This window comes from Lentzea sp. JNUCC 0626 (assembly GCF_043632865.1).
In the GTDB taxonomy this organism is placed as follows: Bacteria; Actinomycetota; Actinomycetes; order Mycobacteriales; family Pseudonocardiaceae; genus Lentzea.
Window position 1 is genome coordinate 1 of the sequence record NZ_CP171635.1, and the last position, 56327, is coordinate 56327.

57 protein-coding genes (1 of these 57 running past the window's edge) are annotated in these 56327 nt (G+C 68.4%); 35 read left to right on the forward strand and 22 right to left on the reverse strand.

Going from position 1 to position 56327, the window contains the following annotated elements:
* The 5 genes from uvrC (at window position 1) to whiA (ending at window position 5849) form a co-directional block, all read left to right on the forward strand.
* Complete coding sequence (gene uvrC, locus JNUCC0626_RS00005) at window positions 1-1902, forward strand: excinuclease ABC subunit UvrC (RefSeq protein WP_394617538.1); 1902 nt, start codon at window positions 1-3, stop codon at window positions 1900-1902.
* Window positions 1902-2486 (forward strand): HD domain-containing protein, encoded by a 585-nt coding sequence (locus tag JNUCC0626_RS00010; protein ID WP_394617539.1) that lies wholly within the window; start codon window positions 1902-1904, stop codon window positions 2484-2486. The genes uvrC and JNUCC0626_RS00010 overlap by 1 nt, the downstream gene beginning before the upstream one ends.
* A 554-nt stretch (window positions 2487-3040) precedes the next feature.
* Entirely contained in the window at window positions 3041-3898 is an 858-nt protein-coding gene (rapZ, locus tag JNUCC0626_RS00015) for an RNase adapter RapZ (RefSeq protein WP_394622271.1), read from the forward strand.
* 5 nt (window positions 3899-3903) lie between these two features.
* Window positions 3904-4872 carry a gluconeogenesis factor YvcK family protein gene (locus JNUCC0626_RS00020; protein WP_382445155.1) on the forward strand — a complete coding sequence of 323 codons (969 nt, stop codon included), beginning with the start codon at window positions 3904-3906 and terminating at the stop codon, window positions 4870-4872.
* Window positions 4863-5849, forward strand: coding sequence for a DNA-binding protein WhiA (gene whiA / locus JNUCC0626_RS00025; RefSeq protein WP_030478101.1), 987 nt, complete (start codon window positions 4863-4865; stop codon window positions 5847-5849). The genes JNUCC0626_RS00020 and whiA overlap by 10 nt, the downstream gene beginning before the upstream one ends.
* Here the strand turns inward: whiA and JNUCC0626_RS00030 are convergent.
* Window positions 5846-8023 carry an ATP-binding protein gene (locus tag JNUCC0626_RS00030; protein ID WP_394617540.1) on the reverse strand — a complete coding sequence of 726 codons (2178 nt, stop codon included), beginning with the start codon at window positions 8021-8023 and terminating at the stop codon, window positions 5846-5848. The genes whiA and JNUCC0626_RS00030 overlap by 4 nt on opposite strands.
* 241 nt (window positions 8024-8264) lie before the next feature.
* Between JNUCC0626_RS00030 and JNUCC0626_RS00035 the strand changes: the two genes are divergently transcribed.
* The 6 genes from JNUCC0626_RS00035 to JNUCC0626_RS00060 all read left to right on the forward strand — a co-directional run bounded on the left by JNUCC0626_RS00035 (window position 8265) and on the right by JNUCC0626_RS00060 (window position 12421).
* Window positions 8265-8471 (forward strand): hypothetical protein, encoded by a 207-nt coding sequence (locus tag JNUCC0626_RS00035; protein WP_394617541.1) that lies wholly within the window; start codon window positions 8265-8267, stop codon window positions 8469-8471.
* 116 nt (window positions 8472-8587) lie between these two features.
* The gene (gene gap / locus JNUCC0626_RS00040) at window positions 8588-9592 is read left to right on the forward strand and encodes a type I glyceraldehyde-3-phosphate dehydrogenase (protein ID WP_285641248.1); all 1005 of its coding nucleotides are present in this window, start codon (window positions 8588-8590) and stop codon (window positions 9590-9592) included.
* A gap of 16 nt (window positions 9593-9608) precedes the next feature.
* The gene (locus JNUCC0626_RS00045; protein ID WP_394617542.1) at window positions 9609-10802 is read left to right on the forward strand and encodes a phosphoglycerate kinase; all 1194 of its coding nucleotides are present in this window, start codon (window positions 9609-9611) and stop codon (window positions 10800-10802) included.
* Entirely contained in the window at window positions 10802-11590 is a 789-nt protein-coding gene (gene tpiA, locus JNUCC0626_RS00050; protein WP_394617543.1) for a triose-phosphate isomerase, read from the forward strand. The genes JNUCC0626_RS00045 and tpiA overlap by 1 nt, the downstream gene beginning before the upstream one ends.
* Before the next feature lie 176 nt (window positions 11591-11766).
* On the forward strand, window positions 11767-12009 hold the full coding sequence (gene secG, locus JNUCC0626_RS00055) for a preprotein translocase subunit SecG (RefSeq protein WP_285641251.1): 243 nt from the start codon (window positions 11767-11769) through the stop codon (window positions 12007-12009).
* A gap of 67 nt (window positions 12010-12076) precedes the next feature.
* Window positions 12077-12421 (forward strand): RNA polymerase-binding protein RbpA, encoded by a 345-nt coding sequence (locus JNUCC0626_RS00060; protein ID WP_053738343.1) that lies wholly within the window; start codon window positions 12077-12079, stop codon window positions 12419-12421.
* Between the two features lie 371 nt (window positions 12422-12792).
* On the opposite strand, the gene JNUCC0626_RS00065 is transcribed toward JNUCC0626_RS00060, so the two are convergent.
* Window positions 12793-13524 carry a hypothetical protein gene (locus tag JNUCC0626_RS00065; RefSeq protein ID WP_394617544.1) on the reverse strand — a complete coding sequence of 244 codons (732 nt, stop codon included), beginning with the start codon at window positions 13522-13524 and terminating at the stop codon, window positions 12793-12795.
* 337 nt (window positions 13525-13861) lie between these two features.
* Here JNUCC0626_RS00065 and JNUCC0626_RS00070 point away from each other — a divergent pair, with 337 nt between their 5' ends.
* Together JNUCC0626_RS00070 and JNUCC0626_RS00075 are read left to right on the forward strand one after the other, a co-directional pair.
* A complete protein-coding gene (locus JNUCC0626_RS00070) occupies window positions 13862-14494 on the forward strand; it encodes a hypothetical protein (RefSeq protein WP_394617545.1) in 633 nt (210 codons plus the stop codon).
* Complete coding sequence (locus tag JNUCC0626_RS00075; protein WP_394617546.1) at window positions 14491-16101, forward strand: serine/threonine-protein kinase; 1611 nt, start codon at window positions 14491-14493, stop codon at window positions 16099-16101. The genes JNUCC0626_RS00070 and JNUCC0626_RS00075 overlap by 4 nt, the downstream gene beginning before the upstream one ends.
* Here JNUCC0626_RS00075 and JNUCC0626_RS00080 read toward each other — a convergent pair.
* A complete protein-coding gene (locus JNUCC0626_RS00080; RefSeq protein WP_394617547.1) occupies window positions 16088-16708 on the reverse strand; it encodes a TetR/AcrR family transcriptional regulator in 621 nt (206 codons plus the stop codon). The genes JNUCC0626_RS00075 and JNUCC0626_RS00080 overlap by 14 nt on opposite strands.
* Window positions 16709-16747: 39 nt before the next feature.
* Between JNUCC0626_RS00080 and JNUCC0626_RS00085 the strand changes: the two genes are divergently transcribed.
* A complete protein-coding gene (locus JNUCC0626_RS00085; RefSeq protein WP_394617548.1) occupies window positions 16748-17839 on the forward strand; it encodes a hypothetical protein in 1092 nt (363 codons plus the stop codon).
* On the opposite strand, the gene JNUCC0626_RS00090 is transcribed toward JNUCC0626_RS00085, so the two are convergent.
* The 3 genes from JNUCC0626_RS00090 to JNUCC0626_RS00100 all read right to left on the reverse strand — a co-directional run bounded on the left by JNUCC0626_RS00090 (window position 17829) and on the right by JNUCC0626_RS00100 (window position 20563).
* Complete coding sequence (locus JNUCC0626_RS00090) at window positions 17829-19085, reverse strand: sensor histidine kinase (RefSeq protein WP_394617549.1); 1257 nt, start codon at window positions 19083-19085, stop codon at window positions 17829-17831. The two genes, JNUCC0626_RS00085 and JNUCC0626_RS00090, sit on opposite strands and share 11 nt — an antisense overlap.
* Window positions 19086-19225: 140 nt before the next feature.
* Window positions 19226-19855, reverse strand: a complete 630-nt coding sequence (locus JNUCC0626_RS00095) for a DUF4360 domain-containing protein (protein WP_394617550.1) — start codon at window positions 19853-19855, stop codon at window positions 19226-19228.
* An 81-nt stretch (window positions 19856-19936) separates the two neighbouring features.
* A complete protein-coding gene (locus JNUCC0626_RS00100; RefSeq protein WP_394617551.1) occupies window positions 19937-20563 on the reverse strand; it encodes a DUF4360 domain-containing protein in 627 nt (208 codons plus the stop codon).
* A 194-nt stretch (window positions 20564-20757) separates the two neighbouring features.
* Here JNUCC0626_RS00100 and JNUCC0626_RS00105 point away from each other — a divergent pair, with 194 nt between their 5' ends.
* A complete protein-coding gene (locus JNUCC0626_RS00105) occupies window positions 20758-21147 on the forward strand; it encodes a response regulator (RefSeq protein ID WP_394617552.1) in 390 nt (129 codons plus the stop codon).
* Between the two features lie 10 nt (window positions 21148-21157).
* Here JNUCC0626_RS00105 and JNUCC0626_RS00110 read toward each other — a convergent pair whose 3' ends face one another.
* A complete protein-coding gene (locus JNUCC0626_RS00110; RefSeq protein ID WP_394617553.1) occupies window positions 21158-24046 on the reverse strand; it encodes a substrate-binding domain-containing protein in 2889 nt (962 codons plus the stop codon).
* A gap of 117 nt (window positions 24047-24163) precedes the next feature.
* Here JNUCC0626_RS00110 and JNUCC0626_RS00115 point away from each other — a divergent pair, with 117 nt between their 5' ends.
* Both JNUCC0626_RS00115 and JNUCC0626_RS00120 read left to right on the forward strand, forming a co-directional pair.
* Window positions 24164-25354, forward strand: a complete 1191-nt coding sequence (locus tag JNUCC0626_RS00115; RefSeq protein WP_394617554.1) for a hypothetical protein — start codon at window positions 24164-24166, stop codon at window positions 25352-25354.
* 57 nt (window positions 25355-25411) lie between these two features.
* Window positions 25412-26278 (forward strand): M48 family metalloprotease, encoded by an 867-nt coding sequence (locus JNUCC0626_RS00120; RefSeq protein ID WP_394617555.1) that lies wholly within the window; start codon window positions 25412-25414, stop codon window positions 26276-26278.
* A 46-nt stretch (window positions 26279-26324) separates the two neighbouring features.
* Here JNUCC0626_RS00120 and pgl read toward each other — a convergent pair whose 3' ends face one another.
* From pgl to tkt, 6 genes are read right to left on the reverse strand one after another with little or no spacing between them, the layout of a single operon-like run.
* The gene (gene pgl, locus JNUCC0626_RS00125; RefSeq protein ID WP_394617556.1) at window positions 26325-27077 is read right to left on the reverse strand and encodes a 6-phosphogluconolactonase; all 753 of its coding nucleotides are present in this window, start codon (window positions 27075-27077) and stop codon (window positions 26325-26327) included.
* Window positions 27074-28084, reverse strand: a complete 1011-nt coding sequence (gene opcA / locus JNUCC0626_RS00130) for a glucose-6-phosphate dehydrogenase assembly protein OpcA (RefSeq protein WP_394617557.1) — start codon at window positions 28082-28084, stop codon at window positions 27074-27076. Before opcA ends, pgl begins: the two co-directional genes overlap by 4 nt.
* The gene (gene zwf, locus JNUCC0626_RS00135) at window positions 28081-29568 is read right to left on the reverse strand and encodes a glucose-6-phosphate dehydrogenase (protein WP_394622272.1); all 1488 of its coding nucleotides are present in this window, start codon (window positions 29566-29568) and stop codon (window positions 28081-28083) included. Before zwf ends, opcA begins: the two co-directional genes overlap by 4 nt.
* Window positions 29569-29618: 50 nt before the next feature.
* The gene (locus JNUCC0626_RS00140) at window positions 29619-31205 is read right to left on the reverse strand and encodes a glucose-6-phosphate isomerase (RefSeq protein ID WP_394617558.1); all 1587 of its coding nucleotides are present in this window, start codon (window positions 31203-31205) and stop codon (window positions 29619-29621) included.
* A gap of 25 nt (window positions 31206-31230) precedes the next feature.
* Window positions 31231-32343, reverse strand: coding sequence for a transaldolase (gene tal / locus JNUCC0626_RS00145; RefSeq protein WP_394617559.1), 1113 nt, complete (start codon window positions 32341-32343; stop codon window positions 31231-31233).
* A gap of 4 nt (window positions 32344-32347) precedes the next feature.
* The gene (gene tkt, locus JNUCC0626_RS00150) at window positions 32348-34432 is read right to left on the reverse strand and encodes a transketolase (RefSeq protein WP_394617560.1); all 2085 of its coding nucleotides are present in this window, start codon (window positions 34430-34432) and stop codon (window positions 32348-32350) included.
* A 253-nt stretch (window positions 34433-34685) separates the two neighbouring features.
* On the opposite strand from tkt, the gene JNUCC0626_RS00155 reads away from it, so the two are divergent.
* The 3 genes from JNUCC0626_RS00155 to JNUCC0626_RS00165 are packed head-to-tail and all read left to right on the forward strand — an operon-like array spanning window position 34686 to window position 37946.
* Window positions 34686-35609 carry a heme o synthase gene (locus JNUCC0626_RS00155; RefSeq protein WP_285641277.1) on the forward strand — a complete coding sequence of 308 codons (924 nt, stop codon included), beginning with the start codon at window positions 34686-34688 and terminating at the stop codon, window positions 35607-35609.
* A 22-nt stretch (window positions 35610-35631) separates the two neighbouring features.
* Window positions 35632-37665: a hypothetical protein gene (locus JNUCC0626_RS00160; RefSeq protein WP_394617561.1), complete on the forward strand. Its 2034-nt coding sequence runs from the start codon at window positions 35632-35634 to the stop codon at window positions 37663-37665.
* A 32-nt stretch (window positions 37666-37697) separates the two neighbouring features.
* A complete protein-coding gene (locus tag JNUCC0626_RS00165) occupies window positions 37698-37946 on the forward strand; it encodes a three-helix bundle dimerization domain-containing protein (protein WP_394617562.1) in 249 nt (82 codons plus the stop codon).
* On the opposite strand, the gene JNUCC0626_RS00170 is transcribed toward JNUCC0626_RS00165, so the two are convergent.
* The 4 genes from JNUCC0626_RS00170 to JNUCC0626_RS00185 all read right to left on the reverse strand — a co-directional run bounded on the left by JNUCC0626_RS00170 (window position 37930) and on the right by JNUCC0626_RS00185 (window position 40635).
* Window positions 37930-38292, reverse strand: coding sequence for a hypothetical protein (locus JNUCC0626_RS00170; protein WP_394617563.1), 363 nt, complete (start codon window positions 38290-38292; stop codon window positions 37930-37932). The genes JNUCC0626_RS00165 and JNUCC0626_RS00170 overlap by 17 nt on opposite strands.
* Window positions 38256-38906: an HD family phosphohydrolase gene (locus JNUCC0626_RS00175; protein ID WP_394622273.1), complete on the reverse strand. Its 651-nt coding sequence runs from the start codon at window positions 38904-38906 to the stop codon at window positions 38256-38258. Before JNUCC0626_RS00175 ends, JNUCC0626_RS00170 begins: the two co-directional genes overlap by 37 nt.
* A 61-nt stretch (window positions 38907-38967) precedes the next feature.
* Entirely contained in the window at window positions 38968-39615 is a 648-nt protein-coding gene (locus tag JNUCC0626_RS00180; protein ID WP_394617564.1) for a hypothetical protein, read from the reverse strand.
* 6 nt (window positions 39616-39621) lie between these two features.
* On the reverse strand, window positions 39622-40635 hold the full coding sequence (locus JNUCC0626_RS00185) for a hypothetical protein (RefSeq protein WP_394622274.1): 1014 nt from the start codon (window positions 40633-40635) through the stop codon (window positions 39622-39624).
* Window positions 40636-40954: 319 nt separating this feature from the next.
* Here JNUCC0626_RS00185 and JNUCC0626_RS00190 point away from each other — a divergent pair, with 319 nt between their 5' ends.
* A complete protein-coding gene (locus tag JNUCC0626_RS00190; protein ID WP_394617565.1) occupies window positions 40955-41488 on the forward strand; it encodes an FKBP-type peptidyl-prolyl cis-trans isomerase in 534 nt (177 codons plus the stop codon).
* Between the two features lie 60 nt (window positions 41489-41548).
* Here the strand turns inward: JNUCC0626_RS00190 and JNUCC0626_RS00195 are convergent, their stop codons facing one another.
* Window positions 41549-42490, reverse strand: a complete 942-nt coding sequence (locus JNUCC0626_RS00195) for a quinone oxidoreductase family protein (RefSeq protein WP_394617566.1) — start codon at window positions 42488-42490, stop codon at window positions 41549-41551.
* Between the two features lie 133 nt (window positions 42491-42623).
* Between JNUCC0626_RS00195 and JNUCC0626_RS00200 the strand changes: the two genes are divergently transcribed.
* Window positions 42624-43412 (forward strand): glycoside hydrolase family protein, encoded by a 789-nt coding sequence (locus JNUCC0626_RS00200; RefSeq protein ID WP_394617567.1) that lies wholly within the window; start codon window positions 42624-42626, stop codon window positions 43410-43412.
* Here JNUCC0626_RS00200 and JNUCC0626_RS00205 read toward each other — a convergent pair.
* Together JNUCC0626_RS00205 and JNUCC0626_RS00210 are read right to left on the reverse strand one after the other, a co-directional pair.
* Complete coding sequence (locus JNUCC0626_RS00205; protein WP_394617568.1) at window positions 43409-43732, reverse strand: hypothetical protein; 324 nt, start codon at window positions 43730-43732, stop codon at window positions 43409-43411. The two genes, JNUCC0626_RS00200 and JNUCC0626_RS00205, sit on opposite strands and share 4 nt — an antisense overlap.
* A gap of 15 nt (window positions 43733-43747) precedes the next feature.
* Window positions 43748-45328, reverse strand: coding sequence for a DUF885 domain-containing protein (locus JNUCC0626_RS00210; protein ID WP_394617569.1), 1581 nt, complete (start codon window positions 45326-45328; stop codon window positions 43748-43750).
* Window positions 45329-45364: 36 nt separating this feature from the next.
* Here JNUCC0626_RS00210 and JNUCC0626_RS00215 point away from each other — a divergent pair, with 36 nt between their 5' ends.
* From JNUCC0626_RS00215 to JNUCC0626_RS00225, 3 genes are all read left to right on the forward strand, one after another.
* Window positions 45365-45655, forward strand: coding sequence for a hypothetical protein (locus JNUCC0626_RS00215; protein ID WP_394617570.1), 291 nt, complete (start codon window positions 45365-45367; stop codon window positions 45653-45655).
* Entirely contained in the window at window positions 45652-46503 is an 852-nt protein-coding gene (locus tag JNUCC0626_RS00220; RefSeq protein WP_394617571.1) for a hypothetical protein, read from the forward strand. Before JNUCC0626_RS00215 ends, JNUCC0626_RS00220 begins: the two co-directional genes overlap by 4 nt.
* A 98-nt stretch (window positions 46504-46601) precedes the next feature.
* On the forward strand, window positions 46602-47390 hold the full coding sequence (locus JNUCC0626_RS00225) for an alpha/beta fold hydrolase (RefSeq protein ID WP_394617572.1): 789 nt from the start codon (window positions 46602-46604) through the stop codon (window positions 47388-47390).
* Here JNUCC0626_RS00225 and JNUCC0626_RS00230 read toward each other — a convergent pair.
* Window positions 47376-48953 carry a solute symporter family protein gene (locus tag JNUCC0626_RS00230; protein ID WP_394617573.1) on the reverse strand — a complete coding sequence of 526 codons (1578 nt, stop codon included), beginning with the start codon at window positions 48951-48953 and terminating at the stop codon, window positions 47376-47378. The genes JNUCC0626_RS00225 and JNUCC0626_RS00230 overlap by 15 nt on opposite strands.
* Window positions 48950-49360: a DUF485 domain-containing protein gene (locus tag JNUCC0626_RS00235; RefSeq protein ID WP_285641298.1), complete on the reverse strand. Its 411-nt coding sequence runs from the start codon at window positions 49358-49360 to the stop codon at window positions 48950-48952. The genes JNUCC0626_RS00230 and JNUCC0626_RS00235 overlap by 4 nt, the downstream gene beginning before the upstream one ends.
* Before the next feature lie 333 nt (window positions 49361-49693).
* Here JNUCC0626_RS00235 and JNUCC0626_RS00240 point away from each other — a divergent pair, with 333 nt between their 5' ends.
* The 10 genes from JNUCC0626_RS00240 to JNUCC0626_RS00285 form a co-directional block, all read left to right on the forward strand.
* Window positions 49694-52363: a sensor histidine kinase gene (locus JNUCC0626_RS00240; protein WP_394617574.1), complete on the forward strand. Its 2670-nt coding sequence runs from the start codon at window positions 49694-49696 to the stop codon at window positions 52361-52363.
* The gene (locus JNUCC0626_RS00245) at window positions 52360-52779 is read left to right on the forward strand and encodes a roadblock/LC7 domain-containing protein (RefSeq protein ID WP_394617575.1); all 420 of its coding nucleotides are present in this window, start codon (window positions 52360-52362) and stop codon (window positions 52777-52779) included. Before JNUCC0626_RS00240 ends, JNUCC0626_RS00245 begins: the two co-directional genes overlap by 4 nt.
* 78 nt (window positions 52780-52857) lie before the next feature.
* The gene (locus JNUCC0626_RS00250) at window positions 52858-53331 is read left to right on the forward strand and encodes a DUF742 domain-containing protein (RefSeq protein WP_394617576.1); all 474 of its coding nucleotides are present in this window, start codon (window positions 52858-52860) and stop codon (window positions 53329-53331) included.
* Complete coding sequence (locus JNUCC0626_RS00255) at window positions 53312-53929, forward strand: GTP-binding protein (RefSeq protein WP_394617577.1); 618 nt, start codon at window positions 53312-53314, stop codon at window positions 53927-53929. The genes JNUCC0626_RS00250 and JNUCC0626_RS00255 overlap by 20 nt, the downstream gene beginning before the upstream one ends.
* Before the next feature lie 222 nt (window positions 53930-54151).
* Window positions 54152-54280: a hypothetical protein gene (locus JNUCC0626_RS00260; RefSeq protein ID WP_394617578.1), complete on the forward strand. Its 129-nt coding sequence runs from the start codon at window positions 54152-54154 to the stop codon at window positions 54278-54280.
* Window positions 54277-54693 carry a DUF5753 domain-containing protein gene (locus JNUCC0626_RS00265; protein WP_394617579.1) on the forward strand — a complete coding sequence of 139 codons (417 nt, stop codon included), beginning with the start codon at window positions 54277-54279 and terminating at the stop codon, window positions 54691-54693. The genes JNUCC0626_RS00260 and JNUCC0626_RS00265 overlap by 4 nt, the downstream gene beginning before the upstream one ends.
* A gap of 25 nt (window positions 54694-54718) precedes the next feature.
* Entirely contained in the window at window positions 54719-54886 is a 168-nt protein-coding gene (locus JNUCC0626_RS00270; protein ID WP_394617580.1) for a DUF397 domain-containing protein, read from the forward strand.
* Window positions 54887-54934: 48 nt separating this feature from the next.
* Window positions 54935-55102, forward strand: a complete 168-nt coding sequence (locus JNUCC0626_RS00275) for a DUF397 domain-containing protein (RefSeq protein ID WP_394617581.1) — start codon at window positions 54935-54937, stop codon at window positions 55100-55102.
* A gap of 208 nt (window positions 55103-55310) precedes the next feature.
* The gene (locus JNUCC0626_RS00280; RefSeq protein ID WP_382445098.1) at window positions 55311-55775 is read left to right on the forward strand and encodes a GbsR/MarR family transcriptional regulator; all 465 of its coding nucleotides are present in this window, start codon (window positions 55311-55313) and stop codon (window positions 55773-55775) included.
* Window positions 55776-55784: 9 nt separating this feature from the next.
* Window positions 55785-56327: the beginning of an ankyrin repeat domain-containing protein gene (locus JNUCC0626_RS00285; RefSeq protein WP_394617582.1), read on the forward strand. The gene runs 561 nt beyond the window's last position; the window shows 543 of its 1104 coding nt (coding positions 1-543); its start codon is at window positions 55785-55787; its stop codon lies beyond the right edge, outside the window.

Genomic DNA, 56327 nt, shown 5'->3' on the forward strand with positions numbered 1-56327 from the left:
GTGGCAGATCCCTCGACGTACCGCCCCGCGGTGGGCACGATTCCTGAGGCTCCCGGCGTCTACAAGTTCCGCGACGCCGGTGGCCGGGTCGTGTACGTCGGCAAGGCGAAGAGCTTGCGCAGCAGGCTGAACTCGTACTTCGCCGACCTGGCCGGGTTGCACCCGCGCACCCGCCAGATGGTGACGACGGCGGCCTCCGTCGAGTGGACGGTCGTCGCCACCGAGGTCGAGGCGCTGCAGCTCGAGTACAACTGGATCAAGGAGTTCGATCCGCGCTTCAACGTCCGGTACCGCGACGACAAGTCGTACCCGGTGCTGGCCGTGACGTTGCACGAGGAATACCCGCGGCTGCACGTGTATCGCGGCCCGCGCAAGAAGGGCGTGCGCTACTTCGGCCCGTTCGCGCACGCCTGGGCGATTCGCGAGACGTTGGACCTGTTGTTGCGCGTTTTTCCCGCGCGCACGTGTTCGGCGGGTGTTTTCAAGCGTCACAACCAAATCGGCCGTCCTTGTCTGCTCGGGTACATCGACAAGTGCTCGGCGCCGTGCGTCGGCAAGGTGTCGGCGGACGAACACCGCGACATCGTGCTGGACTTCTGCGACTTCCTGGCGGGCAAGACGGACAACATGGTCCGTCGCCTCGAACGCGAAATGCTGGCCGCGTCCGAAGAGCTGGAGTTCGAACGAGCCGCGCGCCTGCGTGACGACCTGGGCGCGTTGCGCCGTGCCATGGAAAAGCAGGCCGTCGTCCTGGGCGACGGCACGGACGCCGACGTGATGGCGTTCGCGCAGGACGAGCTGGAGGTCTCGGTCCAGGTCTTCCACGTCCGCGGCGGCCGCGTGCGCGGCCAGCGAGGCTGGGTCCTGGACAAGGTGGAGGCCGTGGACGACGCCGCGATCGTCGACCAGTTCATCATGCAGTTCTACGGCGACGAAACCGAGAACACCCCGCGCGAGGTGCTCGTGCCCGTGTTGCCGGACGACTCTGAGGCTCTGGAAGCCCTGCTGTCCGAACAGCGGGGCTCGCGTGTGGCGTTGCGCGTCCCACAACGAGGCGACAAGCGCGCGCTGATGGAAACGGTGGCCCGCAACGCCTCCGAAGCCTTCGCCCAGCACAAACTCCGCCGAGCAGGCGACCTGACCGCACGCTCGGCGGCGTTGCAGGAGATCCAAGACGCCCTGATGCTCGACACAGCGCCGCTGCGCATCGAGTGCATCGACATCAGCCACGTCCAAGGCACAGACGTGGTCGCCTCCCTGGTCGTCTTCGAGGACGGTCTGGCCCGCAAGTCCGAGTACCGCCGCTTCGCCCTCCGCGAAGCCGCAACAGAAGGCGACGTCGCCTCCATCGCCGAGGTGGTCCGCCGCCGCTTCCAGGCGATGCTCCGCGAAACGGCCAACGGCGGCCCCAACCCGGGCATCGACCCGGACACCGGCAAACCCCGCAAGTTCGCCTATCCGCCCAACCTCCTGGTGGTGGACGGCGCGGGCCCGCAAGCAGCAGCAGCCTCCGACGTCCTGGCCGAACTGGGCATCACCGACGTGGCAGTGGTGGGCCTGGCAAAGCGCCTCGAAGAAGTCTGGGTCCCAGGCGAACAGGACCCGGTGATCCTCCCGCGCAGCAGCGACGGCCTGTACCTCCTGCAACGAGTCCGCGACGAGGCCCACCGCTTCGCCATCGCCTACCACCGCCAAAAGCGCGGCAAGCGCATGACCACCTCAGAACTCGACGAGGTCCCGGGCCTGGGCGAAACCCGCAAAGCCGCCCTGCTCAAGCACTTCGGCTCGGTGAAGAAGCTGCGCCAGGCCACAGTGGACGAAATCAGCGACGTCCCAGGAGTGGGCCGCCGAACAGCAGAAGCCGTGGTGGCCACCCTCTCCTCCGCAGGAGGCAAAGCCTGATGGCCGCGCTCTCCCACCAGGCCATGACCGAAGAAGTGGCCCTGTGCCGCCTTCCACCGGCAGCCGAAACCCTCCTGACCGACCTGAACGCCCCACGCCGCCTGACGGCCCACCTGCGCGCAGTCCACGACGTGGCAGCCCAGTTACTCACCTGGGTGGCCCAAACCCACCCAGGCGTGACCGTCGACCACGAGTCCGTCCTCTACGGAGCAGCCACCCACGACGTGGGAAAGGTGTTGCACCCCAACGAACTCTCCGGCCCAGGCCACGACCACGAACCGGCGGGCCACGCCCTGCTGCGCTCTCGGGGCGTAGAAGAACGCCTGGCCCGCTTCGCCGCGACCCACGCCTCCTGGACCGCCGAAGGCATCACCCTCGAAGAACTCCTGGTGAGCCTCGCCGACAAGGTGTGGAAGGCAAAACGAGTCCCGGACCTGGAACAACTGGTGACCGACCACCTGGCCCGCGTGAGCGGCCAGGAACCGTGGGAGGTCTTCATGGCCCTGGACGACGAACTGAACCGCATCGCCGAGGGCGCCGACGCCCGCCTGACCTACCAGTCGAGCTACCCGGTAACGGCGTGACGCCCATGGCACCGCACCCGCCACCCGCACCAGGCAGGTCGGTCCGCCGCGCTCACACAGCCGATGTCGCACCTCAGCCAGGCTGGCTCGTTCGCCGCGCTCGCATCGCCGACACCAAACCCCGGTGCCGCCCGCATTCGACGATCCGCACCACACCTGCCGCGCCCGCACCTGCTGCCGGGCTCGCGTCTGGCGGTCGTGCCGTGCCCGCACCACCCGCCGCCGCGCTCACACCACCCGGCGCCAGGCTCGTGTCCGCCGGTCACGCCGCGCCCGCACCACCCACCGCCAGGCCCGCCCCACCGGCCACGCCGCACCCGTCACACCCACCCAGCGCACCCCACCCCCCAGCGCGAGGATCGTGACCGCGGCCACGCCACGCCCGTCTCAACTGCCGAACCTGCCGCACCCGCGGCCCGTTCCAGTGGAGACTCACCACCGGGCCCAGCCACCGTGCGCGGCCCGACCACAGAGCTAGCCCAACCCAGAGCGCGGGAGACGCGCGCTCATGAACAGGTAACGGAGTCGTAGTCGTGAACGCGGAGAAGTCCGGCATCGAAGTCGCCGTGGTGACCGGGCTGTCCGGTGCGGGCCGCAGCACCGCGGCCAAGTGCCTGGAGGACCTCGGCTGGTTCGTCGTCGACAACCTGCCCCCGGAACTCATCGCCACCATGGTGGAGCTCGGCGCCCAGGCGCGCGGGGCCATCACGAGGGTCGCTGTCGTCATGGACGTGCGCAGTCGCGCGTTCACCGAGGACCTGGCCTCCATCATCAAGGATCTGGACGCGCGCGGGTACAAGCCGCGGGTGCTGTTCCTCGAAGCCACCGACGACGTGCTGATCCGCCGGTTCGAGGCGGTGCGGCGCGGTCACCCCATGCAGGGGGACGGCCGGTTGCAGGACGGCATCGAGGCCGAGCGGATCCTGCTCACGCCGCTCAAGCAGGAAGCGGACCTCGTGCTCGACACGAGTGCGCTCTCCATCCACCAGCTCAGGGCCAAGATCGAGGACAGCTTCGGCTCCGAGGCGGCCAGCAGGACGCGGGTCACGGTGCTGAGCTTCGGGTACAAGTACGGGCTGCCGATGGACGCCGACCTCGTCATGGACGTGCGGTTCCTGCCCAACCCGTTCTGGATCCCGGAGCTGCGCGAGCAGACGGGGCTCGATGGTGAGGTGCGCAACTACGTGCTGTCCCAGGAGGGCGCTGACGAGTTCCTTGATCGGTACCACGAACTGCTCCGGCTCATCGGGGCCGGGTACCGGCGTGAGGGCAAGCGCTACCTGACGCTCGCTATCGGTTGCACCGGCGGGAAGCACCGCAGTGTTGCCTTGAGCGAAGAGTTGGCCGCGAGGCTGGCTAGCGAGGACGGCATGGCTGTCAAGGTCGTGCACAGGGATCTGGGACGCGAGTGACGAAGTTGAAAGCTGTTGCTTTGGGTGGCGGGCACGGGCTGCACGCGACGCTGACCGCGCTCAAGCGGGTCACCGACGACGTGACGGCCGTGGTGACCGTCGCGGACGACGGGGGTTCGTCGGGGCGGTTGCGGCGCGAGCTCAGTGACCTGCTGCCGCCTGGTGACCTGCGCAAGGCCATGGCGGCGCTGGCCGGGGACGACGAGGCCAGCCGGCTGTGGACGTCCCTGTTCAAGCACCGCTTCGGCGGCACGGGGGCGCTCGCCGGGCACGCGGTCGGGAATCTGGTGATCGCCGGGCTGCTCGAGCAGCTCGGCGATCCCGTCGCGGTGCTCGACCTCACGAGCAGGTTGCTCGGCGTCAAGGGGCGGGTGCTGCCCATGTCGAACGATCCGCTCGACATCGAGGCCGACGTCACAGGGCTCGACGAGGACGTGACGGACGTGCGGCGCATCCGGGGGCAGGTCGCCATCGCGACCACGCCGGGGCTGGTGCAGCGCATCCGGTTGACTGCCCCGAACGGGCGACCTGCCGGCTGTCCGGAAGCAGTACAGGCTGTACTTGACGCGGATCTTGTGTTACTCGGCCCCGGATCGTGGTTCACCAGCGTGTTGCCGCACCTGCTGGTGCCCGAACTGCACGACGCGCTCGTGCGCACGGAGGCCAAGAAGGTCCTCGTGCTCAATCTCGTCCCCCAACCGGGTGAAACTGCTGGTTTCTCTCCGGAGCGGCATTTGGACGTAGTCTGCGAACACGCACCCGAGCTGAAGGTGGACGCGGTGATCGCCGACGTCGACTCGGTCCCGACCCCGGACCGGTTGACGCGAGCCGCCTCGGCACTGGGTGCGCGGACGCATCTGGCGAAGATCGCCGCACCGGACGCCGCTGAACGGCATGATCCGGAGGCGCTTGCCGGTTGCCTGAGGCAGGTGGTCGAGGAGACCGGAGTGGGAGGGACGAGCCCGTGGCGATGACGTCGGCGGTCAAGGACGAGCTGAGCAGGCTCGCGGTATCCAAGACCTGTTGCCGCCGCGCGGAGGTGTCCTCGCTGCTCAGGTTCGCCGGCGGCCTGCACATCGTGTCCGGCAGGGTCGTCGTCGAGGCCGAACTCGACCTCGGATCCGCGGCCCGCAGGCTGCTCAAGGAGATCCAGGCGCTCTACGGCCACCACGCCGAGGTGTTCACGATCCAGTCCAACGGCCTGCGCAAGGGCACCCGGTACGTCGTCCGCGTGGTCAAGGACGGCGAGGGTCTCGCCCGGCAGACCGGCCTGCTCGACCCGCGTGGCCGTCCCGTGCGCGGGCTGCCCGCGCCGGTCGTGAGCGGCGGCGTGTGCGACGCCGAGGCGGCGTGGCGCGGTGCGTTCCTCGCGCACGGCTCGCTGACCGAACCCGGTCGCAGCTCGTCGCTGGAGATCACCTGTCCCGGTCCCGAGGCCGCGCTGGCCCTGGTCGGAGCTGCCCGCCGCATGGGCATCTCGTCCAAGTCGCGCGAGGTCCGCGGGGCCGAGCGCGTGGTGATAAGGGACGGCGACGCCATCGGCGCGATGCTCACCAAGCTCGGCGCGCACGACAGCGTCATGGCGTGGGAAGAGCGCCGGATGCGGCGTGAGGTGCGCGCCACGGCGAACAGGCTCGCGAACTTCGACGACGCCAACCTGCGTCGTTCGGCCCGTGCGGCCGTCGCGGCCGCGGCACGGGTCGCGCGCGCGTTGGAGATCCTCGGCCCGGAGGCACCGGACCACCTGGCCGCGGCCGGTCAGCTGCGGCTCGCGCACCGCCAGGCGTCCTTGGAGGAGCTCGGGCAGCTGTCCGACCCGCAGATGACCAAGGACGCGGTGGCAGGCCGTATAAGGCGTCTCCTGGCGATGGCCGACAAGCGCGCGAAGGACCTCGGACTGCCGGACACGGAGTCGGCAGTGACCGCGGAGATGCTCGAAGCAGAGGTCTAAGAAGTCTGACGGCCTGCCCACACGGCGAGTTGTGCCCGTGAGCGCAGGCCCAGCTTCGACCGGGCGTGCGTGACGTGCCGGGCAACGGTGTGCGGCGAGATGCCGAGCCGTTGCCCGATCTGCCGGTTCGTCAGCCCCTCCGCCACCAGCGTCGCCACGTGCAGTTCGCGCGCCGAGATCACCCCGTCGGCGGGGTCCTCGGCGTGCGGCTGCTCGGTCAGGGCGTAGGAAATGGCCTGCGCCAACGACATCCGCTCACCCGTCGACTCGGCCGCCCGCAGCCGGGTGGCCGAGATCCGGTCACGGCACACGGCCCGTGCGTCGTCCACCAACGCCTGCCAGTACGGCTCGGCACGGAAGTCGTAGCGCGTGCGCACCACATTGGCAGACGTCAGCAACGAGAGAGCGCGCTCGTCATCGGCCCCCACGCCCACGAGCCCCAACGCGAGCCCTTCCAGGTCGTAGAACTGGTCCATCGGGTGCTCGGCACCGACCTCCAGACTCTCCCGGAACAGCTCGACCGCCTCGGGGAAGTCCTTGCGCGCCAACGCAATGGCGCCCGCCGTGTGCAGCACGGGGTTCAGCATGTGCGGCAGCCCGATCAGCCGCGTCAACGTCAGCGCGTCCCGCACCAACGGCGCCGCCCGGTCCGCGAAACCGTGTTGCAGCAACGTCCAGCCGTACGAGTTCAACAGGATGGCGCGCGCGAGCTTGTCGTCGGAGTCGCGCAGCAGCACAGAGGCCTCGTCGAACAACTCCCACGCACGCGAAGGATCGCCGGTGTGCGCCTCGGCAGACGCCAGCACCTCCAATGCCCGCGCCGTAGTGCCCGGACGGCACGCATCAGCGCGTTCGATCGCCAGCGACTCCTCAGCGAAACGGCGCGTCACGTGCCACCCGCCGCGCACGCGGTGATGCATCGCCGCCAGCACCGCCAGCACGCTCCGGTACGCCTGCGGCAGCGGCCGGGACAACGCCTGGTGCAGCAGCTCGGTCGGCGCACCCCGAGGCCCGCGAGGCGTCGAGGTCCAGGCCGTCGCGACGGCCGTCAGTGCGTGCCGTGACCAGTCACCGGTCGACGCCGTGCGGGAGGCGGCGAGGTCGAGCAGCCCGACGTTGCGGTCCAGCAGCAGCACAACAGGCGGTGAAGGCGCGAACGACGAGATCTCCGGCTCCACGAGCGAACACACCCACTCGACCACACGGTCGGCCACGAGAGAGACGTCGCCGTGCGCCACAGCTCGTTCACGGCAGTACAGGCGCACCGATTCGAGCTGCCGGAACGTCGTGTGCCCGCCCACCCGGTCCACCACCAGCAACGACTTCTGCTCCAGCCCGGTCAGCAGCTCCAGCGCGTCCGGCACGCCGCACACCGCCGCGGCCACGTCGAGGTCGAACGGCACCCCCAGCACCGCGAGCCGCCGCGACGCCTCCTGCTCCTCCGGCGACAACAGGTCGTAACTCCACCCGATCGCGGTGCGCAGCGTGCGGTGCCGGTCCTCGGACGTGCGCGGACCGCCCGTCAGCAACGCCAGCCGGTCACCCAGCCGGGCGAGGATGTCGGCGGGGGAGAGCACCGGGATGCGCCGCGCGGCCAGTTCGATCGCGAGCGGCATGCCGTCCAACGACCGGCACACGGCGAGAACGTCGGCGACGTTCGAGGCGTCCACCTCGAACGAACGGTCCACCGACGCGGCACGGTCGCGGAACAACGCCACGGCGTCGTGCTCCAACTCCAGCTCACCGACGGAGAAGACCTGCTCGCCGGCCAGCCGCAACGGCTCGCGGGACGTCACCAGCACGCGCAACCGAGGACAGCGGGCCAGCAACTCCGCGACGACGCCGGCGACGGCGCCGAGCACGTGCTCGCAGTTGTCCAGCACCAGCAACGGCCGCCGGTGCTGCTCGACCTCGGCGACCACGGCGTCGCGCGCCGACCCGTTCGGCAACGGGTGCGCGCCGACCGCCACGAAGATCGCCTGCACCACGTCGGACGCGGACGCGAGCGGCGTCCACCACGTCTGATCAGCGCGTTTGCTCGCGTGCTGGATCGCAAGGCGCGTCTTGCCCGCACCGCCGGGGCCGACCAGCGAGACCAGCCGGTCCGCCTCGGTGCGGGCCAGCGCGGCCAGTTCCTCGCGCCTGCCCACGAAGCTGTCGAGCGGCGTGGGCACGAACGAGACCGCGCTGTTCGTCTCGATGCGCGCGGACGTGCGCGAGCGATAGGCGCGCTGACGGCACGCGTTGGAGCAGTACCGTCGACCTGCGACCGCCTCCGTGAGAGGGTTTCCACACGTCACGCATGTGGCAGCGGCGGCCGTCATAATCCCCGACCGTACCGGGTGCGTAACGGCCTGTAACACCCGCTGTTTCGGGGTATTGAGCCTGCTCCGGAAGCGTGGACAGGATCCTGACATGAATCCGCTCACCAGAACCGAGAGCACCCTCGTGCCGCCCCAGGACCGCCCGGTCGTGGACGAGTGGCTGACGCGCATCCAGGCCGTCGTCGGACGCGACCCGAAGGACACCAGCCCGGAGGCTTGCCGGACCGCGGCGGAGGCGGCAGAGGAGTTGAGCGCCTACCTCTGGATGCTCCGCGCGCTGCGCCGCCGAACGGCCTAATCAGGGCCACTTTTACTGGCTCGATCAAGAGATACTCACTATCCCTGTGACCAGGGACGCAGTTCGGCAGATAGGGTGGGCTCGTTCCTGCCAAAGCTGAACGCAAGGAGTCAGTCGTGACGGTTCGTGTAGGTGTCAACGGTTTCGGTCGGATCGGGCGCAACTTCTTCCGCGCCGTGAGGGCCGGCGGCCACGACATCGAGATCGTCGCGTTCAACGACCTCGGTGACGTCGCCACCATGGCCCACCTGCTGAAGTACGACAGCATCCTCGGTCGCCTGGACGCCGACGTGCAGGTCACCGACGAGGGCATCTCCGTCGACGGCAAGGTCATCAAGGCCCTGGCCGAGCGCGACCCGGGCAAGCTGCCCTGGAAGGACCTCGGCGTCGACGTCGTCGTCGAGTCGACCGGCTTCTTCACCGACGCCACCAAGGCCCGTTCGCACGTGGACGAGGGCGGCGCCAAGAAGGTCATCATCTCCGCGCCGGCCAAGAACGAGGACCTGACGGTCGTCATCGGTGCCAACGAGGAGAAGCTCGACGGTTCGCAGACGATCATCTCGAACGCGTCCTGCACCACGAACTGCCTCGCGCCGCTGGCCAAGGTCCTCAACGACAGCTTCGGCATCGAGCAGGGCCTCATGACCACGATCCACGCGTACACGCAGGACCAGAACCTGCAGGACGCGCCGCACAGCGACCTCCGCCGTGCCCGCGCCGCCGCGCTGAACATCGTCCCGACCTCCACGGGTGCCGCGAAGGCCATCGGCCTGGTCCTGCCGGAGCTCAAGGGCAAGCTCGACGGCTACGCGCTGCGCGTGCCGATCCCCACCGGCTCGGCGACCGACCTGACCGTCACGCTCAAGCGCGAGGTCACCGTCGAAGAGGTCAACGCCGCGTACAAGGCCGCTGCCGAGGGCCCGCTGGCCGGCATCCTCAAGTACTCGACCGACCCGATCGTGTCGGCCGACATCGTCACCGACCCGCACTCGTGCATCTACGACGCGCCGCTGACCAAGGTCATTGGCAACCAGGTCAAGGTCGTCGGCTGGTACGACAACGAGTGGGGCTACTCCAACCGCCTCGCGGACCTGGTCAAGCTCGTCGCCTCCAAGATCTGAGTTCGGAGCGAGTGCGTTGAAGACTCTCAGCGACCTGCTCGCCGAGGGTGTCGCAGGTCGGCGCGTCCTGGTGCGCGCCGACCTGAACGTCCCCCTCGACGGAGACAAGATCACCGACGACGGCCGCGTGCGCGCGTCGGTGCCGACGATCAAGGCCCTGGCCGACGCCGGTGCCCGCGTGATCGTCACCGCTCACCTCGGCCGCCCCAAGGGCGAGCCGGACCCCAAGTTCTCGCTGGCCCCGGCCGCCGCTCGCCTCGGTGAGCTGCTCGGCACGGAGGTCGCGCTCGCGTCCGACCTCGTCGGCCCGTCCGCCACGTCCGTGGTCGGCGCGGTCACCGACGGCGGCGTCGTGATGCTGGAGAACGTCCGCTTCGACGCCCGTGAGACGTCGAAGGACGACGCGGAGCGCGCGTCGCTCGCCGAGGAGCTCGCGTCGTTCGCCGACGCGTTCGTCTCCGACGGCTTCGGCGTCGTGCACCGCAAGCAGGCCTCGGTCTACGACGTGGCGCAGAAGCTGCCCGCGTACGTCGGCGGTCTCGTCGAGGCCGAGCTGGGCGTGCTGAAGAAGCTGACCGACGACCTGGAGCGCCCGTACGTCGTGGCGCTCGGCGGTTCGAAGGTGTCCGACAAGCTCGGCGTCATCGCGAACCTGCTGTCCAAGGTCGACCGGCTGCTCATCGGCGGCGGCATGGCGTACACGTTCCTCAAGGCCCAGGGCCACGAGGTCGGCACGTCGCTGCTGCAGGAGGACCAGCTCGACCAGGTCCGCGGCTTCCTCGCCGAGGCCGAGAAGCGCGGCGTCGAGCTCGTGCTGCCGGTCGACGTGCTGGTCACGGCCGAGTTCGGCAACGTCGAGCACGAGGTCGTCGCCACTTCCGCGATCCCCGCCGACAAGATGGGCCTCGACATCGGTCCCGAGTCGCGCGAGCTGTTCGCGTCGAAGCTGGCCGACGCCCGCACCGTCTTCTGGAACGGCCCGATGGGCGTGTTCGAGATCGAGACCTACGCCGGCGGCACCCGTGCCGTGGCGGAGGCCCTGGTCAAGTCCGAGGCGTTCACCGTCGTCGGCGGCGGCGACTCGGCCGCGGCCGTGCGCGCGCTCGGCCTGCCCGAGGACGGCTTCTCGCACATCTCCACCGGCGGTGGCGCGTCACTCGAGTTCCTTGAGGGCAAGGAACTCCCCGGCATCAGCGTTTTGGAGTCCTGATGGCAGCCCGGCTCCCGCTCATCGCGGGCAACTGGAAGATGAACCTCAACCACCTCGAAGCGATCGCACTCGTGCAGAAGATCGCCTTCTCCCTCCCGGAGAAGTACTTCGCCAAGGTCGAGGTGGCGGTGCTCCCGCCGTTCGTGGACATCCGCAGCATTCAGACGCTGGTCGACGGCGACAAGCTGCTGCTCAAGTACGGCGCGCAGGACGTCTCGCAGCACGACTCCGGTGCCTACACCGGCGAGGTGTCGGGCCCGATGCTCGCGAAGCTCGGCTGCCACTACGTGACGGTCGGCCACTCCGAGCGCCGCGAGTACCACGGCGAGACGGACGCCATCGTCAACGCCAAGATCAAGGCGGCGCTCAAGGTCGAGGTCACGCCGATCTTCTGCTTCGGCGAGAAGCTCGACGTGCGCACGGCCGGCGGTCACCTCGACCTGGTGCGCCAGCAGCTGGAGGACGGCCTCGCCGGCTTCTCCGCCGAGCAGGTCGCCAAGATCGTGTTCGCCTACGAGCCCGTGTGGGCGATCGGCACCGGCAAGACCGCGTCGTCCGCGGACGCGCAGGAGGTCTGCTCGGTCGTCCGCTCGTTCGTGGCGGAGAAGTACGGCGAGGAGACCGCTGCCGTCGTCCGCGTGCTGTACGGCGGTTCGGTGAAGTCGTCGAACATCGCCGAACTCATTGGGCAGAAGGACATCGACGGCGCCCTCGTCGGCGGCGCGAGCCTTCAGGCCGACGAATTCAGCAAGCTGTGCGCTCTGGCCGCGGGCGGGCCTCTACCCTAAGTTGATCTGAGGCGTGCCGGTCGCCCTGGCCTGCTCGTTCGACGCCCCCGCTGAGCGTCGTCCGGGACGGATAAGGTGGGCGATTGGCGCACCTTAGTCCCTAACCCCACTGGTTGCACACGTTCGGCAGTCGAACAGGTACTCTATGGCGTCGGCTGCCTGACAGCGAGGAAGAAATGATCCTGTTCCTTCAGATCCTGTTGATCGTCTCCAGCGTCGTGCTGGTGCTGCTCGTGCTGTTGCACCGCGGGCGCGGCGGCGGTTTGTCCTCGCTGTTCGGCGGCGGTATGCAGTCGAGTCTGTCCGGTTCCTCCGTCGTCGAGAAGAACCTCGACCGCCTGACGCTCTTCGTCGGCGCGGTCTGGGTCATCGCCATCGTGGGCATCGGACTGCTGATCAAGCTGCCCGGCGCAGCCTGATCAACCGTTCAGCGGCAGAAGCCCTTCGGGGCTTGGGGTAATCCACTTGGTGGGGGTGTAACGGTCGATGTCAGGTGGTAACGCGATTCGCGGTACCCGCGTCGGCGCAGGCCCGATGGGCGAATCGGAGCGCGGCGAGTCCGCGCCCCGTCGTCGGGTGTCGTACTGGTGCGCGAACGGTCACGAGTCCCGGCCTTCCTTCGCGGTCGACGCGGAGATCCCGGAGAACTGGGACTGCCCGCGCTGCGGCCTCCCCGCAGGTCGTGACGAGCAGACGCCACCCGCGCCTCCGCGCAACGAGCCGTACAAGACGCACCTTGCGTACGTGAAGGAGCGGCGCTCCGACGCGGATGGTGAGGCGATCCTCGAAGAGGCGCTCGCCAAGCTTCGTCGGCAGCGCGAAGAGCCGTAAAGGTTTTGGATCAACGCGAAAGGCCCCCTCATCCTGCGGAGAGGGGGCCTTTCGCGTTGTGTGGGTGCGGGTTCTGTCACCAGTGCGGGGGTTGGGTTTGGGTGCAAAGACAACCGCGGACGAGCCGGGTCATTTCATCGCCGCTGCGCGACGATAGAGATTGGGGCTTGACTTCGGGGCCCTTGCGAGGCGCTGGTCGGCCGGAAAGGCCGGGCTGAAAAGCGCCCGGCCGATCCCAGACAGGCGTAGCACCTCGCACCCAAAGTCAAGCCCCAATCTCCAGCGTGCGTGGCTGGGTTGGGTGCGTACGTCACCACACCGCTGGTTCGATGTGCGGTACTCGTACGGGCTCGCCTTCGGCTTCGCGTTGGTCAGGAGCGGCGCAGGCCCGAGAACTGGCGGCGGAGCATCGCGGCACCCACGAGCAAGAAGAAGAGAAGTACGACGAGGGTGCTGGTCGTGCCGCCCGACGAACTGGACAGCGTCACGTCCACGTTGCCGACCAGGATGATCCCGCACTCCGCGCGCACCTTGTGACGCCCAGGTTCGATGTTCGCGAACTTCACCGGCGACGAGAACGTGCCGTTGTCGTCAGCGGTCGTCTTGCCCACGTCCTGACCGAGAGACTTCAACGTCACGTTGGCGCCCTTCGGGCAGCCGGTGCCCGTGGCGGTCAGGTCGTCGCCCGGCTGGATGTTGTCCTTGTCCAGGAGCAGGACGCCGTCACCGGGGCCCGTGAAGGCGTCGGTCGTGGAGGTCGAGGGCGACGACGAGTCCGTGGTGGTCGTGGTCGTCGTGGTGGTGGTCGTGACCGGGGGAGTCGTGGTCGTGATGACCGGCGGGCGGGTCGTCACCGGCGGGTTGGTCACGGGCGGGTTGGTCGTGATGACCGGCGGCTTGGTCGTGGTGGTCACCGGGGGAGGCGGGGCCACGACGAGCAGGCGGAGACTTGCCGCACCGCACTTCGTGTTCGACGACGTGGCCTGGAGCGAGCGCCAGCCCGCGGGCGTGTTGGCGGGCACCGTGGCGTTCTCGACAACGCCGCTCGAGGCCGAGGGTCTTGTCGCGATCTGGGCCCCGTTGAGCGTGAAACTGATGCTCACGCCGCGACACGTGACGAAACCACCCCACTCGATGCGGATCCCGGCGCCCGCTGTGGCAGGCTGCGGCGTCGCGGTCACACTGGGCTGCTGCTGGGCGACCGCCGGTGTGGCGCTCAGCACCGTAACACCGGCCGTAATGGCCACGAGTAAGCCTAAAGACCGCATTCCCTCTCCCCGGATCAGAACCTAAGGTGCGCTAGTGAGACGTCGCATGGCCGGTGCAGGTTTACTGCTGTTGTGCGGAATTATGCTGCTTCCGCAGACGGCCTCCGCACAGGACGGGTCTGTGATCCTCGAGGCCGATGTGGACGGTAGGCCGGTTGGAGTAGGGACGCTGGTGCTGGACCCGGCGCGGACCGCCAAGGTGTCCATCACGGTCCGCAACAACACGAACACCGTGCAGCGGGTCAAGACCGTGCGGATCAGCGGGTCGGCGTTGGCGTTGACCTTCTTCTCTTACGACACAACGGTTCCGTTCGACGTGCCCGCCAAGTCGTCGGAGACGCGGTCGTTCCCGTTGGAGCCGACCGATCTCGGGGCCCAGGCGATCGGGTTGCTGCCGGTCGAGGTCGAGGTCATCGACGTGACCCGGGAGAGCATCGCGTCGGTCGAGACGACCGGGGACGTGCAGGGGTCGTTGTGGTCGGTGTACGGGGCGTTCGGGCTCGGGGTGCTGATCCTGACGGGGCTGTCGTGGGCCGGTGCGCTCATCGCCCTCGGACGGCGGAGACTGCCTGCGAACCGGTGGCAGCGGGCCATGCGGTTCTTGCCGGCAGGCATAGGCACCGGGCTGGTGGCGGTGATCTCGTTGTCGGTGTTGAGGCTGGTGGCGCCTTCGCCCTCGGCGGAGATCCCGTTCATCGTCGGGGCGGCCGCGGCGGCGTTCGTGCTCGGGTACCTGACGCCGCATCCCGGTGAGCCCGGGCCCCAGTCCTATGTGGATCCCGACACGGTGAGGATTCAGCGGTGACTCTGTCCAGTGTGGTCGCCGCGCTGCCGCAGTACGCCGTCGGCGAGCAGATCGGCGAGGGCGGCATGGGCGTCGTCTACGGCGGTGTGCACCGGCAGCTCGGGCGGCCCGTGGCCATCAAGCGGTTGCCGCACGCGGTGGCCGAGGACCCTCGGATGAGCGAGCGGTTCGAGCACGAGGCACGGTTGCTGGCCCGGCTCGACCACCCGCACATCGTGCCCGTGTACGACTACGTGCGGCAGCAGGGCGAGCACCTGCTGGTGATGGAACGGCTCGACGGCGGCACGGTGTGGTCGCGCTTCGCGAGTGACGGGCTGACGGCTCAGCAGTCGTGCGGGATCGTGCTGGCGGCCCTCTCCGGGCTGCACGCGGCGCACGAGGCCGGGGTGTTGCACCTCGACGTGAAGCCCAAGAACCTGCTCTTCACGTCGAACGGCCTCGTGAAGGTCGCGGACTTCGGCATCTCGCAGGTCGTGTCGGAGGGCGCGACGCTCGTGACGCACGGCGGCGCGGTGCTCGGCACACCCGCGTACATCGCGCCGGAGCAGGCGATGGGGAACCCGTTGTCGCCCGCGGCGGACGTGTACGCGACCGGCACGATGCTCTACGAACTGCTGTGCGGGGATCTGCCGTTCGAACGTGGTGGCGGGCCCATCGCGATGATCCAGAAGCGCGTGTTCCAGGACCCGCGTCCGTTGCCGAAGGTGCCGGAACCGCTCAAGGGTGTCGTGATGCGCAGCATCGCGCGGGAGCCGGAGGCGCGGTACCGCAACGCCGAGACGTTCGCGATCGACCTGGCGGCCGCGGCGGGCCACCTGTTCGGACCGGACTGGCTCGTGCGGCTCCAGATGCCCGTGCACCTCGCACCGCAGGTGTCGTCGTCTTCTACGCGTCCGTCGCTTCGGCCCGTGTCGGAACGGGAGACCGTGACGCTCACGCAGCAGCCGATTCGCGCCACGCTCGTGGACCCGATTCCGGCCGCACGGTTGAGTGGCAGCAGCACGCTCGTGCCGGCCGCACAGGTGCTCAAGCCGCCGTCGACGCCGTGGGCGTTGTGGCTGGTGGCGGCGATCGCGTTGATCGCGATGGCCGTGGTGCCGTTCGTGGCGACCGGCACCCCGCCGGAGACCACGATCATCACGGACCTCACCGGCCCGATTCAGGTCGAAGGCACGCACCTGGTCGTGACGGCGGCCGGGATCCCGCTCGCGGACGTGCCCGAGCGAACGACTGAAGGCTTCGTGCTGCCAGGCGTCGCGCGGTGGATCATCGGCGGCGTCGTGACGGCCCAGGTCGACGGCAAGGAGCCGTTCCTGCTGCAGTCGAGTCAGACGCCGTGGCTGAGCCTCATGGGCACCGGGTCGGTGTTGCTGCTGCTCTTCACGTTCGCGTACCTCGAGTCGAACCTGCGGGCGTTGCGGCGCAGGCAGACCGGCATTGCGGCGATCATCGCGTCGGTGCCGCTCGGGCTCGGGCTGGGACTCTCGGTGTGGCTGCTGGTGTCGGTGCTGCTCAAGAACGAGCCGACGATCTCGATCGCGCTCACCTGCGCGGTGCTCGGTGCGGCGGCGGCGTTGAGCGCGTCGCTCGCCTCTAAGCGCGTCTGACGGCCAGTTCGAACAGGTCCGCGAGTTCGCGGGCGTACGCGGAGACGTCGGTGTCCGGCCGGGCCATGAGCTCGGCCGGCGCCGCCTCCATCGCGGCCAGCACGGACACCGCCATCACCCGCGGCGCGAACTCCCGCAGCTCACCGGCCTGCTGGCCCTCGCGGAACATGTCCTCCAGCTCGGTCAGCGTGCGGGCGTTCTGCTCGTCCGCCCACGTCCGCGCGGACTCGGCGTCCCGCGCGGCGGCCGCGATCTGCGAGATCGCGATCAGCTCCGTGGGGTGTTCGGCGCAGTAGACGACGAAGCCTTCGATCAACGACCGCAGCGCGCTCACGTAGCCGTCGGCGTTCTCTGTGTGTGCGGTCAGCGCACGGTCCATTGAGTCGTGCACGGTCAGCATGACCTGCTTCATCAACGCCTCGCGCTTCGCGAAGTGGTACGTGATGAGCCCCGGGCTGATGCCCGCACGTTGCGCGATCTGCACGAACGACGACTTCGCGTACCCGATCTCGGCGATCGTCGCGATGGTCGCGGCCACGATCTGACCGCGCCGGGCGTCCTCGATGAAGCTGCGCTTCTGGCCGCCCGACCGATTTTCTGGTTGCATGAACAGCATCCTAGTTGCGTAACTAGCCAAGGGGGAACCGTGCTCAGTCGAAAGGTGTTCTTGAAGGCGGCGTTAGGTGCTGCGGCGCTGGCCAGCGTGGGGGGAACGGCGTCAGCGGCGCCGAAGAAGCGCGGCGGGGTCTGCTACGACACGGGCGTGCTGCACGCGGTGGGGGACCCGCTGAGCCGCGTCCGGTGGAGCCGTCAGCAGCTGGAACGGGAGATCGGCCTGATCGCCGACCTGCGCTGCCCGTCGATCACAGCGTTCGGCACCGACCTCGGCCGCCTCGCCGAGACGACGGACGTGGCGCTGCGCCGCGGCATCACCGTGTTCGTGCAGCCCCGCCTCTACGACCACCCGCAGAGCGAGATCCTCGAGCACATGGCCGAGGCCGCGCGCACGGCCGAGAAGAAGCGGCGCGGCGACAACGTCACGTTCGTGACCGGCTGCGAGCACTTCCTCTTCACGCCGGGCATCATCCCCGGCGACTCGTTCCTGGAGCGCATCGCGAACATCCCGTCGATCACGGACTGGCCAGGGGTGATCCGCCGGTTCCGGGAGTTCGTGGTGCAGGCCGTCGAGGTGTCCCGCCGGGAGTTCGGCGGCCGCATCACCTACGGCGCGGCGGCGGGCGCGGACGCCGACTGGAACGACTGGTCGCTGTTCGACGTGGTCGGCCTCGACTACTACAACCACTTCGAGACCGACGCCGAGTACACCACCGACCTGGACAAGTACCGGCGTTGGAACAAGCCGCTGATGATCCTCGAGTACGGCTGCTGCACGTTCACCGGCGCCGCGAAGGCCGGTGGGATGGGCTGGGACATCGTCGACTGGGAGGCCGACCCGCCCGTCATCAAGCCCGGCGTCGAGCGCAACGAACGCGAACAGGCCGACCACATCGCCCGCATGCTGCGCGTGTTCGCCGCACAGCCGGACGTCGAGGGATCGCACCTGTACTCGGTCATCTCACCGGACTCGCCGCACAACCCGACGTGCCGCGATCGTGACTACGACATGGCGTCGTACAGCCTGTTCCGCACGATCCGTGCGCGCTTCGACGACGACAACTCGCCGTACCGCCTGGAGCCCAAGAAGTCGTTCCACGCCTTCCAGCGCTTCAATCGGTGACGACGCGTTCCCTCGGGAACGACGCCGACACCAGGAAGCCGCCGTCCTCGGTCGGGCCTGCCGAGAACTCGCCACCGAGCAACGTGGCGCGCTCGCGCAGGCCGACCAGGCCGTGACCCCCGCTGGGCAACGTCGACGACGGGCCGGCCGCGGCGGTGTTGCGCACCTCGACCAGCACGTTGTCGTCGTACTGGGCGTCGATGAACACCGTCGCGCTCGCGCCTACGGCGTGCTTGCGGATGTTGGTCAGGGCCTCCTGCACCGTCCGGTAGACAGCGCCGGACACCGGTGCGGGCAGGTCCTCGACCGGCCCCTTGAGCTGCACGGACACCTCGAAACCGGCGTCCGCGGCCAGGTCGGACAGCTCGTCGACACCGGGCTGGTTGCCGTCCGTGGTGCGTAGGACGGACACGAGCTGACGGAGTTCATCGAGCGTGCGCGTGGACAACGTGCGGATGGTGCCGGCGACCTGCTTGTGCTCGGCGTCGACCACGGCCATGCGCAACGCACCGGCCTGCATCGCGATCAGGCTCACCTGGTGCGACACGACGTCATGCATCTCGCGGGCCAGCTTTGCCCGTTCGTCCGCACGGATCGCGTGCGCGTGGAGCACCTGTTCTCTCTCGCGGGACTCGGCGAGTTCGGAGATGCGGTCGGACAGCTCCTGCCGTGCGTGCACCAGCAGGCCGATCGCGATCGGCAGGCCCGCCACCAGGAAGCCGTAGATGGCCGAGTGGAAGTGGCCCGACGCGGGCCGGTCGATCAGCTCCTGGAACGGCCAGGCGACGAACCGGCACATCCACACCAGCGCGGCCGCGAGGCCCGTCTGCCAGCCGCCGATGTAGCGGCGCGCGACCGTGTACAGGGCGATCATCGCGGCGAGCTGCGACCAGCCGACGAAGAAGCCGGGGATGGTCAGCACGAGCGTGAGGAACGGGAACCTGCGGCGCAGCACCAGCGCGCCGACCGCGATCCAGTTCAGCCACAGCTGGTAGGTCTCGATCGGCGGGAGGTCCGTGATCGGGTCGGCCTCGAGCCACAACGCGTACAGCCACACGTCGAGCACGGCGAAGAAGATCAACGCCAGGTCCGCGAGCACCTGTCGGTAGTCACCGCTGAACGGCCAGCGCGAACCGGCCGTCCTGTCCTCCGACCGTCTGGCCGGGAGCAGTGTCGTGGTCAGGATCCGACCTCCCCTGTGAGCCTTCCGATCCTCACCGTACTGCGCGTATGCGGCGGATGGCATTGGCTGCCCCTTTACCCCGACCTGCCCCGTCATGGGGTTAAGACGCCGCCACACGCGAATCTGTACGGCTATCGGCTCACATATGTGCTACCGCACACGCTCGGGTGAGCGCGTGCGGTAGTCACTGCACTACAGAGGGCCTACGGGCACGTCTTCCAGCTGAACTGGTACGTCGTGTCGATCGCACCGTCCGTGGAGTCCATCGAGACGAAACTCGTCGTCGTGGCCGTGTTGGACGAGCCGGGGTACACGCGGAGCTCGGTGTTGATGTTGAAGTTCCGCTTCTCGCCGCACGGGGAGTAGACGATCGCGGCGACCTCGGTCTGGTCGGTGGCCTGCCAGTCGTCGCTGTGCGGGCCGTTGTAGCGGTGCTGCGCGGTGTCGTTCTGCGACATGCCCTGGAAGTAGTAGTTGGCCTTCTGGATGGCGTACGCACCGCGTTCCAGGTGTGCGAACCCTCTGTAGTCGGCCTGGGCGATGCCGTAGGTGAAGCCCTGCGGGACGTTGACCCGCAGGTTGAGCTGGCAGTTCTTGCGGAAGTCGGTCGGCCGCGCGCCGACGCCGACCTGGGCCAGGTAGTCGGAGTAAGTGACCGTGAAGGCCTTGTTGTCCTCGGACACCGCGACGGCCGCCGTGCCCGCCGGGCAGCCGGAACCGTTGACCGTGACGATGTCGATCGTGATGTGGTCGGGCGGCGGCGTCTCGTTGGGAGCGCCGGGCGGGATGATGATCGCTGAGGCCAGCAGGGCAGCGGCAACCGCGTTGAGCATGAGGCACCTTTCCAAACGCGTCTCGCAGGGAGGGGTGGCGGCGGTTGGACTTCGGTGGCGGCGGCCTTCATTGGTGAGAAATCAGCAGCGCTTCCAGCTGAAGTGATGCAGCGTGCGCACTTCTCCGCGCTGGTAGTCCATCGTCATGAAACTGTTTGTATTGGCGTCCGACGTACCCTTGTCGATGCGCAGGGAGCTGTTGACGTTGAGATTCTTCTTTTCCCCGCACGGGGACCAGACGATCTCGGAGAACTCGGTCCGGTGGGTGATCGACCAGTTGTCGTCGAACGGCCCGTTGAACGTGTGCTTCCACGTCGTGGTGGCCGACTGACCCTGGAAGTAGTAATTCACCGACTGGTAGCCGACCGCGCCGGGCTTGATGTAGCCGTAGCCACCGTAGGTCGCTTCCGCGATGCCGTAGGAGAACCCTTGCGGGACGTTGATCTGCAGGGTGAGCTGGCAGTTCTTCCGGAAATCGGTGGCTGCCGCACCCTTGCCGGCCTGGGCGAGGTAGTCGCTGTAGATCACCCAGAACGAGGTGTTGTCCGGGGCCACGATGACTTCGGCGGTGCCCTGCTTGCACCCGGAACCGTTCACCGTCACCACGTCGATCGTCACGCGCTCCGAAGGAATCGTCGCGGCGTGTGCGGGTGCTGACGACAATGTGAACAGCACGGCCAGAGCGGCTGCTGCCGTCGCTTTACGCATGAAGTTGGCCTTTCCTGGTGCCTCTTTCTCAGCGTGGAGCGGCAGCGGTGCCGCGAAGGTTAGCGCAGACCCTCAACCAACGGTGTGACCCAAATGGCCCAGATCACACTGATGGAGCAGCTCGTGAAGAATTACCAGAAATAGACGGCGACCTGGTGCTGAGGGAACCGATAAGTTCCGGCATACTTGCCCGCATGTCACTGGCTGGGCTGGTGCTCGTGGTCGAGGACGAGGACCCCGTGCGGAGGTACACCGTGAGCCTGCTCGAGGAGCTGGGCTTCGCCGTCCTGCAGGCGAGTGACGGCACCGAGGCGATCGCGATCCTGCGCGAGCGGTCCGCCGACGTGTGCGCGATGCTGCTCGACCACAGCATGCCCGGCCTGTCCGGCGAGGAGGTGCTCGCCGAGCTCGAACGCGAGGGCCTGAGCGTGCCGGTGGTGCTGACCAGCGGGTACGACCGCACGTCGCTCGAACGCCGGTTCGCCGGGCACGAGATCGCGGGCTACCTGCAGAAGCCGTTCCGGATCGAGACACTGGACGAGACCGTGCGCGTCGCGGTGGCCAAGCGCGCCCAGGCGTCCTGACCGTCAGCGCCTAGTTCGCGAGCACCTGCCGGACGCGTTCCAGCAGGTCGGACTCCACGTACGGCTTGGTGATCAGCACCTCGTCGTCGAGGAACTCGTCCGTCGTGTACCCCGACATGTAGATCACCGCGGGCGCGGCACCGGTCGAGCGCAGCAGCCTGACCAGCTCGGGGCCGCCCATCTTCGGCATCACGACGTCGGTGAGCACCAGGTCGATCGTGCTGCGGTGGGCCGTCGCGAACTGCAACGCCTCCTGCCCGTCGCCCGCCTCGATCACCGCGTACCCCGCCGTCTCCAGCGAACGCCTCGTCATGACCCGCACCTGTGCGTCGTCCTCCACGAGCAGCACGGTGCCGGCACCCCTGTGTGCGGTGGGGCGGCGCGCGCACGGTGCTTCGGGGGCGTCTGCGCGTTGCAGTGGCACGGGCAGATAGACCTCCACGGTCGTGCCCTCGCCTGGTGCGCTGATGAGTTCGATCTGGCCACCGGACTGCTGCACGATGCCGAACACCGTGGACAGGCCGAGGCCGGTGCCCTTGCCGACCGGTTTGGTCGTGAAGTACGGCTCGAACACCTGCGCCTGCACGTCCGGGGCCATGCCGCCGCCGGTGTCCTGCACGCGCAGCACGACGTACTCACCGGGCCGCACGCCGACGATCCGGCCGGATTCCTGGTTGCCGAGCCTGCTGTCCTCGATCGAGATCGTCAGGATGCCGCCGTCGGGCATGGCGTCGCGGGAGTTGACCGCGAGGTTGAACAGGATCTGCTCGACCTGGCCCGCGTCCGCCCAGACGTGCGCGACGCCGTCCGGCAGGTGCATGTCCAGTTCGATGTGGTCGCCGACGAGCGTGCGCAGCATCGAGTGGACCTTGGTGAGGTTCTCCTTGAGGTCCAGCGACTCCGGGTGCAGGACCTGCTGGCGGGTGAACGCGAGCAGCTGGCGGGTGAGGTTGGCCGCGCGTTCGCCCGCGTGCCTGATGTCCTCGATCGCCGTGCGCCGCGGATCGTCCTGAAGGGTGCGTCGCAGCAGCATCTCGCTGTTGCCGTTCACGACCGTGAGGATGTTGTTGAAGTCGTGCGCGATGCCACCGGTCAACCGTCCGATGGCCTCCATCTTCTGTGCGTGGCGTAGCTGTGCTTCGGTCTCGCCGACGCGTTCTTCGAGCCGTGCGCGCGCGTCCTTCAGCTCTTGCATCAGACGGATCGTGCGCAACGCACTGCTGAGTTGTTGTTGCACGGCCTCGTAGATCCAGCCGGGCTCGGGACCTTCTTCGAAGATCACGTACCCGAGGTGGTCCTCGTCGGTGTAGAGCGGCGCCACGAGGGCGCTGAACGGCTCGTCGCGGCGGAACGGGTAGGGCGTCAGGTTGATCGTCGGGAACGGGGTGCTCGGCGGCTTCTTCAGCTCGCCGTTCTCGTACCGCACGAGCACTCGCGCCGTGCCTGGAGTGTCGTACGACATGACGTGACAACCGGGGATGGCGAGCCGGGGGAGTTCCTCGGCGAGCGCGGTCGTCAGCTCGTAGACGTCCCTCGACGCGATGAGCCGTTGACCGGTCTCACGCACCGTCTGGTCGTGACGCTCGTGCGACAGGTACTTGAACCGTGCGTCCGTGGCGAACGCATCGCCCAGAAGCAACTGCACGCGCAACCACAGGTCGTTGATGATGGTCGCGTCATTGATGCGTGCCGTCACGAACCTGTGGAGGTCGAACAACGGCGGCCACCACTGCGCCGGTTCGGACCCGGCGCGCGCGCTCCACCGGATGTACTCGGCCAGCAGCTTGAGGAACTCCGCGCCTTCGACCTCACCACGGCCCGCAGCCATCAGTTCGACGACCAGCTGCTCGGCCCAGCCGTCCGGCAGCTTCTCGCCGGGAGGCCCGAGTGAGTCGCGCAGGTGGTCGGCCACGGTGGACGCGGTGGCCGACTCGTTGATGCTCAGCCGGTCGTGCGCGGGAGCGTGATCACCGAGCCCGGCCGGCAGACAGCCGCAGCTCCGGCGCACGATGAGCTCGGTCGGCATGGTCTGGCGCTGCCGCGTCGGCTCGCCCCGCACCAGCGCCACCGCGAGTTCGGCGGCCCGGATGCCCATCTCGTGGAACGGCGCTCTGACGGTCGTGAAAGCGGGCGTCGCAGCGTCGATGTTGACCTCGCGCTGCACCCGTGACGCGGGGCCGCCCGTGCTGTAGCCGAGGTCGTGCGTGCGCACGTTCGTGTGGTTGTCGTAGCCGACGACCGCGATGTCCTCTGGCGTGCGGAAACCGAGCTTCTCCAGCACCGACACGACACCGATCGCGTAGTCGTCGTTCGCGGCGGCGATGGCGTCCGGCGGCTCCGGCGTGGTCGCGAGCATCCGGCGCACGGCGTCGGCGGCGCGGTTCGGTTCCCAGATGAACGACCCGGGCATCGTGACGAGCGCGGGATCGAACCGGATCCCGTGGTTGCGCAACGAATCCGCGTACCCGAGGAACCTCTCTCGCGCACCCGCATGCGTTTGCGGCCCCCGGACGAACGCGATGCGCCGTTTGCCGTGCACCTCGATGAGGTGGTCCACGGCCTGACGCATGCCATCGCGGTTGTCCATCAAAATCGTTGGCCACTGGGCAAGGCTGGTCTCAACGCTCACGATGGGCATGGGCGCGTACTGCTTGACGTACTCCTCCATGCCGTCAGAGCCGATGAGCTGCCCCACGCGCGTAGTCCACACCACGAGCGCATCAATGCGGTTCGGTGACACGAGGTCGTAGACCGTGTTCGCCCGACGCTTGAGAGGGTCCGGATGCTCCAGTTCGCTGCCCACAAAACACACGAGGTCGCACCCGAGCCGTTGAGCACCGCCACTGACACCACGCCACTGCTCGCCCGCGAGCTCGATCAGCGGGCCAGCGGTGATCATCCCGATGGTGGGACGTCGCTTCGCACTGCCGTTTGCCACAAAACCCCCGCTACTCAACGCGATTGGGGATGATACGCGTTGTCGGGGGGAATGCCTGCCGCGTTACGAAGGGGATTGGTGAACGCTGAACTGGAGGGCCTGGCGTCGAACCCCGCGCTGCCCACGTTCCTGCTGGACCGCCTGGTCCACGACCCGTCGCTGGCGTCCGACCTGGCCGACCGCACCGACCTGACCCCGGCCCACGTGCGCACTCTCTTGTCGCACGGCAACTCGTCCGCGACCTACGCACTGCTGCGCGGCGGTCTCGTCGCACCCGCGGACGTACCTCTCGTCAACGAGTCGGTGGCCCTGGCCGTGACCAGCCACCCGGACGCCGACCCCGCCGTCGCCCGCGTCCTGGCCCACCACCCGGACGCGACCGTTCGGGCAGAACTCCCGGAGTGGGCTGCTTCGCTGCCACCCGACGTGATCGAACTCCTGGCCGCCGACGCCTCCGCGGACGTGGTCGCCGAGCTCGTTCTCTTCCACACCACCCCTTTGCGCGATCACCACGACCCCGAGGTGCGTTCCGCGCTGGCTCGCAGCCCGCACACACCTGCCGACGTGCTGACGTCGCTGAGTTCGGAGTCGCTGGCCCGCGAACTGGCGTCCAACCCCGCCACCCCGGCTGCCGTCGCGGCCGACCTGATGCGGTGGCACGCCTGCCGCTACTACCTGGCGGAACGCACTGACCTGCCCTCCGCGCTGTACGAGCAGCTCGCGGTGGAACTCGAGCCGGGCATCTTGGCGCAGCTGGCCTCCAACCCGGCCGTTCCGGTGGCCGTGTTGCGCTCATTGGCCGTGACCAGGCCGTTGCGCCGTGCGGTGCTGCGCAATCCGGCTGTCCCGTTGGACCTGCTGGTGGAACTGGAGTCCGCGTCGGGCGCCGAACTGATGGTGGCTTCCGTCGCCGCCGCCCAGGCTGATGCCGCCGGGTTGGAGGAGCTGGTGGCGCGGCACAGCTCGGGATTGCATCCGCGCATTGCCGCCAATCCCTTGTGCACCAAGGAGTTGTTGCACCGCATGGCCTTGGGCGGCTCGGTCAAGACGCTCCGGGTCGTTGCTCGGCATCCGGCGGCTACCGGCGAGACCTTGTTGCTGTGCCTGGAGGACGCGCGGGCCAGGCACCACGCCGCCGCCCATCCGAACCTGCCCGTGGACAAGATCGTGGAGTTGCTGGCGAGCGAGTCCACGGCGAGGAGCGCGGCGGCGAACCCTTCGTTGCCGTTGTTCGTGATGGAACGCATCGCGCTGGGCGGGTCGGGCTAACCGGCTGGACACAAACGGGATGGCGCTGCCAGGCTCGACCGCGCGAGGTGATGGCCCGTGCGCGTTCCCCGACGACGCTTCCACGTCTCCGCCCTGACCGAGTTGCTGCTCGGCGTCCCCACGGTCCTGAGCAGCCTGCTGATCATCGGCCTCATCGGCAAGGTCGTTCTCCCCCAAGCACTCTGGCTGCTCCCCACAGCATGGTTCGCGACGGGTGCCATCGTGCTGTTGCCGACCGTGGACAAGCTGCTGGCGGTCCTCGCACACCGGCTGCGCAAGCCGACCGGGACCGAGAGCGCGGCACTGCAGCCGTTGCTCGACGAGGTGTGCGGGGCGGCGGGGGTGGAGCCGCAGAAGTACTGGTTGCGGGTGCAGAACTCGCGCGAGATCAACGCGATGGCGGTCGGCGGGCACGTCGTGGGGGTGTCGACGGCGGCCATGCGGTTGCCGCCGGAGCAGCTCGAAGCCGTGCTGGCGCACGAGTTGGGGCATCATCTGGCCGGGCACACCAAGATCTCGTTGTTGCGCTGGTGGTACGAGTTGCCGGCGCGGCTGGTGATCTGGCTGGTGCTCGTCACCGGGCTGGGCATCTACGCGGTGGGGCGGCGGATCGGGACGCCGGGTGCCAGGGTGATCAGCATCGTGTTGATCGTCGTGCTGGCGGTGGCGGCGGTCGCGGTCAGCCCGTGGGTGTTGTTGGTGCCGGTGATCGCGCCCTTGCTGGCGTTGCAGTCGCGGAAGGCCGAGTTGCACGCGGATCGGGTCGCGGCCGAGTTGGGGTACGGGCCGTTGCTGCTGGAGGTGTTGCAGCAGTGGGTGCGGCAGGGGCACGACCTGAATCGGGCGCGGGCCGGGATGCGGGCTCGGATGCTGGCGTCGCATCCGTCGTGTGCGCAACGGATCAGTCGGTTGCGGGGCAAATGAAAACGGCCCCGGCGTGAACCGGGGCCGATCATCAGGCCGGAGATGGCTAGAACGAAGCGGGTACCGCTGCGGCCGCCGTGGTGTCCAGCAGCCACAGCGTGCGGCTGCGGCCCGTCGCACCGGCGGCGGGCAGGTCCACCTCGCTGGCGCCGTTCAGGGCCGACGCCACCGCTTCGGCCTTGGCCTCGCCGGTGGTCATCAGCCAGACCTCCTGCGCGGAGCGCACCGACTCGAGCGTCAGCGACACACGGGTCGGTGGCGGCTTCGGGCAGTCGCGCACGGCCACGACCGTGCGCTCCTTCTCGTGCACCGCGGGCGAATCCGGGAACACCGACGCCACGTGGCCCTCCTCGCCGACGCCCAGCATGCAGACGTCGAACGACGGAACACCGCCGTCCGCGAGGGAAGCCAGCACCGAAGCGTAAGCCTCGGCGGCGGCTTCCGGGTCGTCGCCGAACTTGCCGTCCGACGGCTCCATCACGTGGACGCGGGACGGGTCCAGCGGAACGTGGTCCAGCAGCGCGGCGCGGGCCTGCGTTTCGTTGCGGTCGGCGTGACCCGACGGCAGGAAGCGCTCGTCGCCCCAGAACAGGTCGACCCGCGACCAGTCCACCGCGTCACGCGCGGCGGAGCGGTTCAGGTGTTCCAGGACGGCGGTGCCGGTGCGGCCGCCGGTGAGCACGATCGACGCGAAGCCGCGGGCGGCCTGGGCGTCGACGATGCGGGTCACCAGGCGGGCCGCCGCGGCGGCGGCCAGCAGGTCGCCGTCGCGGTGGACCACTACTTCGGGTTTGCTCACGAACTGGCCTTCGCCTTCGACTTCTTCGGTGCAGCGGTGCCGTTCGCCTCAGCGGGGGCCGGGGCCTCCTCCTTGGCCGACGGGACGCGACCCTTCGTGACCTTCGCGAGCGACTTCAGCGCCGCCGCGTAGACCTCGTCCGGGTCGAGCCGGCGCAGTTCCTCGGCGAGGCAGTCGCGCACCGAACGACGCTGCAGCGCCACCCGGCGTTCCGGCTGGCCGGGCTGCGAGAGCGTGCCCACCTTGCCGTCCGGGCGGAGCAGGTCGACGTCGCCGGAGGGGCGGGCGAGCCGCACCTCCACGATGCCTTCACCCGAGGTCGCCTTGAAGCGCTTGGCCGAGACCTTCAGGCGGTCCGACAACCAGGCCGCGAGCAGGTCCGTGGACGGCGAGTCGGCCTCACCGGTCACGTCCGCCTCGGTGACCTTCTCGTACGGCGGAAGGTCCAAAGAGGACGCGAGCATGGCGCGCCACAACGTCAGACGCGTCCACGCCAGGTCCGTGTCGCCCGGCGCGTAGTGGGCGCGCCGCGCTTCCAGGGCCTTGATCGGGTTCTTCTCGGCCGCGGCGTCGGTGATGCGACGCTGCGCGAGAGCACCGATCGGGTCCTTCGACGGCGAGACGGGCGCGTCGAACGGCCACCACGCCACGACCGGGGTGTCCGGCAGCAGCAACGGCATGACGCACGAGGCGCCTTCCTTGGCCAGCTCCCCGTACAGACGAAGAACAACGACCTCGGAGGCACCGGCGTCACCGCCGACGCGGATCTGCGCGTCCAACCGAGGTGCGGCCTGACGAGCGCCACGAGCCACGACGATCACGCGACAGGGGTGCTCGCGCGAAGCGTCGTTCGCCGCATCGATGGCGGCGTCGGTGCGCTGGCCGTCCTCGGTCACGATCACGAGGGTCAGCACGCGCCCGAGGGTCGTCGCACCGCCTTCGTCGCGCAGCCGGACCAGCCGCGAGTTGATCTGGGAGGTGGTGGTCGAGGGCAGGTCGATGATCACGGACGCCTCCAGTGCCTTCCGGTGCGAGCGGTCATCGCGTCCGCCGACGGCGGGCCCCACGTACCGGCCTTGTACTTCTCCAGAGCGGGCTCGTCCTTGCGCGCCCAGAACTCCAGGACCGGGTCGAGGATCTCCCAGGACAGCTCGACCTCGTCGTTCTTCGGGAACAGCGACGGCTCACCGAGCAGCACGTCGAGCAGCAGCCGCTCGTAGGCCTCCGGCGACGACTCGGTGAACGAGTGGCCGTACCCGAAGTCCATCGTGACGTCGCGGACCTCCATGGTGTTGCCGGGCACCTTCGACCCGAACCGGATCGTCACGCCCTCGTCCGGCTGAACCCGGACCACCAGGGCGTTCTGCCCGAGCTCCTCGGTCGCGGTGTCGTCGAACGGCAGGTGCGGCGCCCGCTTGAACACGACGGCCACCTCGGTGACGCGACGGCCCAGGCGCTTGCCGGTGCGCAGGTAGAACGGCACCCCGGCCCAGCGACGGGTGTTGACCTCGCAGGTGATCGCGCCGAACGTCTCGGTCTTCGACTCGGGCGAGAATCCGCCCTCCTCCAGCAGACCCGGGACCTTCTGGCCACCCTGCCAGCCACCGGTGTACTGACCGCGCGAGGTGGTCTCCTCGAACGGCTGCGCGGGACGCGTCGCCGAGAGGATCTTCACCTTCTCCGCGCGCAGATCGGCCGGCTTGAACGAGACCGGCTCCTCCATCGCGATGAGAGCGAGCAGCTGCAGCAGGTGGTTCTGGATGACGTCACGCGTGGCGCCGATGCCGTCGTAGTACCCCGCGCGACCGCCGAGACCGATGTCCTCGGCCATGGTGATCTGCACGTGGTCGACGTAGTTCGAGTTCCAGATGGGTTCGTACAGCTGGTTCGCGAACCGCAGCGCCAGGATGTTCTGCACGGTCTCCTTGCCGAGGTAGTGGTCGATGCGGAACACCGACTCCTCGGGGAAGACCTCGTTGACCGTGCGGTTGAGTTCCTTGGCGGACTTCAGGTCGTGGCCGAACGGCTTCTCGATGACGACGCGGCGCCACTGGTCGGGAGCCGTCTGGGCGAGGCCCGCGCGCTTGAGCTGGTTGACCACCGTCGGGAACGCGCCCGGCGGGATCGACAGGTAGAACGCGTGGTTGCCACCGGTGCCGCGGTCGGCGTCCAGGGCGGCCAGGCACGAGGCCAGGTTGTCGAACGACGCGTCGTCGTCGAACGTGCCCTGCACGAACCGGATGCCCTCGGCGAGCTGCTGCCACACGGCCTCGTTGAACGGCGTGCGCGCGTGCTCCTTGACGGCGTCGTGGACGACCTTCATGAAGTCCTGGTCGGCCCAGTCGCGGCGGGCGAACCCGACGAGACCGAAGCCCGGCGGCAGCAGACCCCGGTTCGCGAGGTCGTAGATCGCCGGCATGAGCTTCTTGCGCGAGAGGTCACCGGTGACACCGAAGATGACCAACGCGCTCGGGCCCGCGATGCGGGGCATGCGCTTGTCACGCGCGTCCCGCAGCGGGTTGTTCCACTTGGCGGAAGTGGTCACGAGCCGTCCTCCTGGACTGCCTCGACGAGCTGGGCCAGTCCGGCGATGCGGTCTTCGAGGTGAAGACGCAGCACCGGGCGACCGTGTTCGGCCAGGACCTGACCGTCGCCGAGCGCCTGCGCGAGCTGCAGCTGCGCCAGCGTGTAGGGACGGCCGGGCACCTCCAGGTCGTCACCGGACTCGCCGGTGATCTGGATGAACACGCCGTTCTGGTGACCGCCCTTGTGGTACTGGCCGGTCGAGTGCAGGAAGCGCGGACCCCAGCCGAACGTGGTCTGCAGGTGCGTCCTCTTCGCGATCTCCGCACGGAGCAGCTCGAACGACGCGTCGTCGATCCTGTCCAAGTACGCCTGAACGGAGATGTAGCCGAACTCGGGCGCCACTTCAACGATCGCCGCCAGCGCCTCCGCGACGGTGTGCACCTTGCGCGGCGCCCAGTCCGTGCCGTGGCCCTCGACCGGTCCGTCCACAAAGGACGGGATGGTCGCGGCGACGGCCGGCGCGTCGAGCAGCGCGCGGGAGGCCTTCTTCGCGGCCTCGACGTCGGGCTGGTCGAACGGGTTGATCCCGAGGACCTTGCCGACGAGCGCGGTCGCGTACTCCCACAGCAGGAACTGCGCGCCCAGCTTGCCCTCGACCGCGACGTTCGCGGAACCGGTGGCCGGTCCGATTGCGACGGTCGTGGCGTCCGAACGTGCGTTCACGAAGCCCTCGGCGCCCGGACCCTCGACGACGACCGGCAGCAGGCCGGTGCCGTTCTTGCCGGTCGACTCGGCGATGAGCTGCTCGGCCCAGTCGCCGAGGCCCTTGATGCCCGAGCCGGTGTCGGCGAAGACGATCTTCTCGGCACCGTTGGCGTGCGCGGCGCCGAAGATCGCGGCGAGCACCACGGCCGGGTTCTCCGGCGAGTCCTGCGACACCAGCTTCGCGACCTCGGCCGCGTCGTCGAGCAGCGACTCGACGTCGGCACCGGCGAGGTACGACGGCACCAGGCCGAACGCGGTCAGCGCCGAGTAGCGGCCGCCGACGTTCGGGTCGGCCAGGAACACCTTGCGGTAGCCCGCGGCCTCGGACGCCTGCTGCAACGGCGAACCGGGGTCGGTGACGACCACGATGCGCGACGCGGCGTCGATGCCCGCGTCGGTGAAAGCCTTCTCGAAGATCCGGCGGTGGCTGTCGGTCTCGACAGTGCCACCGGACTTGGACGACACCACGATCACCGTGCGCTCGAGATCACCGGCGAGAGCGTCGGCGACCTGGGCGGGATCGGTGGTGTCCAGCACGACCAGCGGGACCCCTGCGGTCCGCGTGATCACTTCGGGGGCCAGCGACGAGCCACCCATTCCGGCGAGGACGACGCGGTCGACGCCCTCGGCGTGCAGTTCGGAGCGCAGTGCCACGAGATCCGGGAGCAGCGCCCGTGACGTCTCGTGCAACGTCGTCCACGACAGGCGGATGCTCGCCTCGGACTCGGCTTCCGGCCCCCACAGGGTCGGGTCCTGCGCGGTCAGCTTGCTCGGCACCGAATCCGCGACCAGGTCAGCAGCGATGATGCTGACCTGGTCGGCGTTCGGTGACCTCACGATTTCGACGGAGGTCACTTCGTGATCAGCCCTTCAGTTGAGCCAGTTGGTTCGTCACCGTCTCGAGCAACTCTTCCCAGGACTTCTCGAACTTCTCGACACCCTCGGTCTCGAGGACCTGGAACACGTCCTCGAGGTCGATTCCCACGGCGGCGAGCTGGTCGAACACCTCCTGGCCCTCGGCGGCACGTCCGGTGACCGTGTCACCGGTGATCTTGCCGCCATCGGCGACCGCGTGCAGCGTCTTCTCCGGCATCGTGTTGACGACGTCGGTGACGACGAGCTGGTCGACGTAGAGCGTGGGGGAGTAGCTCGGGTCCTTCACGCCGGTCGAAGCCCACAGTGGACGCTGCGCGTGCGCACCGTCCGCCTTGAGAGCTTCCCAGCGCTCACCCTGGAAGATCTTCTCGAACGCGCCGTAAGCGATGTACGCGTTGGCGAGAGCGGCCTTGCCCTTGAGCGCGGTCGCCTCGTCCGTGCCGATCGCGGCCAGGCGCTTGTCGATCTCGGTGTCCACCCGGGACACGAAGAACGACGCGACCGAGTGGATCGACCGCAGGTCGTGGCCGTTCGCCTTGGCCTGCTCGAGGCCCGCGACGTAGGCCTCCATGACCTTCACGTACCGCTCGGTGGAGAAGATCAGCGTCACGTTGACGGAGATGCCCTCGGCGATCGTCTTCGTGATCGCCGGCAGGCCCGCCTCGGTGGCCGGGATCTTCACCAGCAGGTTCGGCCGGTCCACGGTCTTCCACAGGTCCTGCGCCTCGGCCACGGTCTTGTCCGTGTCGAACGCCAGGCGCGGGTCGACCTCGATGGAGACGCGGCCGTCCACACCACCGGTCGAGTTGTAGATCTCGCGGAACTTGTCGCACGCGTTGCGCACGTCCGTCGTGGTGACCTCGCGGATGGTCGCCTCGGTGTCGGCACCGCGGTTCGCGAGCTCACGCATCTGCTCGTCGTACGACTCGCCCTTGGACAGGGCGCCCGCGAAGATCGTCGGGTTCGTCGTGACACCGACGACGTTCCAGTCGCGGATCAGTTCGTCGAGGTTGCCGCTCGTGAGGCGCTCACGGGACAGGTCGTCGAGCCAGATGGAAACTCCGGCGCCGGACAGGGCGTCGAGGTTGGGCTTGCTCACTGGATTAACCCCTCACTCGGTCAAGGGAACGGCGGGCTGCGGCGACGACGTTCTCCGTCGTGAAGCCGAACTCCTTGAACAACGTCTGGTAGTCGGCCGAGGCGCCGAAGTGCTCGATCGACACGATCTCGCCCGCGTCGCCGACATGGCGGTACCACGGCTGCGCGATGCCGGCCTCGACCGCGACGCGCGCCTTCACCGAGGACGGGATGACCGACTCGCGGTACTCCGAATCCTGCTTCTCGAACCAGTCGAGCGACGGCATGGACACCACACGCACTGCAACGCCCTCGCCCTGCAGAACCTTTCCGGCTTCGTACGCCATCTGCAGCTCGGAGCCCGTGCCGATGATCACAACCTCGGGGTTGTCGTCACCGAAGAGCACGTAGCCACCGCGCTTGACGCCCTCGTACGAGGTGCCTTCCAGCGTCGGGACGTTCTGCCGGGACAGCGCCAGACCCACCGGGCCGAGCTGCTCGACGACGGCCTTCCACGCGAACGCCGTCTCGTTGGCGTCACCGGGGCGCACGACCGAGAAGTCCGGGATCGCGCGCAGGGCCGCGAGGTGCTCGATCGGCTGGTGCGTCGGGCCGTCCTCGCCGAGACCGATGGAGTCGTGCGTCCACACGTACGTCACGGCGGCCTGCATGATCGCGGCCAGGCGCACGGCGGGGCGCATGTAGTCGGAGAACACGAGGAACGTGCCACCGAACGGACGGGTCGGGCCGTGCAGCGCGATGCCGTTGAGGATCATGCCCATGGCGTTCTCGCGGACACCGAAGTGCAGCACGCGGCCGTACGGGTCGGCGCTCCACATGCCCGTGGAGATCTCCGCCGGACCGAACGACTTGGCGCCCTTGACCGTCGTCAGGTTCGACTCGGCCAGGTCGGCCGAACCGCCCCACAGCTCCGGCAGGTGCTTCGCCAGCGCGTTGATGACCTCACCGGAGGCCTTGCGGGTCGGCACGCCCTTGGCGTCGACCGGGTAGACCGGCAGGTCCGCGTCCCAGCCCTCGGGGAGCTGACGCGAGACGAGACGGTCGAGCAGCGCCTTGTTCTCCGCGTTGGCCGAAGCCCACGCGTCGAAGGACTTCTGCCACTCGGCCTTGGCGTGCTCGCCGCGCTTGACGACCTCACGCGTGTGGTTGATGACCTCGTCGGTGACCTCGAAGGTCTGCTCGGGGTCGAAGCCGAGGATCTCCTTGGTGGCCTTGACCTCGTCCTCGCCCAGCGCGGCACCGTGCGCGGCGCCGGTGTTCTGCTTCTTCGGCGCCGGGAAGCCGATGATCGTGCGCAGCAGGATGAACGACGGCTTGTCGGTGACGGCCTTGGCCTTCTCGACGGCCTCGAGGATGCCCTTGACGTTCTCGCCGGACTCGACGACCTGGACGTGCCAGCCGTAGGCCTCGTAACGCGCCGCGGTGTCCTCGGACAGCGCGATCGTCGTGTCGTCCTCGATGGAGATCTTGTTGTCGTCGTAGAAGACGACCAGGTTGCCCAGCTGCTGCGTGCCCGCGAGCGACGACGCCTCGGAGGTGACGCCCTCCTCGATGTCACCGTCGGAGGCGATCACGTAGATGTGGTGGTCGAACGGGCTCTGACCCGGCGCGGCCGACGGGTCGAACAGGCCGCGCTCGCGGCGGGCGGCCATGGCCATGCCGACCGCGGAGGCGAGACCGGAGCCCAGCGGGCCCGTGGTGATCTCGACGCCCCTGGTGTGGCCGTGCTCCGGGTGACCGGGGGTCTTGGAACCCCAGGTGCGCAGCGCCTTGAGGTCGTCGAGCTCCAGGCCGTAGCCGGAGAGGTACAGCTGCACGTACAGCGTCAGGCTGGAGTGGCCCGCGGAGAGCACGAACCGGTCGCGGCCGATCCAGTCCGCGTCGGCCGGGTCGTGCCGCAGGACGCGCTGGAACAGCGTGTACGCGAGCGGCGCGAGGCTCATGGCGGTGCCGGGGTGCCCGTTGCCGACCTTCTGCACCGCGTCCGCCGCGAGCAGTCGGGCGGTGTCGACGGCGCGCTTGTCCAGCTCCGTCCAGTCGTCAGGCAGATCGGCCTTGGTGAGCCGGGTGATGTCGTCGGTGACGGTCACGGACTTACAGCTCCAAACTTTGTCGCTCGGGCGGGCGCCGCGGTTCTTCGGAATCGATCCCGAAGAGCCTGACCCGCATCTCTCCCACGTCCACCGGCCAGCCTAGTCCTGAGTGATTCAGATGTTGCGCTGAAAGGTCGCAGGTCGGTGTGTGCCCAGGCACACGAGTACCCGAACGGGCTGTGAATATTGAACGCAGTTACCATCAGTCGCTGGAAATCCCACCACTTGCGACACCAGGAGCGTTCACGCGATGAGTGCGGTCCTCGAGGCCCCGAACAGGTCGCCCCGCCAAGTTGTAGGCGCCTACGTCGCCCTCACCAAGCCGCGCGTCATCGAGCTCCTGCTGATCACCACGATCCCGGCGATGCTGCTGGCCCAGCACGGCCTGCCCCCGTTGTGGCTGATCGCCTGCACCCTGACCGGCGGCACGCTCGCCGCGGGGTCGGCAAATGCCCTCAACTGCTTCGTCGACGCCGACATCGACTCGGTGATGAAGCGGACGGCGGCCCGTCCACTCGCGCACAACGCCATTCCGCCGCGCAACGCCCTGATCTTCGGCGTCGTCCTCGGAATCGTCTCGTTCGCGTTCCTGTGGATCTTCGTCAACCTGATGTCGGCCGCGTTCGCGGTGGCGACCATCCTCTTCTACATCTTCGTCTACACGCTCGTGCTCAAGCGCCGCACCTCCCAGAACATCATCTGGGGCGGCATGGCGGGCTGCATGCCGGTGATCATCGGCTGGAGCGCGGTGACGGGCACGGTCGAGTGGCCCGCCCTGGTCATGTTCGGCGTCATCTTCTTCTGGACGCCGCCGCACACCTGGGCCCTCGCGATGAAGTTCAAGGAGGACTACGCCCGCGCAGGCGTGCCGATGCTGCCCGTGGTGGCCACAGCTGCGCAGGTGACGCGGCAGATCGTGATCTACAGCTGGATCACCGTCGTCTGCACGCTCGCGCTCGCCCCCGTCACCTCCTGGATCTACGTGTCGGTGGCGGCCGCCTCGGGCCTGTGGTTCGCGATCTTCGCGCACAAGCTGCACAACGTTGTTCGTCGTGGCGGATCCACCAACACGATGAAGTTCTTCCACATGTCGAACCTCTACCTGATGCTCGTGTTCTGCGGTCTCGCCGTGGACGCCGTGGTCGGGTTGCCGGTGCTTGGCTGGCCGTTCTAGCTGCACTTCCAGTCGTACGGCTGTGGCGCCCGTTGAGTTCACCGTCACCGGTGGTGAAGGTTCACCACTGGACTTCGTCGCGGCCCTGACCCCCGCCTCCTCGCTCGTCGTGATCACCGATCCGGGCGGGTGGGCGCAGGTCAGCGCGGGGCTCGCGGTCGGTTCCGCCGGGTCCACCGTGGTCGCGACGGCCGTGCGCCCGCTGCGGTGCGCTGTCCTGGATCTCCGGCACTTCCCGTCGGCTTCGGGGTTGCCCTCGCTCGCGGACGTCCCAGGCGACGTGGTGGTTCTGCACGACTCGCGCTCCTGGGACTCGGCCGCGCTGGTCGCGTCGTTGCGCGCTCTCGGCCGTCCGGTCGTGCTGTTCACCGCCGTGCACAACTGGGTGTCCGGAGTGGACACCTCGTCGGTCGTCGTGGGGTGGAGCGCGCCGCACGTGGTGCTGGCCGTGCCGCGTGCTTCCGGTGCGGTCCGGGTCGAGGACGCCCTGTGGCAGTTCCGCGAACTGGAGCGCCGCGGCCAGATGACCTACACGTCGTTGCCCGCGCCGCCCGTCGTCGCGGACCGTCCGGTGTCCGTCGTGGTCGCGCTTCCAGGGGCCACGCAGGGGATCGCCGGGGCGTTGCGGCCCGGGGCGTCGTACGAGGTGTGGGTGCGGGTCGGGGACGGGCCGGTGCTCGCCGACGACCTCAAGCTGCGGGCCGTGCTGAGCATGTCCGGGCGGCCGGTGGTGTCCGAGGTGTTCATGCTGCCCGCCGAGGGGCCCAGTGCGTGGGTGAACTTCGAGGTCACCACGCCGTACGCCTCGGTGCCGTGGTCCGGTGAACTGGTCATCTACTTCGGTGTGGTGCCGGTGCACGCGCAGCAGGTGGTGCTGCCGGTGGGTGCCGGCGAGCCGCGGACCACGACTCGGTTGCGGTTGTCGGGGACGTTCGCCGACCTGCCCGCCGCGCGGGCGGTGTCGGTGCTGGAGGTCGGGGAACGGGCGCTGGTCGCGTCCGGGGACGTGCCCTCGTGGGTGAGCACGGCCGGGGTTTCGATGGGGCTGCCCGCGACTTCCGGACTGGATCCCTGGTACGGCAAGGACTTTCCGGCCTACTGCACGGACCTGGCATTCCTCGCCCGGCAGGGGGCCGAGGTGTACGCGCACCTCTTCGCGGAAGGGGGTGGGCGGCACGCGGCAGGTGACGTCGGCCGGTCAGCCGCCGGCTCCGACCCCGCTGCGGCCATCCGGCACGCCGCTCGCGTGACCGGACGCCCGGCCGGAGTGGTCATCGCCGCCGCTGCCCCGTCCCCTTCCAGCGGCGTGCGCTGGCCGTTGATCTACGACCTCCCCTTCACCGACGGCCCCCACCGCCTCTGCGCCTCCGTCGGCCAGTTCGGTCCGTTCGGCGCGGGCGGCCCGATCCCTCCCCACTGCCCGGTCCACGACCACAGCGGCAACGTCCTGTGCCCCTTCGGTTTCTGGGGCCTGTCGAGCATCCTCGAACACCCCGCGGGCCCTCTGATCCAGCGCATCTCGCCGCGCCCGTGGCCGTTCGAGGTCTCGATGGCCGTGGACGCCGGGATGGACCGCGGCCTGACCGAGCGGCACGTCACCGAGTTGATGTCGCAGATCCCGCCGCACTCCGTCACGTCCGCCTACGTGACGCCGGAAGAGCTCGGCCGGGTGCTGGCCGGCGAGACCATGGACGTCGTGCACCTGCACTTCCGTGAGGGGTTCCTCGACGCCGAGGAGGTCGCACGGTGGGACAGCGCGGGGGTGTGGCCGCAGCCGCATTGGCCCGTGCGCAAGCCGTTGGTGGTGGGGACGTCACCGATGGTCGGGCTGGTGCGGTCGTTCGTGGAGCACGGCGCGTCCGGTGTGGTGTGTCCGGAAGAGGCGGTGCCGCAGGACATGGCCGGGTGGGTCACCGGCATGCTGCTGGCGCGGGTCGGGTCCGGGATGGGCGCGGGGGAGGCGGTGCGGCAGGTGCGGTGGGAGATGCTCAGCCGCGGCAACGTGCTCGGGCTCGCGTACGCGTTGCACGGAAGTGCCGATCTGCGCGCACGCTGAACCGGCGGGCCCGCCCGATCGTTTGCTCGGTCATGGTGAACTCGCAGGTCCAGTTGAACCAGGCGATCGCGGAGCTGGTGCACCGCTTCGGTGACCGGGTGGACGGTGACCTGATCGTCGATGCTGCCGTTGGGGCGTTTCACGACCTTCGGCGCACGGCCACGGTGGAGTCCTATCTGGCCGTGCTGACCGTGCGGCGCGCATCGCGTGAACTGGTGTTCGCCGCCGTTGGCATCACGATGCCCGTGCAGCAGAAGGTCGGCCTCACGCCGGCGAAGTGACCTCCAGGCACACGGTGTCCGCGCGGCTCACGGCCGTGCGGGCCAAAGCGGACAACTCCACGAGGTGTGCGAACGCCTCGTGGAAGCCCATGCCGACGAGGGGCGCCCACGAGAGCGCGACGTCGTGCATGCGGGCCGGATCGGCTTTGACGAGCTGCGCGACAAGAGCTCGAGGCAGCTCGACAACGTTGTCGTCGGGCAGAGGCGCCCAAACCTCGTTGAACACCTCATGCCACACGACGACGGCTTCGCGCGGGTCGTAGTCGCCGACCGCGACCGACTCCGTGCCGTTTCGAACGAAGAACGTGCTCAGGACGCCACCTTGGTCAGCAGGTCCTCGACGCACGGGTCGTCGAGGGACTCAACGATGCACTTCCACAACAGGAGGTTCGTCTCGGCCCACTTGGTGTAGGTCGCGGCGGCCTCCGCGTCGTAAAAGTAGTAGCCCTCGTCGGCTTTGCCCACCTGCTCGCCCACGATCTTGTGCGCGAGTTCGCGCAACGTGATGCCGTTCTCCTGGAGGTACTTGTGCGCCAGGACGACCGGAGTCACCGGCAACGCCTTGAACAGCGTGTCCGCGTCGGACAGCGCCTGCGCCTCCAGCGAGATGTCCCGGGACCGGGTGCGCATCTCGGCTTCCAGCACGATCCGTTCGATCCACTCGATGTCGCCGATGGACACCCCCGCGACGAACAACGTCCTGCGCCGCAACGCCTCGCCGTCCGTCGGCAGCGAGTTGCGCCGGACCATGTAGTTCAGGTCGTGCACCAGTGCCGCGACCTCGACGACGTCGCGTGCGGCGCCGTTGCGTTCGGCGAAGTGCACGGACTTGTCGCGGACGAAGCTCACGTGGTGCCACCCGTGGAACTGGAGCTTCGCGGCGAGGTCCTCGCACAGCCGCTTCACGCGCTGCTCCACGTCCCCTATGACAGACCTCGGAATCTCTGTGCGCGTACGCATCATCAGCCCTCCCTGCCAGGTGGGCTGATGGTATGCGCGTAGCGGTGGCCTCAGTGGCCGTTCACAGATGGTTCGTCAGATCCTCCAGCCGGTCCTCGACGGGCACGTGCCGGTGGCTGATGCCGGTGTCCGGGTCGTAGCTGAGGCTCCACGGGTTCACCGCACGCGACTTGACCAGGAACGTCATGGTGCCGTCGGCCGCGCGCGGGATGCGGTGGAACTCGTGCGCGTGCAACGTGCCGGTGGTTCCCTCGGTGCATTGGGTGCGGTTCGTGAGTTCGGTGCCGACGACCGTGCGGCCGCCGACGCCGAGCCGGGCGTCGAAACGTTCGTGCAGGTAGGCGCCGCTGAGGATGGTGGTGCAGAAGTGGTAGCGGTGGTTGTGCACGGAGTCCGCGTAACCCGTGCGCCAGTCGCGCAGCGGTTTGTACTCGTGCAGCCAGAACGTGAACGGCTCGTCCGCCACGTCGCGCAGGCACCAGGCGTAGTGCGTCGTCGTCTCGCGGGAGTGCGCGATCACCCAGGTCGCCTCCTGGGGTGTCAGCGCGTCGATGTGCGCGCGCAGCTCCTTGCGGAGCTCGGGACGGGTGGCCCAGTCGCGGAACCACGTGCCGACGTCGTCCCAGTGGTCGGCGACCGGGAATTCGGCGCGCTGCACCCTGGCGGCGAGCTCGTCGAGCGCGGACAACCCGGTGAACTCGGCTAGCAAGATCGATCAGCTCCTCAACTGAGCGGATGCGGAGAATTCGCGCCGGAAAGCGTGGAACTTGCGTTCCAGTTCCACGAATCCGTCCGCGGTGAGTGACTCGCCGGTCACCTTCTCGAACAGCGCCGCGAAGTCGTTGCGGGAAGTCGCTGGCGTGATGGCGAAGTGGTAGCCGGCCTTGGAATTGCTGATGCGCAGGAACTCCGCGCGTTCCATCGCGTAAAGGAACGAACTTTCGGTGAACCTGAGCGTGCGCGGATACGGCCTGAGCACTCCCGCGGTGTTGCTGTAGAGCGTGAGCCACGCCGAGTCGTCGAACAACTCGAGCCGGTCGAGCGGCGGATCCGAAACGATGGTGACGTCGATGCGGGAACACCGGCTGCGGGCCGCGAACAGCCCGACGAGGCCAATGCCGATCTGCTCCTTCAACCGTTCCTGGATCTCGTCGTAGTCGCCGTCCGCGCCTTCGTTGCGCAGCAGATAACGCGCCCGCCCGCTGATGGCGTTGTCGTCGCGCGGATCGGCCAGCACGGCCCTGAGCTCGCACTCGGTCTGGCTGAGCAGCACTCTTCCCGCCGCGTACCGGCCGGCGAACCCGCGGAAGCAGTACAGCCGGGTCCGTTCCAGGTCCTGCATCATCAGCTGGTTGAAGACCGGGTCGGGCTTGGCCGTCGGCTCGAACACGTGACTGGGGAAGAACTCGCGGTCGAGCGCGCGGTACTCCTCGGTCAGCTCTTTGAGCGCTTTGCGGCTCTCCTCGATGACCGGCGCGAGCAGTGCCTTCTGCGCCGCTTTCGACGTGATCAACGTTTGCGTGAAGCTCACGACCGCCGAAATGAGCGTGCCCGTACCCAGTGCTGTCAGCAGGTTTCTCGCTGTCCCGGAATCCATTTGACTGGAAATGGCCAGCGAGGCGCCGGACGTGACGACGAGTATGAGGAGGAGCAACCCGGTCCGAGTCCAGAACAACTCCTGGAGCAGGTTGCTGCGGATGCCTCCGGCCTCCGCGGACACGTGTCCCACCTCCTGGGTCACCAGATTGGTCGCTACCCGAACGGACGAATGCGGTCGGTGTCCGATCAAGTGCGCGGAGTTACTGTACGCGTCGGTCAAAAGATAAGGAAGCTGCTATTCGTGCGACATTCAGTCCCGGAATAAACGCCCGTGAGCGCTGTAGATGGCCCGCATCCGTGCGCTTCGGTGACACCGTGTCGCCGCCACCTCCGAACGTGGCGGATGAGGGTGACTCACCCACCCGAACGCACCCACGCCGTGTGTGTCTTAGCCCGCTCGGCGGAGGTGCTACGCGGCGCTCACATCGCTCCGAATACGCTCACCGACCATGCGCAACGTCCTGATCGCTTCCCTGGCCCTCGTGGCGGCAGCCGGCCTCGCGGGCTGCGCCGGTTCGGCCCAGCCCTCCGCGGGTGGCGGCACGACCGCCGAGGCCGCGCCCACGAACCCGTGCAAGGTCGACGACTTCAAGGTCAGCGGCGACTTCGGGAAGGCGCCCACGGTCGAGATCCCGTCCTGCAAGCCCACCGAGGAACTCCTCATCAAGGACCTGGTGCCCGGCACCGGCGCCGAGGTGAAGGCGGGCTCGACGGCCACGGTCAACTACCAGCTCACGACCTTCTCCGACAAGAAGGTGCTGGACAGCTCCTTCAAGCGCGGCGCCCCGTTCGACGTGGAGAACGTCGGCCAGGCGCAGGTCATCGACGGCTGGAACGAGGGCATCGTCGGCCTCAAGGAGAACGGCCGCCGCCTGCTCGTCGTGCCGCCGGCCAAGGGCTACGGCCCCGGTGGCCAGGGCATCAAGGCGAACGAGACGCTCGTCTTCGTCATCGACGGCGTGAAGGTCACCCCCGCCGCCTGACGGTTCTGACGCGAAAAGGCCCGGTTCGGAGCTTTCCGAACCGGGCCTTCGTCGTGAGTCTTACGGCAGCAGCAGCAACTTGCCGGTCGTCTTGCGCGACTGGAGGTCCGTGTGGGCCTGCCCGGCCTCTTCGAGCTTGTACCGACCGCCGATGCGGATGTTCAGCACACCCGTCCTGATGGCGTCGAACAGGTCGGCCGCCCGCCCCTCGAACTCCTCGCGGGTGAGCATGTACGCACCGGTCGAGGGCCTGGTGAGGTACACCGACCCGGCCGCGTTCAGCCGCTGCGGGTCCACCGGCGGCACCGGCCCGGACGACGCCCCGAACAACGCCAGCATGCCGCGCGGCTTGAGCGACGCGAGCGACTGGTCGAACGTGGACGCGCCCACGCCGTCGTACACGACGTCGACCTTCTCGATCTGCGCCGCGAAGTCGCCGTACCGCAGCACCTGGTCGGCCCCGGCCTCGCGGGCCAGCGCCTCCTTCTCGTCCGTCGACACGGTGGCCACGACGGTGGCGCCCTTAGACTTCGCCCACTGCGTCAGCAGCAACCCGACACCACCGGCCGCCGCGTGCACGAGCACCCGGTCGCCTTCCTTCACGGTGTACGTCGAGTGCACGAGGTAGTGCGCGGTGATGCCCTGCAGCAGGGAGGCGGCGGCCAGTTCGACGTCCAGGCCGTCCGGCACCTTCACCGCCGCGGTCGCCGGCACGACGACCTCCGCCGCGTAGCTGCCCAGCACGGACATCCACGCGACCTTGTCGCCGACGGCGAAGTCGGGGGAGTTGCTGACGACGACCTCGCCCGCGCCCTCCAGGCCGAGCGTGGTGGGCAGTGGCACCGGGTACTGGCCGCTGCGCTGGTAGGTGTCGATGTAGTTGACGCCCGCGGCGCCCACCTTCACCAGCAGCTCGCCGTCACCGGGCACGGGCGACGGCACGTCCGCGTGTTCCAGCACCTCCGGACCACCGGCCGAACGCACCACCACTGCCTTGGGCATCTGTCCTCCTAGATCGACTCACCCGGCACAACCCAGGCCGTCACCGCGATGTTCCCGGTCCCGCGTGCTGGGAACCACCACGCTGGGTGTTCTCCCCATGACAGACAGCTCGCGGCCCTGGTAAGACCATCCCATGCGAAAGACAACCCTGCTGTTGATCGCCTGTCTGCTTCTCATGGGAGCGCTTCCATCGCACGCCGCCTCCGCCAAGAAGGGCGTGAACGCGGCCGACGACCCCGGACCCGCCGGCGCGGCCATGACCGCGCTGGACGCCCGCTGGTACTACACCTGGGCGTCGGACAAGCGCGGAATCCAGAGCAACGCCGAGTTCGTCCCGATGATCTGGGGCGCGGCCAGCGTGACCGACGCCGAGCTGAACAAGGCCAAGGCCAACGGCCGCCAGCTCCTCGGCTTCAACGAACCCGACATGCCGGGCCAGGCCAACATGACCGTCGAACGGGCGCTGGACCTGTGGCCACGCCTGCAAAGCACCGGCCTGCGACTCGGCGCGCCGGGCGTCGCGTTCGGCGGTGACGTCGCGGGCGGCTGGCTCGACCGGTTCATGGCGGGCGCGAAGGCGCGCAACCTGCGCGTCGACTTCATCCCGATCCACTGGTACGGCCAGGACTTCTCGGCCGCGGCCACCGGGCACCTGGAGTCGTACCTGCGCAACGTCTACAACCGTTACAAGAAGCCGATCTGGCTCACCGAGTACGCGTTGATCGACTGGCGTTCCGGTCGTGCGGTCTACCCGAGCCAGGCGCAGCAGACGGCGTTCATCACGGCGTCCACGAAGATGCTCAATGGACTGTCCTTTGTGGAACGATACGCGTGGTTCACGTTGTCCTCGAAGACTAGTCCGACGGGTCTGTCCACCGGGACGGCGCTCACGGCGGCCGGGCAGGCCTACAAACCCGCCTAACGGATCCCGTGGTCGGCGAGCACCGCCAGCACCGCGTCGACGTCGTCGGGCGTGATCACCGGCTGCATCCGCCCGCCGAGGTCGAGCACCAGGCCCTCGCGCTTGCGGTGCCGCTTCGGGTCCAGGTTGAACCACTGCCTCAGGTTCCCGCTGCCCCAGTAGCGGTACCGGCCGGTCAGCGAGGTGAGCTCGAACCGCCTCGCCGACCGGATCCGGTGGTACCGCACGCGTTTGGGTCGCGCGAAGGGGAAGTAGTACCGGCGGATCACCAGTTCCTCGTCCCCGCAGACGATCAGGCCGTCGTCGTAGGTCGTGTGCACGACTCCACTGTCGTCCTACTCCTCGCCGAGGGCCACCCGGCGCGCGAGGCCGAGCGGCAACGCACCCGATCCGGCGATCCGGTCGTGGAACTCGCGCAACGACCCCAGGTTCGCGTTCAGGTACTCGTCGCGGATCAGGTCGATCTCCAACGCCCCGGTCAGGTACGACGGCGCCTGCGTCGGCCACGCGCAGTACCGCTTGACCTCGCTCGTCGCGGTCGCGGGCGTGAGGCCCGTCCGCGCCACCATGAACGCCTCCGCCTCCTCGGGCGTCATGTCGCCGCAGTGCAACGCCGTGTCGACGATCATCCGCGCCGCCCGGAAGAGCCGCGCTTGGACGTGCCCCATGACCGCTTCTTTGGACGTGTAGAAACCGACCTCGCGCAGCAGCTTCTCCGAGTAGAGCGCCCAGCCCTCGGAGAAGTACGACGTCCGGAACACCTTGCGCAGCGGGTGCGCCGAGCCCTGCGCCGCGACCCACGCGCTGTGCCAGTGGTGGCCGGGGTACGCCTCGTGCACCGAGACCGTCGGCAGCTGCGACCGCGAGTTGGCGCGCAGCCGTTGCGACACCTGCTCGCCGGACGCGCCCTCGGGCGTGAACGGCACGAAGAAGTAGCCGGTGCGCCGAGGCGTCAGCGGCGGCGGCCCGAGGTAACTCGCCACAGCCGTGACCGCGCGGTGGAACGCCGGCGCCGGCACGACGTAGCACTCCTCTTCTTCGGGCAACGTCACGAGGTCGTGGTCGACCAACGCTTGGCGTGCCCGCGCCGTCTCGGCCTGGTACTCGGCGAGCAGCGCCTCCATCGTGGGCGGGTGGTCGTCCTGCAACGCCGTGATCGCCGTCCGCCAGTCGGACGACCCGGCGAGTTCGATCAGCTCGGCCTCCAGCGCCGCGTACGCGTCCTGCCCGCGCTGGTGCAGCTCGGGCGACCCGTAGCCGAGCATCTCCTTGTCCTGCAACAACGTCGAGTAGAGCTTCTCGCCCAGCCGCCAGTCCCCGGTGGCCCGGACAGCGAGGTCCTCCAGGAAGAGCGCGTGCCGGTCGAACGCGTCCGCGGCAGGCCCTGCGGCCTCCGCGAGCTCGGCGCTGAACCCCGGCGCCTCCCGCGGCAACGCCTCCAGCAGGAACCCCCGCGCCGTCCGCACCTGGTCCAACGCCCGCCGCACGACCAACGGCGACGCCAACGCCGGATCGAGGTTCGCCTCGGCCGCGGCGAGGATCGACGGCACCTCCCGCAACTTGGCGACCGTGACCGCCACCAGTTCCGCCTCGGGCAACAACCGGTGCAGGAACGGCGCCAGCAACCCGAAGAACACGATCCCGGAGTACTCGCTCGGATCCCGCCGCCAGCCGGGCGACGCCTCCATGGCCGCCGACCCGCGCAACACCGACAGCGCGAGATCCCGGTCCACGGACCGCGGCAACGGCTCCAGCCGGGCGATCCACTCCCCGTTCTCCCTCGCCTGCTGCTCGAACGCTTGGGAGGAGAAGTCCCCGAAGGTGGAGTAGTGCTCCAACGAACCGGCATGAGCGGCGCGAAGAGGGTTCCGATCGAAGTACCAGGCGAGGAACGACGTGAGCGTGTCGGTGGTCACCCGGACGAAGCTACCCGGTGGTTTTACAGTGTGGGGGTGTCTGATCAAACCGCGCAGAAGCGCATCGCCGAGTTCGTGAAGGCCCACGGCAAGCCGGACACGGCGGTCAGGGCCGTGATCGCACCGATCGGCCGCGCCGGCGCGCGCATCGTGCTGGTCGGCGCGGACGGCGCGATGGGTGACGTGATGACGAAGGACGTCGAGACGGCCACCGCGGTCGTTGAGGCCGCCGCCGGCGTCGAGGCCGCCGAGTGGGACCGCGAGACCACGGCCGCCACCAACATCGGCCCGGCGCACCGCCGCAAGATGGCCAAGATGCAGTCATGAGAGTCGTGCTCGCCTCCTGCGCGGGCCTGCCCGGGGGAGACGGCGACGAGGCCTCGCTGGTGGCCGCGTTGCAACGGGACGGCGTCGACGTCGCCTGGCAGCCGTGGAACGACGGTGCTGCCGACGCCGACCTGGTCGTCCTGCGCGCGACCTGGGACTACCCCGACCACCTCGACGCCTTCCTGGCGTGGTGCGACAGCGTCCCCGCCCTCGCGAACCCGGCCACCGTGGTCCGCTGGAACATCGACAAGGCCTACCTCGTCGAACTCTCCGCGCGCGGCGTCCCGGTGGTGCCCACGGCCGTCGTCGCGCCGGGGGAGGAGCCGACCTTCCCGGACGGCGAGTTCGTCGTGAAGCCCTCGGTCGGCGCCGGCTCCAAGGGCGCGGCGAGGTTCACCGACCACACCGCCGCCCGCGCGCACTTCGAAGCGCTGGGCGTCAAGGCGCTGATCCAGCCCTACCAGTCCAGTGTGGACGCCCACGGCGAGACCGCGCTGGTGTTCTGCGCGGGCGAGTACTCCCACTCGTTCCACAAAGGACCGATGCTGGCCCAGGGCCTGGCCGAGGCGGAGTCCGGCCTGTACGTGGAGGAGAAGCTCCGCGCGATCGAGCCGACCGCCACCCAGATCGCCCTCGGCGAGCAGGTGCTCGACACGGCGGCCGAGCTCCTCTCGTTGCAGCGCAAGGACTTCCTCTACGCCCGCGTGGACGTGGTGGAGGGCCCCGACGGCACCCCGCTGCTGCTCGAACTCGAACTCGTGGAGCCGACGCTCGGCTTCAAGTTCACCGACGACGCGGCGGCGTCCCGCTTCAGCAAGGCGATCCAGGAAGCCGCCGCCAGGCACTAGTGGTGCTTCTCGGAACGTTGGCGAGGTAATCCACCCTCAGCAGGGCACCTCGCGGCGCCACGACGCACCCGTCTGACCGCCCGCGCTACGGTCGGATCATGACCACGGCGAACGTCAACGGCATCACCATCGGCTACGACGACACGGGCACCGGCGAAGACGTGCTGGTGCTCGTGCACGGCCACCCCTTCGACCGCACGATGTGGCACCCGCAGGTCGAGCACTTCAGCGCGCGTGGCTGGAGGGTGATCGCCGCCGACCTCCGCGGCTACGGCGCGTCCACCGTCGTCCCCGGCATCACCACCCTCGACGTCTTCGCTCAAGACATCAAAGGCCTGCTCGACCACCTCAACGTCGACAAGTTCGTGCTCGGCGGCCTCTCCATGGGCGGCCAGATCGTCATGCAGTGCGCCCAAGACTTCCCCGAACGCATCAAAGCACTGATCCTCGCCGACACCTTCGCCCAGTCCGAGACCGAAGAGGGCCGGAGAAACCGCAACGCCATGGCCGACCGCCTGCTCGCCGAAGGCATGTCCGGGTACGCCACCGAGGTCAAGTGGAAGATGGTGGCGCGCCACAACCCCGAAGCAGCCGAGTTCGTCGCAGGACTCATGCACAACGCACCACCACAAGGTGCCGCCGCCGCGCTGAGAGGAAGGGCCGAACGCCCCGACTACACCGCCACCCTCGCCAAAATCACCGTGCCCACGCTGGTGATCGTGGGCAGCGACGACGAGTACACCCCGGTGAAAGACGCCGAGTACATGCACGAGCGCATTCAGGCCCCGAAAACCCTCGAGATCGTCGAAGGCGCCGCCCACATGCCGAACCTGGAACGCCCAGACACCTTCAACAAGGCCGTGGACCAACTGCTAGCGCAGGCCTGACCCGAGCCCGGTCAGCCCGCGGACTTCCATCTCCGCCTGCTTGGCCGGGTCCGCCTTCTCCCCGCCCAGCACCGTCCCGAGGAACCCGGCCAGGAACGACAGCGGGATCGATACGATGCCGGGGTTCGACAGCGGGAAGAACGCGAAGTCGGCGTCCGGGAACACCGACGACTTCGAGCCCGAGATCGCGGGGGAGAAGACGATCAGCAGCACACACGACGTCAACCCGCCGTAGATGCTCCACAACGTGCCACGGGTGTTGAACCGCTTCCAGAACAGCGAGTACAGCAACGTGGGCAGGTTGGCCGAAGCAGCCAGGGCGAACGCCAGTGCGACCAAGAAGGCAACGTTCTGACCGTTGGCCGCGATGCCACCGACGATCGCCAAAACCCCGACACACACGGCCGTCACACGAGCGACACGTACCTCGTCGCGCGGATCGGCCTCACCGTGCTTGATCACGTTGGCGTAGACGTCGTGCGCAAAGGAAGCAGAGGCTGTCAGAGTCAGACCGGCGACCACGGCCAGGATCGTCGCGAACGCCACCGCGCACACGATGCCCAGCAACACAGTGCCGCCCACCTGGAACGCCAGCAACGGCGCGGCGGAGTTCTCGCCGCCGGGAGCGCTGGTGATCTTGTCGGTACCGACGAGGGCCATCGCGCCGAAGCCGATGACGAGCACGCACGAGTAGAAGATCGCCATCATCCAGGTGGCCCACACGACCGACTTACGCGCCTCGCGCGCGTTGGGCACGGTGTAGAAGCGCATCAGCACGTGCGGCAGTGAAGCGGTACCGAGCACCAGGGCCAGCGCCAGCGAGATGAAGTCGATCTTCGACAGGTCCGAGGCGCCGTACTTCACGCCCGGCGCCAGCACCGCCTCGCCCAACGGCGACTGCTGCGACGCGCGGTCGAGCATCGACGAGAAGTCGAAGCCGAACTTGCCGATCAGGAAGATCGTCAAAAGAGACACCGACAGGATCAGCAGCACGGCCTTGATGATCTGCACCCAGGTGGTGCCCTTCATGCCGCCCACCAGCACGTACAGCACCATGACGATGCCCACGACCGCGATGATGATCGACTGGCCGATCTTGCTGTGCACGTCCAGCAGCAACGCCATCAGGCCGCCGGCGCCCGCCATCTGCGCGATCATGTAGAACAGCGAGATCACCAGGGTCGCGTTCGCCGCGGCCGCGCGCACGGGGCGCTGGCGCATGCGGAACGCCATCACGTCGCCCATGGTGAAGCGGCCGGTGTTGCGCAGTCGTTCGGAGATCAGCATCAGGCCGATCAGCCAGGCCACGACCCAGCCGATCGAGTACATGAAGCCGTCGTAGCCGTTCACGGCGATGGCGCCGGAGATGCCCAGGAACGACGCCGCGGACAGGAAGTCACCCGAGAGTGCAATGCCGTTCTGCGTGCCCGTGAAGCTGCTGCCTGCGGCGTAGTAGTCCGACGCGCTGACGTTGCGAGTCGACGCCCGGTAGACGATGTAGAGCGTCAGCAGGACGAATACGCCGAACACGGACAGGTTGATCGCGGTGTTCGCCCCGGTCACGCGAGCTCCTCGTCGGTTTCCGCGAGTGCGCGCACCTTGTCGACCTGCGGGTCGAGCTTCCTTTTGGAGTAACGCGCGTACGCCATGGTGATGATGATGGTGGTGACGATCTGGAGGAATCCCATCGTCAAGCCGACGTTCACCGTTCCGAACAGCGGAGTGCTCATGAAGTCGGCGGCGTAAGCGGAAAGCAATACGAACGTGACGTACCAAGCGAGGAACAGCAACGTGGCCGGGAGAATGAAACGCTTCACCCGTCGCTTGAGGTCGAGGAAATCCTCACTCGTTTGGATGGCACCGTAATCCGGCTCTCCGTCACCATCGATCAGCAATGAGTGAACGGGCTCGTCAAAGGTCGCGAAACCGGGCGTCGCCGGGCGTGACACGGAGGGCAGCGCCTTCGTCATCAACCGCTCGCATTCGTTACGGGGAGTGCCCGGCGAGGCTCCGCGCACACAGCGCGTCCGATCCGGGGGTGGAGGGCGCAAGCGTAACCACGCGTGGCGGCGAGTCAATCCCCTGAACCCGCAGGACCACCCCAAAAGGTCGGGTGTGACGCAGGGTGATCGATCGTGCACGCCCCAGGTCGTTGTCGCGTCACGCTCTCTGGCCTACTATCCGCTCACACCCGATACGGCTGATGGAGATATCGAGCTGCGGGGACATCGACTCGCGGGGATTCGCCAGGCCAGGAGGTAGCCGATAGTGGGGCACTTCGAGCGCGCCTTGGGGATCATTTCGTGAATGTCGAGTGGAGAAAGATCAGCGACTGGCGCAACTGGCGCCTGCCGGTCAAGCTCGGCGTCGTGCTGCTGGTGCCGGTCGCCGTGGCGGTCGGCGCGGGCGCGTTGCAGATCTCCGGTTACGTCGACCGGTCGAACAACTACGTGCAGATGCAGGGCCTGGTTCGGCTGCGGGCGGATCTCGCGCCGCTGATCTCCAGCGTCCAGCAGGAACGCACGCTCGCCGCGCAGAGCGCCACCAGCGGTTCCGGCGTGGGCGCCTACCAGAACCAGATCAGCGCCACCGACAACGCCGCCGCGACCGTGCGCCGCCGCGTCGACCGCACCGACGGCGTCAGCGACGTCGCGAAGCAGCGGTTCCTCGAACTCGGCGGCCAGCTGGAGACGCTCAAGAACCTGCGGGAGAAGGTCGCGCAGGGCGGCGACGGCGGTGACCCGTCCGGCGGCACCTCCGGCTACTCCGCCGTCGTGAAGTCGTTGCTGGACTTCGAACAGGCGCTCGTCGGCCAGTTCAACGACGACGCCATCTCCGGCACCGCGCAGGCCCTGCACAACATGGTCATCGCGCAGGAACAGGTCTCGCTGCAGCACGCCCTCGTCTTAGCGGGCATCGGCCGCGGCAAGCTCCTCGGCCCCGAGATCCGCGCCCTGGAGCAGTCCGACATCCGGCTCCAGGACCGCCTCAACGACTTCCAGGCCATCGGCACCACCGAGCAGCGCCGCACCTACGACCAGACCGTCACCGGCGCCTCCGTGGCGCTGCGCACGGCGTTCGTTGAGCGCGCTCTCACACAGCCAGAAGGCACCCCGCCGCCCGCCACCCGGAACGGCCAGCCCAAGCCGCCGCCCGAGTTCGGCATCGCCGTCGACGACTGGAACAAGGCGTCCGGCGCCACGGCAAGGCTCATGGAACAGGTCAGCCGCGCACTGCAGGACGAACTCGCCGGCACCGCGGGCAGGCTCCAGGACGACACGTCCAACAAGGCCGGTGCCGCCGCCGTCATCCTGCTGGCCATGCTGCTGATCGCCGGCACGCTCGGCTTCGTCATCGGCCGCTACCTGCTGCGCTCGCTGTCCGAACTGCGCCGCTCCGCGCTCGACGTGGCGCACCACCACCTGCCCGAGGTCGTCGCCGCGATCCGCGCCGACCGCCAGCCCGACCTCGAGATCGAACCCGTGCCCGTGCACTCGGTCGAGGAGTTCGGCCAGCTGGCCCGCGCGTTCGACGCCGTGCACGAGCAGGCCATCCGGTCCGCCGTCGAGCAGTCGTCGCTGCGGTCCGGCATGAAGAACATCTTCGTTAACCTGTCGCGCCGCTCGCAGGGCCTCGTCGAGCGCCAGCTCAAGCTCATGGAGGAGCTGGAGCGCCACGAGGAGAACCCCGAGCAGCTCGCGAACCTCTTCAAGCTCGACCACCTCGCGACGCGCATGCGCCGCAACAACGAGAACCTGATGGTGCTGTCCGGCACCGACGTCGCCCGCCGGTTCCACCAGCCCGTGCCGCTCGCGGACGTGCTGCGCGCCGCCGCGTCGGAGATCGAGCACTACCAGCGGGTCGTCGTGAAGTCGACGCCGTCGGTCGAGATCGTCGGCTACGCCGCGAGCGACCTCGTCCGCCTCGTCGCGGAGCTGCTGGACAACGCCACCGCGTTCTCCGCGCCCTCCACCCAGGTCATGATCGGCTCGCGACTCGACCAGCAGGGATCCGTGCTGGTCGAGGTGGCCGACCAGGGCATCGGCATGGGACCTGCCGAGCTCACCGAAGCCAACGAGCGCCTCTCGTCCGGTACCGAGGACGACGTGCCCGTCTCCCGTCAGATGGGCCTGTTCGTCGTCGGCAGGCTCGCCGGGCGCCACGGCATCACCGTCCGGCTGCGGTCGGCCGGAGACGGCCGTGAGGGCCTGCGCGCGTTCGTGCTCGTGCCTTCCGAGCTCGTCCGCTCGCACGAACCCGCTCCCGCCCCGGCCGGACCCCGGCACGCCGCGCTGCCCCAGCCGAAGCCCGCGCTCACCAAGGCGCCCCACGTCGTCGTGAAGACGCCGAACCTGGCACCGCCGCCGGAACCGGCGCCCTCGATCGACCAGCCCCGCGAGTCGGCCGAGTGGACGTCGTTCCGCGGCGCCGCGATCGACGAGTCACTGCCTCAACGCCCCGCCCGCAACGGCAACCACAACGGCGCCACCAACGGCATCGCCAACGGCACCGCGAACGGCAACGGCTCCCGCCCGGTGCCCGAGCCGTCGCCAAATGAGATGACGTCGTCGTGGTTCGCGGGCAGCGGCGCTTCGGGCGAACCGGTCAACGGTGACCGGCAGTCGGCCGAGCCCGCTCAGGGCCCCTCACCCGCGCCGTCACCGTCCGTAGTGGCATCCTGGTTCGGCAAGAAGCCCGGCGGGACCGTCTGGGAACAGGCGGGCGACCCGGCGACGGACGCCGGCGAGACCGATGCCGGGTTGCCGAAACGGGCACCGCGTAAGAACCTGCTCCCCGATCTCGCCGAACGTCCCGAGACCGGGACACGTCCCGCCGCGGGTCCGAAGCGCGATCCGGAGCGGGCACGGGGCTTTCTCGCGAGCTACCAGACGGGCCTGCGCCAGGCGCCGCTCGGTGGCGGCGGGAACGGCAACGGCCAGGGGAACGGCCAGTACAACGGGGAGAAGGCATGAGCACGCCGCAGTCGCGACAGATCGACCAGTTCGGCTGGTTGATCACGAACTTCGCCGATCGCGTGGCCGGTGTCGCCCACGCCATCGTGATCTCGGTGGACGGCCTGCTGCTCACCAAGTCGACAGCTCTGCCGCCGGAGCGAGCTGACCAGTTGTCCGCCATCGCCTCAGGCGTCGTGGCGCTCACGCTGAGCGCTTCACGTTGCTTCGAAGGTGGCGGAGTGTTGCGCACCGTGGTCGAGATGGACTACGGGATCATGCTCCTCATGTCCATTCGAGACGGGTCTTGTTTGGCGGTACTCGCCGCCCCCGACAGCGATGTCGGTCAAGTGGCCTACGAGATGACCGTGGTCGTCGACCAGGTGGGCCAGATCCTCACCCCCGAACTGCGAGCGCAGCTGCACAGCGTGAGGTGATCCATGAGTTCGTCCGCTGACGCGCACCGACGACGAAGGCGGGCCGAGACGCCCGCCGAGCAGACGTTCGCCGACCTGATGAACGGGTTTTCCCTGGACTCGGGCCGAAAGCGACCGCGCTCGTCCGATGACGTGCCCGCGCGGGATGCCACACCCGTTGCACCGCAGCAAGAAGTCGTTCCGGCGTTCGACTCCGTCCTTTCGGACGCGGCCGACGCCTCGATCGTTCGTGCATATGCCTGGACGGGTGGGCGCACTCGGTCGAACATTCACCTCGAGATCGAGACACTTGTCTCCGCCAATGATCAGAGTCGGCAGTCTGCGGGTATCTTGCAGGCTGAGCACCAACGCGTTGTCGAGTTGTGTCACTCACCGCGATCCGTCGCGGAAGTGGCCGCACTGATGCGCCTCCCGCTGGGGGTCGTGAAAGTGCTGCTCGGCGACATGGCGGAACGAGGTCTGGTGGACGTGCACCAGACCGCTTCCGCAGGCGGTGACACGCCGGACCTCGGGTTGATGGAGAGAGTGCTGAGTGGACTACGTCGGCTCTAGATTTCCCGAATTCGGGCCCCCAGGGCCGCCCGGTCGGGAGCTGACCTCGGCCAAGATTGTCGTCGCCGGTGGCTTCGGCGTGGGCAAGAGCACTTTCATCAGGTCCATCGTGGAGAACGATCTCCTGACGATGAGTTCACTCGCGCCGGAACGTGCCGGCGGCGTGACGGAACTGGTGCGCATCCAGTTCGGCCGCGTGTGGCTGGAGCCCGGACTCGCGCTGCACCTCTTCGTGGCCCCGCAGTGGCAGGACCCCCGCGCGGGCTGGATCGACGTGGTGCGCGGCGCCGTGGGTGCCGTGGTGCTCTTCGACGTGATGCGCCCGGCCGACTCGGTCGACGCGATGCGGTACTTCGAGGACCACAACATTCCGTACGTGCTGGCGCTGAACAACGTGCACGCGTCTGTCCGCTCGGACGTCTCGGCCATCATCCGGGGAATGGGCATCTCGCCCGAAGTTCCGGTGCTGACCTGCGATCCGCGCGTGCGGCTCTCGGTGCGCGAAACGCTGATCTCGCTCACGGAACACGCCAAACTGGACCGCTGGCGCCGCCGCCCCGGCCCGGACGAGACCACCCCGCTCGCCCCGGTCTGCTGACTTTCGCGGCCGGGTTCGCGCAAACGAACTCGTTGTGCCGCTTGGAGATTCTCCAAGCGGCCCTCTTTCAGGGCTATTTGAGCTGGAACGATGGAGCTGGGAGATGTTTGTCTCCTAGCTTTTTCGCATGCCCAAAACCGCGATCGCCAAGACCGGAATGACGCAGCGCGGTCTGGCCGTGGAGCTGGACTGGGACGAGTCGAAACTGTCCGAGAGGTCGAGGTGCTGCTGGCCTACTGCCGCCTGTCGCTGGCGGAACGGCAGCACATGATCGCCTTGTACGTGGAAGCGCAGGACAAGGGATTCATCCTCTTCGCTGACGACGGCGTCCCGATCTACTTCGGACATTGATCAACCACGAGCGGGAGTCCAACGAAGTCATCGCCTCCTCCGTGGTCCTGGTGCCGGGAGTGCTTCAGACGCCCGACTACACCTGTCTCGTCACCGAGGCCGGGCCGATCGAGAAGAAGGACGTCCCGAAGATCGCGGCAGCGAGGCTCGCGCGAGCGGAGATCCTGCGGCCTGGCCGCACGTTCACCTTCTACGTGCACGAGAACGCGCTGCTGCTGCCGGTGGGCGGCGAAGAGGTCTGGCGTGAGCAGTTGGCGCACCTGCTGCGGGTGTCTGTGCGCCAGTACGTCGTCTTCCTGGACACGTTGAACTGCGGATTGTTCGTCGACGACAAGCAAACCATCGCGTTGTACGAGGAGCGGGTGAAGCGCCTCGCCGCCGTTGCGCTGGATCGGGACAATCGAGGGCGGTGATCGACAACATCTTGGAGGGTCTTCAATGACCAACTGGCGCAAGAGCAGCTACAGCGCGACCGCGGACAACTGCGTCGAGGTGGGGCGGGGCGTCGGCGTCCGGGACAGCAAGGCCCCGGCCACGCACCTGCCGTTGTCGGCGATGGCGTGGACCGCCTTCCTCTCGACGGTGAAGGGTGACTCGGCCCGTTAGTCGTCCATGGGCCGCCCATTGTCTACCTGGACCACATGGAGGGTTCCGATGACCAACTGGCGCAAGAGCAGCTACAGCAGCACCGCTGACAACTGCGTCGAGGTGGGGCGAGGTGTCGGCGTTCGCGACAGCAAGGCACCGACCGCGCACCTGCCGATGTCGGCGAACGCCTGGACGGCGTTCCTCTCGGCCGTGAAGGTCGATTCCGCTCGCTAGGAGTCCAGCCGCTGCTGATACCCCCAGGGAAGTCGGGCGATGTCTGCCGAGCGCCCCACCTGCGTCCGTTGGCAGGAGTCCGACGTCTTCCAGCACCAGTCGCACACCGGCGCGTGACCTCACCTGCGGTCGCGTGCTGCTCCACCGCGCCCGCACCCGTTGACAAGATCGCTACGATAGTTTCAGTGTCGACCGAAAGGGATCACTGATGAGCGTCGGGCGGGAGACCAGGCTGTCGGCCTGGATCGAGCGGTTCGCGGCCCACTTCGCCGAGGAGGGCATCCCGCTGATCGGTGGTCGCATCCTCGGGTACCTGCTGGTGTGCCAGCCGGTCGAGCGCACGGCCGCCGAGCTGTCCCAGGAGCTCGAGGCCAGCAGCGGGTCGATCAGCACGAACCTGAAGTACCTGGTCAACGTCGGCCTCGTGACCAAGCGGACCCGCCGGGGCAGGCAGGCGGCCGAGTACCGGATCAACGAGAAGGCCTGGACCGACTTCATCCAGCGCAAGTTCACCGCCATCGCGAGCGTGCAGCTGCTGACCGACGACGGCATGCGGTTGCTCAGCGGCGATCCGGAGCGCGCGCAGCGGCTCAAGGCCGTCGACAACCTCTACGGTTGGCTCTCAGAGGAACTGCCCGCTTTGTGGGAGCGCAGGCCTGCCGCACCGAAGTAGCGTGGTGCCATGTGGCACCCGTTTCGCGATGACATCGAGTACTACGAGGAGCGAGCGCACGGTCTGCTCGCCTCCGCGTGGGACGGCGTGCCCGGTGCGCTGGAGGTCTTCGACGACGTTCCGCTGACGGACGAGGGCGCGCACATGGTGCTCGCGCAGGCCCACGGCTGCGAGGACTGGAAGGCGCTCAAGGCGAACATCCGCAAGCCGCGCCCGTTCGCCCGCGCCTACCAGGCCATCGAGATGCAGAACCCCGGCGAGCTCAAGGCGATCATCACGCGCGACCCGTGGCTCGTGAAAGCCAGCGGTACCAACGGGAACGACCTGCTCGGCCTCGCCACCGCCAAGTGCGACGAACGCCTCGTCGAGGTGCTGCTCGACGACGGCGCGGACGTCGACCACCAGAACGTCCACGGCTGGACGGCGTTGCACCAGACGGCCTACGCGAACCTGCCGCACCTGGCCGAACTGCTGCTGAGCCGCCAAGCCCGCACCGACCTCGAAGCGCGCGGCGAGGGCGGCACCCCGCTCACCGTCGCGTTGTTCTGGGGC

Bases quoted from the DNA above. Each gene is read 5' to 3' on its own strand.
- secG (WP_285641251.1), top strand. From the start codon at position 11,767: ATGATCCTGTTCCTTCAGATCCTGTTGATCGTCTCCAGCGTCGTGCTG.
- JNUCC0626_RS00200 (WP_394617567.1), top strand. From the start codon at position 42,624: ATGCGAAAGACAACCCTGCTGTTGATCGCCTGTCTGCTTCTCATGGGA.
- JNUCC0626_RS00225 (WP_394617572.1), top strand. From the start codon at position 46,602: ATGACCACGGCGAACGTCAACGGCATCACCATCGGCTACGACGACACG.
- JNUCC0626_RS00270 (WP_394617580.1), top strand. From the start codon at position 54,719: ATGACCAACTGGCGCAAGAGCAGCTACAGCGCGACCGCGGACAACTGC.
- JNUCC0626_RS00105 (WP_394617552.1), top strand. From the start codon at position 20,758: ATGTCACTGGCTGGGCTGGTGCTCGTGGTCGAGGACGAGGACCCCGTG.
- JNUCC0626_RS00220 (WP_394617571.1), top strand. From the start codon at position 45,652: ATGAGAGTCGTGCTCGCCTCCTGCGCGGGCCTGCCCGGGGGAGACGGC.
- JNUCC0626_RS00110 (WP_394617553.1), bottom strand. From the start codon at position 24,046: ATGATCACCGCTGGCCCGCTGATCGAGCTCGCGGGCGAGCAGTGGCGT.
- JNUCC0626_RS00010 (WP_394617539.1), top strand. From the start codon at position 1,902: ATGGCCGCGCTCTCCCACCAGGCCATGACCGAAGAAGTGGCCCTGTGC.
- JNUCC0626_RS00165 (WP_394617562.1), top strand. From the start codon at position 37,698: ATGGTGAACTCGCAGGTCCAGTTGAACCAGGCGATCGCGGAGCTGGTG.
- JNUCC0626_RS00235 (WP_285641298.1), bottom strand. From the start codon at position 49,360: ATGACGAAGGCGCTGCCCTCCGTGTCACGCCCGGCGACGCCCGGTTTC.
- JNUCC0626_RS00155 (WP_285641277.1), top strand. From the start codon at position 34,686: ATGAGTGCGGTCCTCGAGGCCCCGAACAGGTCGCCCCGCCAAGTTGTA.
- JNUCC0626_RS00090 (WP_394617549.1), bottom strand. From the start codon at position 19,085: ATGCCATCCGCCGCATACGCGCAGTACGGTGAGGATCGGAAGGCTCAC.
- JNUCC0626_RS00280 (WP_382445098.1), top strand. From the start codon at position 55,311: ATGAGCGTCGGGCGGGAGACCAGGCTGTCGGCCTGGATCGAGCGGTTC.
- tpiA (WP_394617543.1), top strand. From the start codon at position 10,802: ATGGCAGCCCGGCTCCCGCTCATCGCGGGCAACTGGAAGATGAACCTC.
- JNUCC0626_RS00060 (WP_053738343.1), top strand. From the start codon at position 12,077: ATGTCAGGTGGTAACGCGATTCGCGGTACCCGCGTCGGCGCAGGCCCG.
- JNUCC0626_RS00035 (WP_394617541.1), top strand. From the start codon at position 8,265: ATGAATCCGCTCACCAGAACCGAGAGCACCCTCGTGCCGCCCCAGGAC.
- JNUCC0626_RS00175 (WP_394622273.1), bottom strand. From the start codon at position 38,906: ATGCGTACGCGCACAGAGATTCCGAGGTCTGTCATAGGGGACGTGGAG.
- zwf (WP_394622272.1), bottom strand. From the start codon at position 29,568: ATGCCCCGCATCGCGGGCCCGAGCGCGTTGGTCATCTTCGGTGTCACC.
- JNUCC0626_RS00245 (WP_394617575.1), top strand. From the start codon at position 52,360: ATGAGCACGCCGCAGTCGCGACAGATCGACCAGTTCGGCTGGTTGATC.
- JNUCC0626_RS00095 (WP_394617550.1), bottom strand. From the start codon at position 19,855: ATGCTCAACGCGGTTGCCGCTGCCCTGCTGGCCTCAGCGATCATCATC.
- JNUCC0626_RS00195 (WP_394617566.1), bottom strand. From the start codon at position 42,490: ATGCCCAAGGCAGTGGTGGTGCGTTCGGCCGGTGGTCCGGAGGTGCTG.
- JNUCC0626_RS00100 (WP_394617551.1), bottom strand. From the start codon at position 20,563: ATGCGTAAAGCGACGGCAGCAGCCGCTCTGGCCGTGCTGTTCACATTG.
- JNUCC0626_RS00275 (WP_394617581.1), top strand. From the start codon at position 54,935: ATGACCAACTGGCGCAAGAGCAGCTACAGCAGCACCGCTGACAACTGC.
- JNUCC0626_RS00250 (WP_394617576.1), top strand. From the start codon at position 52,858: ATGAACGGGTTTTCCCTGGACTCGGGCCGAAAGCGACCGCGCTCGTCC.
- JNUCC0626_RS00190 (WP_394617565.1), top strand. From the start codon at position 40,955: ATGCGCAACGTCCTGATCGCTTCCCTGGCCCTCGTGGCGGCAGCCGGC.
- JNUCC0626_RS00080 (WP_394617547.1), bottom strand. From the start codon at position 16,708: ATGCAACCAGAAAATCGGTCGGGCGGCCAGAAGCGCAGCTTCATCGAG.